A 55,006-nucleotide genomic window follows, 5' to 3' on the forward strand; every position below is an offset into this window, starting at 1 on the left:
CGAACAGCATGCCCAGGTCGCCGGTGAGCGGTTCCCCTTCGAGCGTCGCGAAGCCCAGCACCCGGTCGCGGTCGTCGACGGCCACGGTCGCCCGTCGGGGGGCGATCTCGGCCGGAGCGAGGGTGAGTTCGTCCCGGCAGGCCGCCATGAATGCGGCGTCGTAGCCCCAGTACGCCTTCGAGCGAAGGGCCAACCCGCTGAGGAGCCCCGCTTCGTCGGCCCGCGCCGCTCTGATCCGCATCGCCGTCACACAGCGACCAACGGCGGTGGCACCGGTGGCGTTCCCGACGGGGCGGAGTCGACGGTGGCGGGAAGTTCGCCCGGCAGGTATCCGAAGCCGGCGCGGCCCGGCACGGCGCGGGCGAGGTCCTCGACCAGTGGGGCCGGCGGCGCGGCGAAGATCATCGCGTAGTCCCGCTCACCCAGCTCCGGCCGGACCGGCCACGCCAGACGCTCCCGCTCGAGGTCGTACTGCGCGTCCACCCCCTCCCGATTGCCCCGCGCGTCCAGCCGGGACCAACGGCCGTTGAGGTGCACGGCGTTGAGCGCGTGCAGCACGAACCCGCCCTCGTCGTCCTCCAGTCGCTGGTAGCACAGGCCCGTCGGCACGCCCTGGGCCCGCAGCAGCGCGGCCAGCAGGTGGGCCTTCCCGTGGCAGACCGCGTTCCCCGCCGCCAGCACCTCCGACGCCCGGAACGCCCCGCTCCACACCCCCGCGTCGGCGGAGTGCGACACCTCGTCACGGACGAAGCGGAACGCCGCCTCGGGCCCGTCCAACCCGGCGGCCAGCGCGGCCAGCTCCGGGCGCTGATGGTCGATCACGTCGTCCGCCACCAGGTAGGCGGCCAGGTCCTCGGTCTCCGCTTGCAGCATCATGCCGCCCACTCTGTCGTCGTCGGCGTCCGTCGCACGCAGGATTCCAGTCTGCGGACAGACCCCGGGACGCGGGTGTCGCCGGGCCTCACAACGGCACGTCCGCGCGGAACCCGCGGTCGGGGTGGATGAGGGACACGTTCAGCTCGCGCGCCACCACGCCGCGGACGTGCGCGTCGGTCTCGGAGCGCCACATCCGCTCCAAGGCGTCGGTACGCCGCTGCGCTCCCGAGTCGATCACGGAGACCAGCTCGGCTGCTCCGCTCCGCACGCGTGGTTCCGGGTGCTCCAACAGGGCGTAGTGGACGGGGCGTTCGCGCAGCAGAAGGGCTTGGATCCGCTCCAGTTCGCCGTCGTCACGTGGGCCGCGTGCCGCGGGGCCTCCGTGCCGACGACGCGGAGGCCGGAACCACCGGGGCGGGCCGGGCGTTGAGGGGCGGTCGGGTGATCGTGGGTGGAGGAACGGGTGCGGCTGGAGTCGGTGCGGGTGCGGTACGGGTGCCGGGGCGGGTTCGTGCTGGACGGGGTGACGCTGGAGCTGCCGGGCGGGGTGGTGACGGCCGTGGTCGGTGGGAACGGGTCGGGGAAGTCGACGCTGCTGAGGGTGGCCGCGGGGCTGGTGCGGGCGGACGGCGGGGTGGTGCGCGGGCGGCCCGGGCGGGTGGGGTACGTGCCGGAGCGGCTGCCGGCCGGGCTGCGGCTGTCGGCGCGTTCGTACCTGCGGCACATGGGGCGGATCCAGGGGCTCGGGACCGCCGCCGCGGCCCGGCGCGGCGACGAGCTGCTGGAGCGGTTCGCGCTCGCCGGGGACCCGGAGGCGCCGGTGGCCACCCTGTCGAAGGGGAACGCGCAGAAGGTGGCGCTGGCCCAGGCGCTGCTGGCGGAGCCGGAGTTGCTGGTGCTGGACGAGCCGTGGTCGGGGCTGGACAGCGAGGCGCACCGGGCGCTGGGGGAGTGCCTGGCCGAGCGGCGGGAGGCCGGGGCGGTGGTGCTGCTGACGGAGCACCAGCAGGGGACGGTGGCCGCCACCGCCGACGCCGTGCACCACCTGCGGGGCGGGCGGCTGGCGGCGGAGGAGACGCGCGTGGTGGCGGTGCGGCTCGCGCTGCCCGCGGCGGAGCGGCTGACCTCGCTGGACGGTGTGCGGGCCCACGACGGCGACCGTCTGGAGGTCGACCCCGAGCACGCGGACGCGGTGCTCGCCGAGCTGCTGCGCCGCGGGCACTCGATCCACGAGGTCACCCGGAGCGGAGGGCGGCCCGCATGACCGCCGTCGCCCGCTACGCGCTCGCCGACTTCCTCCGCTCGCAGCGCTACCTGCCCCAACTGGTGCTCTACCTGGCCCTGCTGGCCGTGCTGCACGCCGTGCCCGGGCCGGTCCTCCAGGGGTACGGGGCCTCGGCCGGCGCGCTGCTGCCCGTCACGGTCTGGTTGGCGCTGGTGCTGCACAACACCGAGGACCCGCTCCAGGCCGCCGTCACCGCCGTCAACGCGGGCGGCCGCACCCGCGCCCTGCTCGGCCGCACCGCCGCCGCCGTGCTCTGCGGCCTGGCCCTGGCCGCCGTCGCGCTGGTCTGGCCGATGGCGGCGGGCGGGACGCTCCACACCGCGACGGAACTGACGGAGGGTCTGCTCGCCCACACCACCGCCGTCCTGACCGGCACCGCCCTCGGCGGGCTCTGCGCCCGGCCGGTGATCCGCCGCCCCGGCCACGCCTTCGCGACCGCAGCGGTGCTCAGCCTCACCGCCCTGGTCAGCCGCACCGCGAGCCCGGTGAACGGGACCGTCCGCCTGCTCAGTGCGGCCCCGCCCGCCCCGTCCACCGCCACCCTGCTGGCACTCACCGCCTGGGCCGCCGCGCTGCTGGCCGTCCTCACCGCCGCCACCGGCTGGCTTGCCGCTCGCCGCCGCTGACTCGAACTGATCGGCAATGGGACGGGCGCGTGGTGGTGCGCCCGGGGCGCGGGGCTCTGCTGATCTGCGGCTCCGCCGCGGGGCGCGCGGGGGAACGGCAACACGGGCAACCGGCTCGGATGCCCCGATCCCGCGCTGGTCCGCCTTCCGTACTCGCGCCCCACGGCGGAGCCGCAGATCAGCAGAGCCTCGCGCCCCTGCGGCGCACTCCCCGGTCGCCGGCCGGTCTCATGGCCGGGTGGCGCGCTCCAGGTCGAGCAGGACGGAGTGGTAGGGCCGGCCGGTGGCGTGCTCCATGCCGACCTCGCACATCCGGTTGGCCGAGACGTGGGTGGAGAACTGGCGGGCCGTCACCTCGGCGGCCTCGCGGGCGGTGGCGGACTCGGTCAGTTCGCGGTGCAGCATGCCCCGGTCGCCCGCGAAGGCGCAGCAGCCGGCGTCGTCGGGGACGACCACCTCGTCCGCGCAGGCCTCGGCCACCGCCCGGAGCTCGGCCTCGTCGCCGAGGTGCCGCATCGAGCAGGTGGGGTGGAGCACGGCGGAGTCCACGGTGCGCAGCACGGTCAGCGAGGGGAGCAGCTCGGCGGCCCACACGATCGAGTCCACCACCGTGAGTTCGGCGTGGAGTTCGCGGTTGAGGTCGGTGAGGTAGGGGACCACCTCGTGGGCGATGCCGAGGGTGCAGGAGGAGGCGTCCACGATCAGCGGCCGCTTGCCGCCGCCGGTCCAGCCCCAGGCGGCCTCGACGATCCGGTTGGCCATCAGGACGTTGCCCTCCTCGTAGCCCTTGGAGTGCCAGATGGTGGCGCAGCAGGTGCCGGCCACGTCGTCCGGGATCCAGACCGGACGCCCGGCCCGCTCGGAGACGGCGACCAGGGCCTCGGGCAGGGTGGGGCCCTTGTGGTCGGCCGGCTCGCCGAAGATGCGGTTGACGCAGGCGGGGTAGTAGACGGCTGCGGCGCCGACCCGGGAGGTCGGCGGCATCCGGCGGGTGGCGGCGCCGGGGATCTCGGGCAGCCACTCGGGCACCAGATCGGGCCGGACGGCCTTGCGGGCGGCCTCGGTGACGGTGGCCAGCAGCCGGTCGGAGATCCGTTCCGCGGCGCCGACCGCGAGCCGGGCGGAGGCCTCGACCTGCTTGTAGCGGGCGGCCAGCAGGGCGGCGGTGCGCTCCTCGCGCGGGGTGTGGCGCCGGTGCCGGAAGTCCTTCATCATGGCGCCGGTGTCGATGCCGACGGGGCAGGCCAGCTTGCAGGTGGAGTCGCCGGCGCAGGTGTCCACGGCGTCGTAGCCGTAGGCGTCGAGCAGCTCCACGGCGACCGGGGAGGAGTCCGGTTGGCGCATCAACTCTCGGCGCAGCACGATCCGTTGGCGGGGCGTGGTGGTGAGGTCGGCGCTCGGGCAGGTGGGCTCGCAGAAGCCGCACTCGATGCAGGGGTCGGCCACCGGCTCGATCCGGGGGATGGTCTTGAGGCCGCGCAGGTGGCCCAGCGGGTCGCGGTCCAGCACCACCCTGGGCGCCAGGATGCCCTGCGGGTCGAGGAGTTGCTTGGTGCGCCACATCAACTCGGTGGCCTGCGGCCCCCATTCGAGCTCCAGGAACGGCGCGATGTTGCGCCCGGTGGCGTGCTCGGCCTTCAGCGAGCCGTCGAAGCGCTCCACGGTGAGCTCGCAGAACGCGGCCATGAAGGCGGCGTAGCGGTCCAGGTCGCCCTGGTCGGCCGGGTCGAAGGAGAGCAGGAAGTGCAGGTTGCCGTGGGCCGCGTGGCCGGCCACGGCGGCGTCGAAGCCGTGCTCGGCCTGGAGCTCCAGCAGGGCCTCGCAGGCCTCGGCCAGCCGGGACGGCGGCACCGCGAAGTCCTCGGTGAGCAGGGTGGTGCCGGGCGGCCGGGCCGAGCCGATCGCGGTGACGAAGGCCTTGCGTGCCTTCCAGTACCCGGCCACGGTGGCGGCGTCCCGGGTGAACGTGTTGGTCACCGAGGCGGCGGGGGTGGCCAGTTGGAGTTTGCCGAGCAGCTCGGCGGCCCGGGCCTCGGCGGTGGCCAGCGAGACCTCGTCGGGGGCGCGGAACTCCACCAGCAGGGCGGCGGTCTCCTTCGGCAGGCCTGCCCAGTCGGCGGGGACCCCTGGCACGGCAGTGGAGGCGCGCAGCGTGTTGCCGTCCATCAGCTCGACCGCCAGCGCGCCGGCCTCGGCGAACAGCGGGACGGCCGCCGCGGCGTCCCGCAGCGAGGGGAAGAAGAGCAGCGCGGCGGAGGCGAGGCGGTGCAGCGGCAGGGTGTCGAAGACCGTCTCGGCGACGAAGCCGAAGGTGCCCTCGGAGCCGACCATCAGGCCGCGCAGGATCCGCACCGGGGTGTCGCCGTCGAGGAAGGCGTCCAGCCGGTAGCCGTTGGTGTTCTTGATCTCGTACTTGGCGCGGATCCGCGCCACCAGCGCCGGGTCGGCCTCGATCTCCGCCTTGAGGGCCAACAGGCCCGCGCAGAGCGCCGGTTCGCGCTCCGCCAGCCGCCTGTCGGCCTCCGGGTCGGCGGTGTCGACCACGGTGCCGGACGGCAGCACGACGGTGAGCGACGCCAGGGTGCGGTAGGAGTTGCGGGTGGTGCCGGCGGTCATGCCGGAGGCGTTGTTGGCCACCACGCCGCCGATGGTGGCGGCGATGGCACTGGCCGGGTCGGGGCCGAGCACCCGGCCGTGCCGGGCCAGCGCGGCGTTGGCGCGGGCCACCGTGGTGCCGGGACGGATCCGGGCCCGTTCGCCCTCGACGGTGATCCCGGCCCAGTGCCGGCGCACGTCCACCAGCACGTCCTCGCCCTGTGCCTGCCCGTTGAGGCTGGTGCCGCCCGCCCGGAGCACCACCTGGCGGCCCTTCCGGTGGGCGTAGGCGAAGACGGCCGAGACGTCCGCGACCGTCTCGGCGATCACCACCACCTGCGGCACGAAGCGGTACGGGCTGGCGTCCGAGGCGTACCGGACCAGGTCGGAGACCTTGCTCAGCACCTTGCCGGGCCCGAGCAGCGCGACCAGGTCCTCCCGGAGTCCGGCCGGGGTGCCCTCCGCCCGCGCGTCGGCCACCCGGTCACCCGCCGGGGTGGTCGGTGCGGCGGGCCTCAGCGCCCGCGGGTCCGGCTCCAGCAGCGGCATGACGCGACACCCTCTCCTCGTCCCGAACGGCTCCGTCCATCTCTACACGAGGGCGGGCCGGGCACCAACGCGCCCGGCCGACCGCCCCGTTCGAGGTGTGGCGCGCGCACGGTGGTGCCAAGCTCGGTTCTGTCCCACCGAGCCGCGACAGAAACGGGCAGCACCATGCCTACGATGATCTTCGTCAATCTCCCCGTGCGTGACCTCGACCGCTCGCTCGCCTTCTTCAAGGCGATGGGGTACTCGCACAACCCGCAGTTCACCGACGAGACGGCCGCCTGTCTGGTCATCAGCGACAGCATCTTCGTGATGCTGCTGACCGAGACGAAGTTCAAGGAGTTCACGAAGAAGCAACTGGCGGACACGAACACCACCACCGAGGTGATCCTCGCCCTCAGCGCGGAGAGCCGGGAGCAGGTGGACGAGGTGGTGACCAAGGCCATCGCGGCCGGGGCCGGTCCGGCCAACGACCCGATGGACCTCGGCTTCATGTACAGCCGCAGCTTCCATGACCTGGACGGCCACCAGTGGGAGTACGTCTGGATGGACGAGAACGCGGAGCCCCCGCACGAAGGCTGACCCGACGGACGAGGGCTGACCCGACGGACCGTCAGGGGGCGAGCACGACCTTGCCCAGGTTGGCCCGGGCCTCGATCAGCGCGTGCGCCCGGGCCGCCTGGGCCAGCGGCAGGCGCGCGTGCACGGCGGCCCGCAGCCGGCCGGCCAGCGCCAGCTCCCAGAGCTGCTCGCCGTGCTCGCGGTACAGCTCCGGCCGGGTGCGCACGAAGCGGGACATCGAGAGGCCGGTGACGGTCTTGCCGCCGGCCAGCAGGTCGTAGGCGGGCAGGGAGCCGCCGCCGGAGGAGAAGTAGACCATCCGGCCGCCGGGCACCACCGCGTCCAGCGCCCGGGGGAGCAGCTCGCCGCCGACCCCGTCCAGCACCACGTCGGCCGGATCGCCCCACTTCTCGTCGGCGTACGACACCACCTCGTCGGCGCCCAGGCCGCGGACGAAGTCGGCCTTGGCCTCCGAGCTCACCGCGGCCACCACCCGGCGCACCCCGCGCAGCTTGGCCAGCTGCACCAGCAGGTGCCCGACGCCGCCGGCCGCGGCGGTCACCAGGACCGACTCCTCGGGCAGCGGTGCGGCGGTGGCCAGCACGGCCAGCGCCACCTGGCCGTTGCGGCGCAGCGCCAGCGCCTGCTCGGTCTCCAGCTTCGGCGGGATCCGCTCCGTCATGGCGACCGGGACGACGGCCAGTTCGGCGTACGCCTCGCCGAAGGCGAGCGAGACCACCCGCTCGCCGATCGCGAAGCCCTCGACCCCGGGGCCGCCCGCGACCACCCGGCCGGCCACCTCGCCGCCGATCACCCCGGCGCCCTCCGGCAGCGGTCCGGCCGCGCCGGCGCCGCGCACCTTGCGGACGCCGGGGAGGCTGACGCCGATCACCTCGGTGCGCACAAGCAGCTCGCCGGGGCCGGGCTCGGGCACCTCGCCGCGCTCGACCCTGAGCACCTCCGGGGCCCCGTACGCGTGGAAGCGGACCCGTCGCATCAGGACCTCCCGGGTGCTGTTCGTTGGTGTACCCAACGGATTCGTCGGCGACCCCACGGTATACCCAGATCATGGGGAGGTCCAACGATCATCGGGCTAGGCTTGTCACGTGAACCAACCACCGCAGGCCCCCGACGCGATCCGGACCCTCCCGAGCTGGCTGCTCGGCCGGGCGTCGGCCCGGGGCCACCGGCTGGTCGGCGAAGCGCTGGCCCTGGCGGGCCTGCGGATGCCGCAGTACGCGGTGCTGGCCGCCGTCGCCGAACTGGCGCCCGTCTCCCAGGCCGAGCTCAGCCGCAGCACCGGGATCGACCCGAAGGACATGGTCGCCCTGGTCGGCGAGCTCCAGGAGGACGGACTGGTCGAGCGGGCACCCGACACCCGGGACCGGCGCAAGAACGTCATCACCCTCGCCCCGGCCGGGGTCCGGCGGCTGCGCCGCGGCGACCAGCTCTGCCGCGAGGCCAACGACGAACTCACCGTCGCCCTCAGCTCGTCCGAGCGGGAGCAGCTGGCGGAGCTGCTGGCCCGGCTGGTCCGCTCCGGCGAGCTCTGAGCGGCCGACCCGCGCGGGGGCGTCACGCTCGACCGGGAGCCGGGAGCCGGGAGCCGGGAGCCGGGAGCCGGGAGCCGGGAGCCGGGAGCCGGGAGCCGGCGCGGCCCGCCGGTGCCCGTGCACCTCGGCTCGTGCCCGGTGGTCGCCGCACCGCTCCGTCACGCCCGTGCTCCCCGTCGCTGCGGCCCGGGCCCGGGTCAGCCCAGGTAGCCGGCGAGCCGTGCGGCGTCGGCGCGGAGCTGCGCGGCCTGTTCGTCGCGGCCCAACCGCTCGTACTCGGCGGCCGCGCCCTCCCGTTCGGCGAGCTCGGCCCGGACGATCGCCGCCACGTCCGCCTCGGTGAGCTGGCGGCGCTCGGCCTCGGCGGCGCCGACCCCGACCGGCAGCAGCTCGACGGCCAGCGGGCCGGTGGGCTCCGGCACCGCCACCGCCTCGGCGTTCTCGATCGCGGCCAGGGTGGCGCGCAGCACGGACGCGGCGGCGCGGTCACGGGCCTTCAGGGCGGTGGTCAGGTCGGAGCGCAGCCGCTCGCGGAGCGGGGCGGGGGTGGAGTGGGTCGACATACCGTCAGACCCTAGGCAGCGGGCGGGCGCCGAAGCGAGCGGGTTTCGGGCGGCCGGATCCGCGGCGGCGCGAGGGTGTCCGCCAGGGGTACCGGGTCACCCGGTCCGCCGTCTGCGGTGGCGGCCCGCGGCGCGGGGCCCAAGGCTGGCGGTACCTGTCAGCCCGAACGCCCGCCAGCCCGAACGGGAGGCCGTGTGTCCGCCACCGCCGTCGCCGAAGCGTCCAAGGCGCCACCGGCGCTGAGCCGCCGTCAGACCAACGTGGTCTTCGCGACCATCGTGCTCGGCATGCTGATGGCCGCACTGGACCAGACGATCGTCTCCACCGCGTTGCCCACCATCGTGGCCGAGCTGGGCGGCGGCGGGCACATGGCCTGGGTGGTGACGGCGTACCTGCTGGCCGAGACGGTGGCCACCGTGCTGGTCGGCAAGTTCGGCGACCTGTTCGGCCGCAAGATCGTCTTCCAGGTCAGCGCGGTGGTCTTCGTCGCCGGCTCGGTGGTCTCCGGCGCGGCCAACGGCATGCTGCTGCTGATCGTCGGCCGGGCCGTCCAGGGCATCGGCGGCGGCGGGCTGATGGTCACCGCGATGGCGCTGATCGCCGACGTGATCCCGCTGCGCGAGCGCGGCAAGTACCAGGGTGCGCTGGGGGCGGTCTTCGGCGTGACCACGGTGGTCGGTCCGACCCTGGGCGGGCTCTTCACCGACCACGCCTCCTGGCGCTGGTGCTTCTACGTCAACGTGCCGATCGCGGTCGTGATGGTGGTGATGGCGGCCCGGACCATCCCGTCGGTACGGGCGGCGGTCAAGCCGATGATCGACTACGCGGGCATCGTCCTGGTCGCGCTCGGCGCCTCCGGGCTGGTGCTCGGCCTGGAGTGGGGCGGCAACGAGTACGCCTGGGGATCGCCGGTGATCATCGGGCTGTTCGCGGGCTCGGTGCTGCTGCTGGTGGCCTTCGTGGTGGTGGAGCTCCGGGCCGAGGAGCCGATGCTCCCGATGCACCTCTTCCGGAACTCGGTGTTCACGGTCTGCTCGATCCTCTCCTTCATCGTCGGCTTCGCGATGCTCGGCGCGATGACGTACCTGCCGACCTACCTGCAGTTCGTGGACGGGGTCTCGGCCACCATGTCGGGCGTGCGGACGCTGCCGATGGTGGCCGGCCTGCTGGGCACCTCGATGCTCTCCGGCGTGGTGGTGAGCCGGACGGGCAGGTACCGGATCTTCCCGATCCTGGGCACCGGCGTGATGGCGGTCGGCCTCTGGATGATGTCCACCATGGGCCCGGGCACCGGGGTCTGGCTGGAGTCGCTGTACATGCTGGTGCTCGGCCTCGGCATCGGGCTGGCCATGCAGGTGCTCACCATCGCGGTGCAGAACACCGTGCCGTACCACGAACTCGGCACCGCCACCTCGGGCGTGACCTTCTTCCGTACGCTGGGCAGCTCCTTCGGGACGGCGGTCTTCGGCACGCTGTTCAGCAGTCAGCTGACGCCCAATCTGGCGAAGGCGGCCGCCGAGCAGCCCTCGGTGCCGCCGGCCGCCGTGCAGAGCCCGGCCGGGCTGGACGCCCTGCCCGCGGAGCAGGCCGCGCCCTTCATCACCGCGTACGCGGACACGGTGAACTACGTCTTCCAGTGGGTGGTGCCGGTCGCCCTGGTCGGCTTCGTGGTCGCCTGGTTCCTCAAGGAGGTCCCGCTGCGCGACAGCGCCCGCGCCGGGGCCGGGGACATCGGCGAGGGCTTCGGCGCGCCGGATTCGGCCGACGCGGACCGGCAGCTGGAGCGGGCGGTCTCCAACCTGCTGCGCAAGACCAAGGGACGGCAGGCGGTCAAGGAGCGGATCCTCGCGGACTCCGGCACCGCGCTGACGCCCGGTCAGGCCTGGGCGGTCGGGCAGGTGTACTGGCGCGGCCGGTACGGCGGGGGAGCGGACGTGGAGTCGATCGCGGTCGCCCACCACGTACCGGGCGAGGTGCTGGAGCCGGCCTTCGAGAAGGTGGTGGACAGCGGTCACGTGGCGGCCTCGGACGGGCGGCTCAGCCTCACCCCGGCCGGGCAGGCCGAGGTGGACCGGATCGGCGAGGCCTGGCGCCAGTGGCTGGGCCACCACCTGGACGACTGGGACGTCACCGATCCGGAGGACCGGGCCCGGCTGGACCGGGCGATCGAGACCATGGCGGCCCGGCTCTACCAGGAGGAGCAGGAACACGCCACGGTGTGACGGGGCGGGCGGGCTCCGAGGGCGCATGATCGTGCCATGGAACGACTGGAGCTGACCCACGAGCCCGCCGCCTACGCCTGCATGATGGTCCGCCGCCCGGCGGCGGAGGTATTCGCGGCCTTCGCCGACCCGGCGGTGACCACCCGGGTCTGGTACACCCGCAGCAGCGGGCCGATGGCCGAGGGCGCCGAGCTGACCTGGGAGTGGGCCACCTACGGGGTCTCGGTCGAGGTCCGGGTCCGTGAGGTGGTCGACCACCGGATGATCCGCTTCGAGTGGGGCAACTACGACCAGCCGACCAGCGTCGAGCTGACCTTCACCCCGCGCACGGCGGACACCACCTTCGTGGAGGTCACCGAGACCGGCTTCCAGGGCAGCGGCGACGAGGCCGTGCGGTGGGTGAACGACACGGTGGGCGGTTTCACCACGGTGCTGTGCGCGGTCAAGGCGCTGCTGGAGCACGGCATCGAGCTGAACGCGGTGCCGGACCACCACCCCGCGGGGGAGTGAGCCCCCCCGCCGACCGGCGGAGGGACCGTCCGTCCCGGCCGGGACCAAGGTCCGCGCGACACGGGCCGGACGGCGCCCCGCCCCGGCCGGACGTCACCCTAGCGTTGAAGGGGTGCACCGATCCGTGCACGGACGACGGACCGGAGGACCCCGCATGACCGACCTCGACTGGCAGCCCGGCGACGTGGTGATCGACGCCGCCGGAGACGTCTGGACCAGGACCGAGGGCCCGGCCGCCGGGTGGAGCTACCCCGGCGGCGAGCCCGGTGCGGCGGTCGAGCCGCTCACCCTGCTGCTCCGCTCGGGGCGGGTGGCGGTGCTGTCGGCGGTGGGGCCGACCGCGCGCTGACCGTGCGCCCGCGGTGTGCCCACCGTTGACACTTTTGACATCCCTCTGTAACTCTTGGCGCACCCTCACGCAAAAACTGAACAAGCAGCGATCAAATTCTCGACTCCCACCCCCACCTACTGCAGAGACAGAGGGACGTCATGAGATCGAATCGCATACTCCCGCGACTGACGGCGACGTCGGTCGCGGTGGGCATGCTGCTGCTCGCCGGGCCCGTCCTGCCGACCCACGCGGCGGGCGGGCCCAACCTCGCCGCCGGGCGGACGGTGACCGCGAGCAGTGCCAACGGCCAGTACGTGGCCGGGAACGTCAACGACGGGAACCAGGCCAGCTACTGGGAGAGCGGCAACGGCGCGCTCCCGCAGTGGGTCCAGGTGGACCTCGGCGCCGCCGCCTCGATCGACCAGGTGGCGCTCAAGCTGCCGGCCGGCTGGGGGAGCCGCAGCGAGACGCTGGCGGTGCTCGGCTCGACCGACGGCTCCGCCTTCTCGGCGATCGTGGCCTCGGCGGCCTACACCTTCGATCCGGCCGCCGGGAACACCGTCCGGATCAACTTCCCGGCCACCAATGCCCGTTGGGTCCGCATCCAGGTCGCGGCGAACACCGCCTGGCCGGCCGCCCAGTTCTCCGAGTTCGAGGTCTACGGCGCCGCCACCGCCTCGGCCGACCTGCTCCGGGGCCGCACCCTGACGGCGAGCAGTGCCAACGGCCAGTACGGGGCCGGGAACGTCAACGACGCCAACCAGGCCAGCTACTGGGAGAGTTCGTCCAACGCCTTCCCGCAGTGGATCCAGGGCGACCTGGGCGCCGCCACGCAGGTCAACCGCCTGGTGCTCAAGCTGCCGGCCGGCTGGGAGCAGCGCAGCCAGACCGTCAAGGTGCAGGGCTCCACCGACGGCAGTTCCTTCACCGACCTGCTGGCCCAGGCCGCCTACAGCTTCGACCCGGCGGCGGGCAACGTCGTCACGGTCTCGCTGCCCACCGCGACCACCCGCTACCTGCGGCTGCTGTTCACCGCCAACTCCGCCTGGCCGGCCGCCCAGCTGTCGGAGTTCGAGGCGTACGGCCCGGTCGGCGGCGACACCCAGGCTCCCACCGCCCCGGCCGACCTGACGTACAGCCAGCCCGAGGCCGGCAAGATCCGGCTGGCCTGGACGGCCGCCACCGACAACGTCGGGGTGACCGGGTACGACGTGTACGCCAACGGGGCGCTGCTCGGCTCCGTCGCGGCCGGCGTGCTGACCTACACCGACACCCGCCCGGCCACCGAGAGCGTCACCTACACCGTGCGGGCCAAGGACGCGGCGGGCAACCAGTCCAACCCGAGTGCCCCGGTCACCCGTCCCGGGGAGAACCCCGGCGACACCGTGAAGCCGACCGCGCCCGGGAACCTCGCCTACACCGAGCCCGCCGCCGGGCAGATCCGGCTGAGCTGGGACGCGGCAACCGACAACGTCGGGGTGACGGGCTACGAGGTCTACGCCGACGGGCAGTTGAAGGCGAGCACGGCCGCCACCGTCCGCACCTTCACCGACAGTCAGCCCGCCTCCGCCACCGTGACCTACACGGTGCGGGCCAAGGACGCGGCGGGCAACCTCTCCGACCCGAGCGCCGCCGTGACCCGCCCCGGCGACCCGGGCACCCCCGGCTCCAACCTGGCGGGCGGCAAGCCGATCGAGGCATCCGGGCAGGCCTGGACCTTCGCGCCGGCCAACGCCAACGACAACAACACCGCCACCTACTGGGAGGGGAACGCCGGCGCGTACCCCAACACCCTGACGGTGAAGCTGGGTTCGGACGCCGACCTGCAGCGCATCGTGCTCAAGCTCAACCCCGACGCCGCCTGGGGTGCCCGCACCCAGAACGTCCAGGTGCTCGGCCGGGCCGACGGCGCCACCGGCTTCACCAGCCTCAAGGCCGCCGCCGACTACCGCTTCGACCCGGCGAGCGGGGCCAACACGGTGACCATCCCGGTCACCGGCCGGGCCTCCGAGGTCCAGCTGAGGATCACCTCCAACTCCGGTGCGCCAGCCGGGCAGGTGGCCGAGTACCAGGTCATCGGCACCCCCGCGCCCAACCCCGACCTCACCGTCACCGACGTCTCCTGGACCCCGCAGACGCCGAACGAGACCACCGCGATCACGCTGCGGGCCACGGTGAAGAACGTCGGCAACCTGCCCTCGCCCGCCGACACCGTCGACTTCCTGCTCGGCGGCGCGCTGGCCGACAGCGTCGCCCTCCCGGCGCTGGCCGCAGGGGAGTCGGTGACCGTCTCGAAGTCCATCGGCACCCGCCCGCAGGGCTCCTACCTGCCGAGCGCCCGGGTCGACGCCGACAACTCGGTGCGGGAGCGGAACGAGGACAACAACCTGCTCGCGGCCGCCGGCCCGATCACCGTCACCCAGGCCCCCGGCCCGGACCTGGAGGTCCTGGACGTCACCCCGAACCCGGCCAGCCCGGCCGCCGGTGCGCCCACCTCCTTCACCGTCCAGCTGCGCAACCGGGGCATCGACCCGGCCCCGGCCGGCGTCACCCGACTCACCGTCGGCACCGCCACGCTGAACACCGCCACCCCGGCCGTCGCGGCCGGACAGACCGTCAGCCTGCCGGTCACCGGCACCTGGACGGCGGTCGCCGGCGGCGCGACGATCACCGTCACCGCCGACGCCACCGGCACCGCCGCGGAGACCAACGAGAACAACAACGTGCTCGCCAGGCCGATCGTGGTCGGCCGGGGCGCGGCCGCTCCCTACACCTCCTACGAGGCCGAGGACGGCGCCTACCAGGGCGAGTTGCTCCAGGCCGACGCGGAGCGCACGTTCGGGCACACCAACTTCGCCTCCGAGTCCTCCGGCCGCAAGTCCGTCCGGCTGACCTCCACCGGCCAGTACGTCGAGATCACCTCGACCGTGCCGACCAACTCCATCGTGGTCCGCAACTCCGTCCCGGACGCCCCGGGCGGTGGCGGCGCCGACGCCACGCTGAGCCTCTACGCCAACGGCGTCTTCGTGCAGAAGCTCCAACTCTCCTCCAAGCACAGCTGGTTGTACGGAACCACCGACCAGCCCGAGGGCCTCACCCAGACCCCGCAGGCCGACGGCCGACGGCTCTTCGACGAGGCGCACGCGCTGCTCCCGCAGAGCTACCCGGCCGGCACCAAGCTCCGGCTCCAGAAGGACGGCGGCGACGGCGCGGCCTTCTACGCGATCGACCTGATCGACCTGGAGCAGGTCGCCCCGCCGACCGCCAAGCCGGCCGAGTGCACCTCGATCGCCGACTTCGGCGCCGTGCCGAACGACGGGCTGGACGACACCGCCGCGATCCAGGCCGCCGTGACGGCCGATCAGAACGGCACCATCGCCTGCGTCTGGATCCCGGCCGGCCAGTGGCGCCAGGAGAAGAAGATCCTCACCGACGACCCGCTGAACCGGGGCGCCTACAACCAGGTGGGGATCCGGGACGTGACGATCCGCGGCGCCGGCATGTGGCACTCGCAGCTCTACTCGCTGATCGAGCCGCAGAACGCCACGGGCTCCATCAACCACCCGCACGAGGGCAACTTCGGCTTCGACATCGACGACAACACCCAGATCTCCGACATCGCGATCTTCGGCTCCGGCCGGATCCGCGGCGCCTCGGACGGCTCGGAGGGCGGCGTCGCCCTGAACGGCCGGTTCGGCAGGAACACGAGGATCAGCAACGTCTGGATCGAGCACTCCAACGTCGGCGTCTGGGTCGGCCGCGACTACGACAACATCCCGGACCTGTGGGGCCCGGCGGACGGTCTGCAGTTCAGCGGCATGCGGATCCGCGACACCTACGCGGACGGCATCAACTTCTCCAACGGCACCCGCAACTCCAAGGTCTTCAACTCCACCTTCCGCACCACCGGTGACGACGCGATGGCCGTCTGGGCCAACAAGTACGTCAAGAACACCTCGGTGGACATCGGACACGACAACAGCTTCACCAACAACACCGTCCAACTCCCGTGGCGGGCAACGGGCATCGCGGTCTACGGCGGCTACGGCAACAAGATCGAGAACAACCTGGTCTACGACACCGCCAACTACCCCGGCATCATGCTCGCCACCGACCACGACCCGCTGCCCTTCTCCGGGCAGACGCTGATCGCCAACAACGCGATCGTCCGCAGCGGCGGCGCGTTCTGGAACGAGGACCAGGAGTTCGGCGCGCTCACGCTCTTCGCTGCCAACCAGGACATCCCGGGGGTGGTGATCCGGGACACCGAGATCCTCGACTCCACCTACGACGGCATCCAGTTCAAGACCGGCGGGGGCACCATCCCCGACGTGAAGGTCACCAACGTGCGGATCGAAAGGTCCAACAACGGTGCGGGCATCCTGGCCATGTCCGGGGCCCGCGGCAGCGCGACCCTGACGAACGTGACCGTCGCCAACTCCGCGAAGGGGGACGTGGTCCGCCAGCCCGGCACCACCTTCACCTTCACCAACGGGTAGCCGTCCGTCCCGGCCACGGGGTCGGTGGTCCGCCGCACGGCGGACCACCGACCCCGTGGTGCTACTCGTACCGGTACAGCAGGGCCTCGCGCTCGGACTGCTCGATCATCTCGATGGTCAGCCCCGGGTCGCCGATGTTGGCCTGGGTGACCCGGGCGGAGCTGGGGGCGCGGTCGGGGGCGAGCCACTGCTCGGGCTTCCAGGCGGAGCCGCGCAGGAAGGCCTTCGGGCAGTGGCCGTAGACCTCCTCGACCCGGACCACGACCGCGCTGCGCGGGGGCTTGCCGACGGCGGTGAGCCGGCCGAGCAGCTCGGCGTCGGCGGAGACCAGGGCGCGGCCGTTGACCCGCAGGGTGGTGTCCCGGCCGGGGATCACGAAGAGCAGGCCGACCCGGCCGGTCTCGACGATGTTGTGCAGGCTGTCGAGGCGCTTGTTGCCGGTGGCGTCCGGTATGGCCAGGGTCCGCTCGTCCAGGACCGAGACGAAGCCGGGCGGGCCTCCGCGCGGGGTGACGTCGCAGCTGCCGTCCGTGCCGTGGCTGGCCAGCATCACCAGCGAGGCGCAGGCGATGAGTTCGCGGGAGGTGTCGTTGACGTGGTCGACCTGCTTGCGGCGGGCCGCGTCGCCCGGGTGCTCGTACAGCTCGCGGAGCTGCTCGACGGAGGACAGGGCACCGGCTCGGAGTGCCTCGAAGGCATCGGATGTCGTCACGTACCGGCACGGTAGCCCACGGACGATCTTGGCGGCAGGGGATATTCCCACCGATGCGGCCGCACCGCGACCTGACGGAGTGAAACATGACACAGGAGCGGCCCCTCCCGGCCGGTTCCGCGCACGTGGCACAATGTCGGCAGAAACAGCAGTGACGTTCAGCGCACTCCGGGGTCGGTGAAAATCCGAACCGGCGGTTACAGTCCGCGACCCGTCCGCAGCCAGCGGCCGGTTGACCAGGTGAAATTCCTGGACCGACGGTTAAAGTCCGGATGGGAGGCGTGCGCGGGCGGGTAGTGAACAGCGGTGTGCGGTACCACGGCTCTTCCCCGAGGAGTCGTGTCTTCCACGGGAGAGCTCTCTGTCGAGGGCCGTCCCGGTGCACGCACCGTCGTCCCGGTACCCGTCGTGTCATCTCCCAGTGCCGCCCCGGAGTCCGCGCCCTAGCAGCGCGAGGAGAACCCGGGTGTTCACCGGCATCATCGAAGAGCTCGGCGAGGTCGTCTCCATCGAGGAGATCGGCGATTCCTCGCGCATCTGCCTGCGTGGCCCCGTGGTCTGTACCGACGCCGGGCACGGCGACTCCATCGCGGTCAACGGCGTCTGCCTGACCGTGGTCGACAGCCCCGAGCAACTGGCCGCCGGCACCGGTGAGTTCAGTGCCGACGTGATGGCCGAGACGCTGCACCGCTCCAGCCTCGGCGCACTCGCCCCCGGCTCCCGGGTCAACCTGGAGCGGGCCATGGCGCTCGGCGCCCGGCTCGGCGGCCACCTGGTCCAGGGCCACGTGGACGCCACCGGCACCCTGCTCTCCCGCGAGCCCGGCGACCTGGACGCGGACGGCAACCTCCGCTGGGAGGTGCTCCGCTTCTCGCTGCCCCAGGGCATCACCCGCTACCTGGTGGAGAAGGGCTCGATCACGGTGGACGGCGTCAGCCTGACCGTGGTGGAGGCCGCCCTCGACAGCTTCACCGTCAGCCTCATCCCGGCCACCCTGGCCCTGACCACGCTCGGCGCCAAGCAGGTCGGCGACCCGGTCAACCTCGAGGTGGACGTCCTCGCCAAGTACGTCGAGCGGCTGCTCGACGCGCGCACCCTCCCCACCGACCTGCCCACCATCCTCCCCGGGGACGCCTCGTGAACTGGCTCAACGAAACCGCCTTCTCGATATTCGGCCAGACCGTCAAGTGGACCGACATGGTGGGCAACCTGCTCGGCCTGGCCGCGCTGGCCCTCGGCTGGCGCCGCTCGGTCTGGAGCTGGCCGGTCCAGCTGCTCTCCGGCATGGTGCTGATCGGCGCCTACCTCTCGGCCCACCTGACCGGCCTGATCGGCAAGCAGGGCATCGTGATCGTGGCCGCCGTCTGGGGCTGGACCCAGTGGCAGCGCGGCCGCCGCGCGACCGGTGAGATCGAGGTCCGCTTCGCCACCGCCCGCGAGCGCGCCGCCCTGATCGGCGCCACCGCGGTGGCCACCGTCGCCCTCGCCGGGCTGTTCATCGCCGTCCCGGAGCTCTCCTGGAGCCCGTGGGCCGACGCCTACATCTTCACCGGCACGCTGGCCGCGATGTACGCGCAGGCCAGGGGCTGGGTGGAGTTCTGGTTCGCCTGGATCGCCGTCGACCTGGTCGGCGTCCCGCTCGCCTTCACCAGCGGCTACACCTTCTCCGGCATCACCTACGCCATCTACTTCGTGCTCGTGCTGCTGGGCCTGCAGGCCTGGTGGACCCGCACCCGCACCCCCCGGCCCGCCAACAAGGCCGTCCCGCAAGGAGTTTCGGCATGACCGTGCAGCCCGAGAACGACATCCGTCAGCTGGTCGACGACGCCTTCGCGCTCGACCCGGTGGAGCGGGCCGTGGCCGACATCGCGCTCGGCCGGCCGGTCATCGTGGTCGACGACGAGGACCGCGAGAACGAGGGCGACATCGTCTTCGCCGCCTCCGCCGCCACCCCCGAGCTGATGGCCTTCACCATCCGCTACTCCTCCGGCGTGATCTGCGTGCCGATGACCGGCGAGGAGCTGGACCGGCTCAAGCTGCCCCCGATGACCCAGGTCAACGAGGACCGCAAGGGCACCGCCTACGCGATCTCGGTGGACGCCCGCGACGGCGTGGACACCGGCATCTCGGCCGCCGACCGGGCCCGCACCGTCAAGCTGCTCTCCACGGTGGCCACCGAGCCGGGCGACCTCACCCGCCCCGGCCACGTCTTCCCGCTGCGCGCCGTCGAGGGCGGCGTGCTGGTCCGCCCCGGCCACACCGAGGCCGCCGTGGACCTGGCCCGCCTCGCCGGGCTGGCCCCGGCCGGTGCCATCGCCGAGGTGGTCAACGACGACGGCACCATGGCCCGGCTGCCCGAGCTGGTCGCCTTCGCCCGCGAACACGGCCTGGCGATCATCTCGATCGAGGACCTGATCGCCTACCGGCGCCGCACCGAGCTGCACGTCAAGCGCACCGCCGTCACCCAACTGCCCACCGAGTACGGCGAGTTCACCGCGGTTGGCTACAAGGGCACGCTGGACGGGGTCGAGCACATCGCGCTGGTGGCCGGCGGGCTGACCGCCGACGGCAAGCTCCCGGTCGGCGAGGACGTGCTGGTGCGCCTGCACTCCGAGTGCCTCACCGGCGACGTCTTCGGCTCGCTCCGCTGCGACTGCGGCCCCCAGCTGGCCGCCTCGCTGGAGGAGGTGGCCGCCTCCGGCCGCGGCGTGGTGGTCTACCTGCGCGGCCACGAGGGCCGGGGCATCGGCCTCACCCACAAGCTGCGCGCCTACGAGCTCCAGGAGCAGGGCCGCGACACGGTGGACGCCAACCTCGAACTCGGCCTGCCGGCCGACGCCCGGGACTACAGCATCGGCGCCCACATGCTCGTCGACCTCGGGGTCCGCTCGCTGACCCTGCTCACCAACAACCCCGACAAGACCGCCGCGCTGACCGAGCACGGCATCAAGGTCAAGGGCCGTCGGGGCCTGGAGACCCAGCCCGGCGAGCACAACGCCGCCTACCTGCGCACCAAGCGGGACCGGATGGGCCACGAGCTGACCCGGCTCGACCCCGAGGCCTGACCCGCCACCGCGCACCCGCCACCGCGCACCCGCCGAACCCGCAGACCTGACGAACCACCACCACCCAGAGAACGGACCACCCACGTGAGCGGCCACGGAGCCCCCGAGCTGACCCTCAAGAACTGCGCCGACCTGCGGGTCGCGGTGATCGCCGCGCAGTGGCACCAGCAGGTGATGGACGGCCTGCTGGACGGCGCGCACCGCGCGCTCAAGGAGCTCGGCATCGAGGAGCCGACCATCGTCCGGGTGCCCGGCACCTTCGAACTCCCGGTCGCCGCCAAGGTGCTGGCCGAGCGCGGCTACGACGCCGTGGTCGCGCTCGGCGTGGTCATCCGTGGCGGCACCCCGCACTTCGACTACGTCTGCCAGGGCGCCACCATCGGCCTGACCGACGTCAGCGTGCAGACCGGCGTCCCGGTCGGCTTCGGCGTGCTGACCTGCGACAACGAGCAGCAGGCGCTGGACCGCGCCGGCCTGCCCGGCTCGGCCGAGGACAAGGGCCACGAGGCCGTCACCGCGGCGGTCGCCACCGCCGCCGCGCTGCGCTCCGTCTCCGAGCCCTGGCGCTGACCCGGCGCTGACCCGGTGGCGGGCCGGCGTACGCCGGACGTCCAGCGGAGTGTCCACGCTCCGGAATCGTTTACCGTCCGTCAGCCCGCAAGCCGTAAGGTGAGCCCATCATGGCTTCGAAGACATTCGAGGAGCTGTTCACCGAGCTCCAGCAGAAGGCCGCCACGGCCGACCCCTCGACCTCCCGCACCGCGCAGCTCGTCCAGCAGGGCGTCCATGCGATCGGCAAGAAGGTCGTCGAGGAGGCGGCCGAGGTCTGGATGGCCGCCGAGTACCAGTCCACCGAGGAGACGGCGGAGGAGATCTCGCAGCTCCTCTACCACCTTCAGGTGATGATGGTCGCGCGCGGGCTGACGCTGGACGACGTCTACAAGTACCTCTGAAACACCCTCAGTACTCCGGAACACCCACACCTCCCGATGAAGGGCTCCTCTCTCATGCTGCGCATCGCCGTCCCCAACAAGGGTTCGCTCTCGGGTCCCGCGGCGGAGATGCTCCATGAGGCCGGCTACCGCCAGCGCAAGGACCCCAAGGAGCTGGTGCTGGTCGACCCGGAGAACCAGGTCGAGTTCTTCTTCCTCCGCCCGCGCGACATCGCCGTCTACGTCGGCTCCGGCCGCCTCGACGTCGGCATCACCGGCCGGGACCTGCTGCTGGACTCCGCCTCGGACGCCGAGGAGGTGCTGGCGCTGGGCTTCGGCGGCTCGACCTTCCGGTTCGCCAAGCCGGTCGGCGTGGAGGTCGCGGACGTGCAGGGCCTGGAGGGCCTGCGGATCGCCACCTCCTACACCGGCCTGGTCGAGCAGCACCTGGCCGAGCACGGCGTGAAGGCCACCGTCACCAAGCTGGACGGCGCGGTGGAGACCGCGGTCCAGCTCGGCGTGGCCGACGTGATCGCCGACGTGGTGGAGACCGGCACCAGCCTGCGCAACGCCGGTCTGGAGATCTTCGGCGAGCCGATCCTGGTCTCCGACGCGGTGGTCATCCGGCCCAAGGGCGCGGGCGAGGACGCCCGGGTCGAGGGCTTCCTGCGCCGGCTGCAGGGCGTGCTGGTGGCCCGCCGCTACGTGCTGATGGACTACGACATCCGGGCCGAGAAGGTCAGCGAGGCCGTCGCCCTGACGCCGGGCCTGGAGTCGCCGACCGTCTCGCCGCTGCACACCGAGGGCTGGGTCGCGGTCCGCTCCATGGTGCTGCGCAAGGAGGCCCAGCGGATCATGGACGACCTCTGGGCGATCGGTGCCCGGGCCATCCTGGTCACCAACATCCACGCCTGCCGCATCTGAGCCGGGCCCTCTGAGCCCGGCGCGTCCGGGCCTGCCGTCTCGGAGCGTGTAAGCACCTCGTAGGGTGGGACGTCGTCAGCGACGTCCCACCCTTCGGCTTTCCCCGTCTGGAGAACCACGTGTCCAGCCCCGCCGCCCCGCCCGCCGTCGACCTGCCCGTCACCTGGGCCCCGCGCCGCAACCGGGTCGTGCTCGCGGTGATCTGCGCCGTCTTCCTGGTGCTCTTCACCACCATGGCCGTGGCCCTGCCGCCGCACTGGCACTTCAACGACCGGGTGGCGATGTTCTGCTCCGGCCTGCTGTTCGCCTCGGTCGGCGTGATGCTCGCCCGCCCGCAGGTGAAGGCCGACGCGGAGGGGGTCACGGTGACCAACTTCGTCCGCAGCCACCGGTTGAGCTGGGCCCAGGTCGTCCGGGTGAACTTCCGTCAGGGCGACCCCTGGGTGACCCTCGACCTGTCCGACGGCACCGCGCTGGCCGCCGTCGGCATCCAGGCGGGCGGCGGCCGCGCGCAGGCCGTCCGGGCCGCCCGGGCCCTGCGTGACCTGGTGGAGCACCGGGGCGCGGCGCGGGTCTGACGGGTCCTCCGTTCCCGTACGGCCATCGTCTACGCTGGCCGGTGACCCTTACGACCTGAGGAGTGACACCTCCCCTCGATGGACGATCCGTCCGGTAGCAGTACCGACGCCGCCTCTCCCGACCGGGAGGCGGCACCGTGACCACCGCCTGGCTGCTGCTGCTCGCGGCCCTGCTGCTGATCCTCGCCAACGGCCTGTTCGTGGCCGCCGAGTTCGCCCTCGTCACGGTCGACCGGGGGACGATCGAACGCTCCGCCGCCGAGGGGGACCGCAGGGCGCAGCGCGTGCAGAAGGCGCAGCGGCAGCTCTCCTTCCAGCTCTCCGGGGCCCAACTCGGCATCACCGTCACCTCCCTGGTGGTCGGCATGCTCGCCGAGCCCGCCCTCTCGGTGCTGCTCGCTCCCGTGCTCACCGGCCTCGGCGTGCCGGAGACCGCCGCGCACGGCCTCGCGGTGGCGGTCGGGATGGCGCTGGCCACCGTGGTGCAGATGGTGACGGGCGAGCTGGTGCCGAAGAACTGGGCCATCTCCCACCCGGTGCAGGTCGCCTACGCGGTGGTCGGCCCGCAGCGGGTCTTCTCCGCCGTCTGCCGCCCGCTGATCCGCCTCCTGAACGGCTCCGCCGACCGGATGGTCCGGGCGCTCGGCATCGAGCCGCAGGAGGAGCTGGACCACGCCCGCACCCCCGAGGAGCTGGTCTCACTGGCCCGGCACTCCGCCAAGGAGGGGGCGCTGGACGAGCAGTCGGCCAAGCTCTTCGTGAAGACCCTGGCGCTGGCCGAGCTCACCGCCGGGAGCGTGATGACCCCGAGGATCGACGTCGCCGCCCTCCAGCGCGACGCCACCGCCTCCGACGTGCTCAACCTGACCAGGGCCACCGGCTACTCCCGCTTCCCGGTCTACGCCGAGGGCCTGGACGAGGTCACCGGCACCGTCACCCTCAAGGACGCGCTGGCCGTGGCGGCCGAGCGCCGCCCGAGCATCCGGGTGGCCCAACTCGCCCACCCCGCCCTGCTGGTGCCCGAGACGCTGCCCTGCGAGGAGCTGCTCGACCGGCTGCGGCGCGAGCAGCCGATGGCCGTCGTGGTGGACGAGTACGGCGGCACCGCCGGGGTGGTCACCCTGGAGGACATCGTCGAGGAGATCGTCGGCGAGGTGCAGGACGAGCACGACCTCGCCGACCTGCCCGACCTGCGGCCCCTGCCGGCCCAGGACGGCCTGCCCGCCTGGGAGGCCGACGGCCGGGCCCGGCTCGACCAGCTGGAGGCGATCGGCCTGCACGCGCCCGACGGCCCGTACGAGACGCTCGGCGGACTGCTCTCCGACCTGCTCGGCAAGCTCCCGGCTCCCGGTGAGGAGGCGTCACTGCCCGGCTGGCGGTTCACCGTGCTCGCCGTGGAGCGGCACCGCACCAGCCGGGTGCTGGTGCGGCGCACCGCCGAGGGGAGGGACGCATGAGCGTCCTGCAACTGGCCGCATCGCTGCTCCTGCTGCTGGGCAACGCCTTCTTCGTCGGCGCCGAGTTCGCCGTCATCTCGGTGCGGCGCAGCCAGATCGAACCGCTGGCGGAGGCCGGCAACGGCCGGGCGCGGACGGTGCTGCACGCGCTGTCGAACGTCTCGGCGATGCTGGCCGCCGCCCAACTCGGCATCACCGTCTGCTCGTTGTTGTTGGGCGCGCTGGCCGAGCCGACCATCGCCGGCCTGCTGGAGGGGCCGTTGACGGCGGTCGGGATCCCGGAGCAGCTGATCCACCCGATCGGCTACGCGGTGGCGCTGGCGGTGGTGGTCTTCCTGCACATGGTGGTCGGCGAGATGGTGCCGAAGAACATCGCCCTGGCCGGGCCGGAGAAGGCCGCCCTCTGGCTCGGCCCGCCGCTGGACCGGCTGGCGCGCTGGCTCTCACCCGTGATCCGCTTCCTGAACGCCCTCGCCAACGGCGTGCTGCGGCTGTTCCGGGTCGAGCCCAAGGACGAGGTCGAGTCGGTCTTCACCACGGAGCAGCTGCTCTACCTGCTGACCGACTCCAGGGAGGCCGGGCTGCTGGACGAACAGCGGCAGGAACGGCTGGAGGACGCCCTGGAGTTGGGGGTGCGGCCGGTCACCGACGTCCTGCTGGCCCCGGACCAGCTGGTCACGGTCGGGCCGGCGGTGACGGCCGCCGAGATCGAGGACCTCGCGGTGCGGACCGGCTTCTCGCGCTTCCCCGTCCTCGACGGGGCCGGGCAGGTGCGGGGCTACCTGCACGTCAAGGACGCTCTGGACGTGGACGACCGCGAGGCACCGGTGCCGGAGCGGCTCTGGCGGCCCGTCACCGTGCTGCGCGGGTCGCTGCCGCTGGACGACGCGCTGGCCGCGATGCAGCGGGCCGCCTCGCACCTGGCCGCGGTGGTGGACCAGGACGGGAGGGCACTGGGGCTGGTGGCCCTGGAGGACGTCCTGGAGGAGCTGGTCGGCGAGATGCACGACCCGGACCACCGGCGGCCGTAGCGGGGACGGGGCGGCGGTGCGCGGCCGGGGGCGGTTCGGCCGAACGCGTGGACGGGGTGGGCCGGACGGAGTGCCTCCCGTGACCCGGGCCGGGGGCGGGATGAGCATGGCCGACGGTACGCCGGGCGGCGAGGCGCTCGGCGGCCGGGCGAAGGGAAGACCGGATGACGGTCGGTCAGGGCGGTGCCCCGGGTCAGCGGACGCTCCGGCGTTCGGCGGTCGCGACGGCGGTGGCGGTCGCCCTCTGGGCGGGCCCGCTCGGCGCCCTCGCCCACGCGGACCCGGGGCCCCCGCCGACCGGCACCCGGCCCGGAGCGGCCCGCGTGCCGGGGCCGTTCGCCCAGCCAGGCGACTTCGCCCGGCCCGGCGATCCGGCCGCGGTGGTGCCGCAGCCCGGGGTGTCCGCGCTCCCGGCGGCCGAGATCGGCGACCCGGTGCTGGTGCGGCTCGCCCTGGACATCGCCGAACTGCGGCCCGCCGCCGACGCGGCGCGGGTGCTGGCGGAGCGTCAGGCCGGCGAGGCGGCCGGCCTTCGGCGGGCCGCCGACGTGCTCGGCGCCGAGCGGGCGGCGGCGGGGGCCCGGCTCCAGGACGGCGAACTGGGAGCGGCGCAGCTGGCGGGCTCCGACTACCGGGGGCAGGGCCTCTCCGGCTTCCTGCGGCTGCTGGTCACCGGGCCGACGGCGCTGGTGCCGGACGGCGTGCCGATGGCCGGGGCGCGGGCCCAGGCCGAACTGGTCCGGCAGCTGCGCGGCACCTACGCCGAGGTCAGCGGGCGGCAGGAGGCGGCGGAGCGGGCGGCGCAGGAGGCGGGGGCGGCGGCCGGGGCGAGCCGGGCCGCACAGGCGGACCTGGAGCGGCGGCTGGCCGACACGGTGGCGGAGCTGGCGCGGGACGCACGGGCGAAGGCGGCACCCGGCGGCGGGGTGACGATGGTTCAGGCGGAGGACTCGGCCGCGCTGCCGGAGACGGACGCCGCACCGAGCGGGGCGGGGGCGCGGGCGATCGCCGAGGCGCTGGGGCAGCTCGGCCGCCCGTACGTCTGGGGCGGCGCCGGCCCCGAGGTCTTCGACTGCTCCGGCCTCACCTCCTGGGCCTGGCAGCACGCCGGGACCCCCATCCCGCGCACCAGCCAGGACCAGTGGGCGGGACTGACCCGCGTCCCCCTCCACGAGCTCCGCCCGGGCGACCTGGTCATCTACGACCCCGGCGCCACCCACGTCTCGATGTACCTCGGCGGCGGCCTGGTCGTCCACGCCCCCCACCCCGGGACCGTCGTCAAGATCGCCCCGCTCGGCCTCCTGCCCGTCCTCGGCGCGGTCCGCCCGGACGCCGACCCGCGGTCGGGCCCTCAGGACTGACGGGCCAACAGCAGCACGGTGGCGTCGTCCTGGTGGCCGGTCGCCCCGGCGAGCGGGAGCAGCCGGTCGGCCAGGGGATCCAGGGAATCCCCGGGCCAGGCCGAGAGCACGGCGCCGAGCGCCGCCAGGCCCTGCTCCAGGGGGAGTGCGGGCCCTTCCACCAGGCCGTCGGTACAGAGCGCCAGCAGGGCGCCGGGCGGGAGGTCGACCGGTTCGGTGGGGTACCCCTGGCCCGGCAGGACACCGAGCGGCAGACCTCCGGTGACGTTCTCGGTCCGGACGGCGCCGTCGGGGCCGACCACCAGCAGCGGGGGGTGCGCGGCGCGGGCGACCAGGGTGGAGCCGGTGCGCGGGTCGAGCCGCAGCAGGGTGCAGGTGGCGGTGGCCGATACCGGGAAGCGGTCCAGGAAGTCGTTGACCAGACCGAGCACCGTACCCGGGTCGGGGGAGCCCAGGGAGTACGCCCGCACCAGGGTGCGCAGCCGGGCCATCAGCGGGGCGGCGTGCGCGCCGTGGCCCTGGACGTCGCCGACGCAGACCATCACCGTGCCGTCGCGCAGGTCGATCAGGTCGTACCAGTCACCGCCGAGGCCGAGGTCGTGCTGGGCCGGCAGGTGACGGACCGTCACGGTCAGGCCGTCCACGGCGTCCGGCGGGAGCGGCGCGGCACCGGCCTGGAACGCGTCGGCCAGGTCGAGGTACGGCTGGGTGCGGCCGGTGCGCGCCAGTGCCTGCCCGGCCAGCCGGGCCACCTCGCGGACCGCGGCGACGGCGGTCGGCGCCAGGCCGTCCGGGCCCTCGTGGCCCAGCGCCCAGGCGCCGAGCGGTGCGCCGCCGGGCTCGGTGAGCGGCAGGATGCTCCAGGAACGCGTCCGGGGCTCGGCCACCAGGGTGCCGCCGTCCGGGGCCAGGGCCAGGTACTCGTCCCGGGTGAGGAAGCTGGGCCGCCCGGTGCGGGCCACCACCGCCAGCGGCAGGGCGGCGTCGAGCGGCACCACCCAGGGAGCGCCGTGCCCGGCCGGCGGCTCGGGCCGCCGCTCGATCCGCAGCCGCCGCCCCCGGTCGCCGTCCAGCAGGCCGACGGTGGCCTGGGTCGCGCCGATCAGCGCCGGGAACCGCTCCAGCAGCAGGTCCGCCACCCGCTCCTGCGAGGGCGCCAGCAGCAGCTCCTCGGCCGGGCGGCGCACCCGGCGGGCGATCCGGGCCCCCTCGTCGGACCTCCCGTCGACCGGCCCGCCGTCGAGCGCCGCGCTCACCCCGACCAGCAGCGGACGGCCCATCACCGTGAACGAGCAGGCCCAGGTGAGCAGCCAGCGCCAGCCGCCGTCGTCGCCCTGGAAGCGGAAGTGCGCCTGGACGGTGCGGCCGGGCTGCTCGGTGGCGTCCAGCTGGAGGCTCAGCAGGTCCGGGACGTCGTCCGGATGCACCCGGGCCAGGAACTCCGCGACCGTCAACTGCCGGGCCCCGGGCACCCCGTAGAGCAGGGCGGCGGAGTCGTCCCGCTGGTTCACCCCCTCCGTCGGGTCGGCGCACCACAGGCCGAGCGGGGTGCGCTCCAGCAGCCATTCGCGCGGGCCGGTGCCGATCAGCAGCTCCACCACGGGCAGCTCCGGGGCCGAGGTGAGCACCGGCCGGGCCCGGACCCAGACCGACTGGGCCGGTCCGCCCTCGGCGGAGGTGGCCAGCAGGGCGGGCACCAGTCCGCCGTCCGGTGCGGCCAGCAGCCCGGCGACCTTCTCGCCCGAGGCGGGTTCGAACAGCCGCGACGCAGGCTGCCCGAGCACCCGCGCGGCCGGCAGACCGCCCACCGTCGCCTCGTGCGGGCAGACCGCGGCCACCCGTCCCTGACGGTCCACCAGCAGCGACACCGCCTGCACGACCCGGTCCACGCTGCTCCTCACCCTGGGCGGCCCCTCCGACCGAGCCTGCCACCGGACGGGCGGCCCGGCACGGTGTCGCCTCCGGTGGGGTGAGGAGGGTGCCCGAGGGGCGGCGTGAGGGGCGTGGTGGGTGACTGACGGACTGCTGCCTTCGGCCCCGCCTGAGGCGGGTACGCGATCCCGCCGCAGGCGGGGGTCAGCGGCGGGCGTCGATGAGTTCGCCGTAGGCCTGCATGAGGTCGGGGAGGCGGAGGGTGATCAGGTCCTCGCGGCCGGGGGTGGTGGTGAGGGTGGAGAGGCGCAGGTCGCGGTAGGCGCAGGACTTCTCGTAGAGGGTGCGGATGAAGCGGCCGTTGCCGAGGTCGTCGATCCAGCCCTCGGCGACCACGTGGGTGCAGATGCTGGCCAGCTCCTCCGCGGCGTCCGGGTCCCAGCCGTCGCCGCTGCCGGCGGCGAGGGTGCGGCCGATGGCGGTGAGTTCGGCGGGGCGGTAGCTGGGGAAGTCGACCCGGGTGGTGAAGCGGGAGTTGAGGCCGGGGTTGGTGGCGAGCAGGCGGTTCATGCCCTCGGGGTAGCCGGCCAGGATGACGACCAGGCGGTCGCGGTTGTCCTCGGCGCGCTTGAGCAGGACCTGGAGCGCCTCGTCCCCGTAGGCGTCGCCCTGGCTGTAGCCGGAGTTGGAGAGGCTGTAGGCCTCGTCGATGAAGAGGACGCCGTCCAGCGCGGAGTCGATCAGCTCGTTGGCCTTGACCGCCGTCTGCCCGAGGTACTCGCCGACCAGGTCGGCGCGCTGGGCCTCCACCAGGTGGTCGCCGGAGAGCAGGCCGAGCGCGTGGAAGACCTGGCCGAGGATCCGCGCGACGGTGGTCTTGCCGGTGCCGGAGGGGCCGGAGAAGACGAAGTGCCGCTTGGGCGGGGCGACCGGCAGCGACTGGTCGGCCCGCAGCCGGGACATCCGCAACTGGGCCGAGAGCGCCCGGACCTGACGCTTCACCGGGTCCAGCCCGACCATCTGCTCCAGCTGGGCGAGCGCCGCCTCCAGGCCGTCGCTGCCACCGGAGCGCAGCGGCACCGGGCCGGACGGCGGAGCGGCGCCGGCGGCGGTGGCCCGGACCGGCGTCTGGGTGGGCTCGGGCGTGGTCTCGGGCTCCGGTGCCTGCTCGGGCGAGGCGGAGGCCGCAGGCTCGGCCGGGGGAGCGACGGGGGGTTCGGCGGGCTCCGCGGCGTCGAGGAACTCCTCGTCGGGGAAGGGGAGTTCGCCCGAGGTGAGGGCGGGCAGCATCAGTTCGTCGAGCACCCCGTCCTCGGTGGCGATGGCGGCCAGCCGGGCGGCGGTGTCCATGAAGCCGGGGTCGGCGCGGTGCACGGCGCGGTAGAGCGGGAGGGCGGCTGCGCTGCGCCCGGCGCCCTCGTAGGCGCGGGCCAGCCAGTAGCGCAGCTCCTTGCGCTGGGGCTGCTCGGAGCGGCAGCGGGCCAGCGAGACGGCCAGCGGGTGCTGGGCCTGGGCGCACATGTCGAGGCGGACCCGGGCCATGCCGGCGAACAACCCGGCCTCGATGCCGAGGAGTTGGTCGTCCAGCAGCGGCTCGGTGTCGCGGATCAGCTGCTCCCAGTCCTTGAGCAGGTAGGAGCGGCAGGCGTGCAGGAAGCGGACCGAGGGGTCGTCCTCGGGGGAGGAGCAGGAGGCCAGGGCGGTGTCCAGCTCCGCCAGGTGCCGGCCGTCCAGCCAGTGCGAGGCGTGCGCCAGCGCGAGGTCGCGGGCGTCCTCGAGGACGGGCTGCACCCACCAGCCGAGCCAGTACCAGGAGCTGAGCGGCCGCCGGTGCTGGGCGCGCTGCTCGCCGAAACGTTTCTGGTGGCGGTGCATCTCGACCAGTGCGGCGGAGGTGTCGCAGCGCAGCGCGTGCAGGCCGAGCCAGGCGTCCGCCATCCCCGGGTCGAGCCGCACGGCGGTGCGGAACTCCTCCTCCGCGCGCGCGTACGAGCCCGCGGCGTAGGCGTCCATCGCCCGCAGCCAGGCCCGGTCGGCCAGCCGGTCCGGCCCGGTGGAATCGGAACTCGCCATGACACTCAGCCCCCCGCCGTGTGCACCAGCACACCCCCTTGCGGAAATCGTACCGGTGGGAGGCTGATCCGGAAGGGTGGCGCGCGAAGCCAATCCGGCATCAAATCCGGTGGGGCGACGCGGGATTGGACGATCTTCGGCGGAGCGCCGGGAGGGGGACGGCACCTCCGGCTCACGGGGGAACAAGCCGGAGGTGCCGTGTCTGTGGTTGCGCGCTCAACCAACCGCGCGCTGAGCTGAACCTAAATGCTGCCGATCCCCCAGGTCAAGGGCCCTGCGGAGGTCTCACTTAGGGTGCCCTCAGCGATCCGGCCGGTGACTCCGTGCACCAGGAGATCGGCGTACGGACGGCTCGGGTCGGCGGCGAAGTGGGCCCGCTCGGCGACCGCCCAGCCGGCCCAGAAGCCGGCCAGCTCCGGCCCGTCCCGCAGTTCGCCGCGGGCCCGGGCGGCGGCCTGGCCCAGCTCCATCCAGACCAGCAGCGCCAGATCGGGCCGCACCTCGCGCCGTCCGGCGCCCACCCCCTCCAGCAGCACCACGGGCGCGGGCGGGACCTGACGGACCGTCGCGAACCGGCGCCCGACCCAGTCGTAGACCCGGTGCTCGGCGGTGCGGCCGCGCGCCAGCGGCTCCAGCACCTCGGTGCGCAGGCGCCGCGTCCAGCCGAACGGCTCCTCGTGGGTGGCCAGGTCGTCCAGGTGTACCACGGGGGCGCCGCCCAGCGCCTCGGCCAGGCGTCCGGCGAAGGTGGTCTTGCCCGAGCCCGCGTGCCCGTCGACGGCGACCAGCCGCACCGGGCCGAGCGACGGCGGCAGGGCGCGCAGCCGGTCGGCGAGCGGGGCGAGGTCGGCGGCGGTCACCGGCCCACTCTACGGGCGGCCGCAGGTCGCGGCCCCGCGGCCGGTTCTGACGTTGTGGCACCGGAGCTCGGGTGATGTGCCGTTCCGGACCGTGACGGCGCGCCCGGCATCGGGCATACTGCACAACGCCAAGCCCTGTGAACGAGCGTTCACCGCGATCCGGTGGTGCTCGGGCCGACCTGCCGCGCCGACCCGTACCCTCCGGGCCGGCGCCCGACCGAGGAGGCGACGAACCCTCATGACTTCCGCCGCTGCCAAGCCCGTGGACCGCCAGCTGCCGAGCGAGGAGGCCCGCGAACTCCTCGCCCTGACCCGGGACCTGGTGCAGAACGAGCTCCGCCCCCGCGCGGCCGAGGACGAGGCCGCCAACCGCTTCCCGCGCGAGGTGTTCGCCACCCTCGGCGAGGCCGGGCTGCTCTCCCTCCCCTACGGCGAGGAGTACGGCGGCGGCGAGCAGCCGTACGAGGTCTACCTCCAGGTGCTGGAGGAGCTGGCCGCCGGCTGGCTCGCGGTCGGCCTCGGCGTCAGCGTCCACACCCTCTCCTGCCACGCCCTGGCCACCTTCGGCTCCGAGGAGCAGAAGCGTCGCTGGCTGCCCGGCATGCTCGGCGGGGCCCAGCTCGGCGCCTACTGCCTCTCCGAGCCGCAGTCCGGCTCCGACGCGGCCGCGCTGCGCACCCGGGCCGAGAAGGACGGCGGCCAGTACGTGGTGAACGGCACCAAGGCCTGGATCACCCACGGCGGGCAGGCCGACTTCTACAGCTCGATGGTGCGCACCGGCGAGGACGGCCCGCGCGGGATCAGCTGCCTGCTGGTGCCGGGCGACGCCGAGGGCCTGTCGGCCGCGCCGCCGGAGCACAAGATGGGCATGCGCTCCTCGCCCACCGCCCAGCTGCACTTCGACGGCGTGCGGGTGGACGAGGACCGGCTGGTCGGCGAGGAGGGCCAGGGCTTCCAGATCGCCCTCTCCGCGCTGGACTCCGGCCGGCTGGGCATCGCCGCCTGCGCGATCGGCGTGGCCCAGGCCGCGCTGGACCTGGCGGTGGAGTACGCGGGCACCCGGCAGCAGTTCGGCCGCCCGATCGCCGAGTTCCAGGGCCTGTCCTTCATGCTGGCCGACATGGCCACCAAGATCGAGGCCGGGCGTTCGCTCTACCTCGCGGCGGCCCGCCGCCGGGACGCCGGGATGGCGTTCTCCAAGGAGGCCGCGATGGCCAAGCTGTTCTGCACCGACGCGGCGATGAGCGTCACGGTCGACGCCGTCCAGGTGCTCGGCGGCGCCGGCTACACCCAGGACTTCCCGGCCGAGCGCTACATGCGCGAGGCCAAGGTGCTGCAGATCGTGGAGGGCACCAACCAGATCCAGCGGCTGGTGATCGGGCGTCACCTCAGCGGCCGCTGAAGCGTGTAGTCACCACGGAGGGCGCCGGTCCGCACGGGGGGACCGGCGCCCTACGGGTTTGCGCGAGGTTTCAGGGGCGTCGCGGCGGACGGGCGGTCAGTGCCGGACCAGGCCGCGCGAACGCTGCTGGGGCACCCGGGCGCGGCGCTCCAGCGGGCCCGAGCCCGGGGCGCCCGCGTGCGAGAACGGGTGGGTGCGCCAGTCGAAGTCGGCCGGCAGGCTGATCAGCTCCATGCCGTTCGGCTCGGCGTGCTCGGCCGAGTCGCACTCCGCGAGCTCGGCGGTCGGCGCGCCGGTGCCCGGGCAGAGCTGGGCGGAGAAGGGGTGCCAGGCGGTGGGCAGGACGGCGTGCTGCGGCAGCCGGTCCTCGTCGCCGAGCAGCGCGATCGGGCGGTCGCACTCGGGGCAGTGCACCCGGAAGATCTCCCAGGTCTCCATCTCGCCCGGGTCGACACCCGGGAAGTCCTCGAAGTCGAGGCGTTCGTGATCCTCCGCAGCGGTGCGGGAAGGCTGTTCGACAGCAGGCATGTGATCCCCCTCGGATCTGGCCCGGCCTTCGTCGGCCCCGGCCAAGAGCAGCACTTCCCGCTGACGGGGACTCATAACCCTGCGGAGGGCCGCAGTGTGATGCACACCGTGTGCTCTGGGCCACATTCACGCGGCATGTGCCACCTGCGCGCCCCTCGCGACCTCGTCACGACCTCGTCACGTCCTCCGCGCTTCCTCCCCGCGGGCCCGGCGCCGCTCCGGGCGCCGGCCAGGGCGGCGCGCCGGCCCCGGCCGCCGCTGCGGTCGTCAGCCCCGGCGGGGCCGGCGGATCTTCATGTCGTCCATGCTGGTGACCTGGCTGCGCAGTTCGCCGTGGCCGACCCCGCGGGCCGCCAGTGCCGCCGCGGCACGCTCCTCGGCGGCCGGGCCCGCCGCCTCGTCCGCCAGCTCGGCCGGCTGGCGGACCACGCAGCGGTAGCTGAAGGCGTGCAGCTGCTCGTCGTAGACCAGGGTGCCCTCGTCGGTGAAGGCGGCGAACAGGTGGCTGTGCTGCGGGGCCCGCGCCAGCAGGGTGGTGCGGTGGTCCTCGTCGAGGTCGGCGAAGACGCCGCGGACGATCACGCGGTAGGTGCGCTCGGTCATGGGTGGTGCCCTTCCGGGGTGGTGGGGTCCTGCCCGGCGAGCAGGACGGCGAGTCCGTCGAGGAGGCGTTCGAGGCCGAACTCGAACCGCTCGTCCATGCCCGGGCCGGTCAGGGCGCCGGCCAGGGCGGTCAGGTGCGGGAAGTCCTCCGGCGGCAGTGCGGCCAGCTGCGCCCCGGCGGCGTCGGCGGCCGCCCGGCGGTCGGCGCCCATCGCCTCGGCGGCGGAGAGCGGCCCCTGCTCCTGGAGCACGAAGCCCTGGACGAACGCGCCCAGCAGGTAGTTGACCATCGCCGCGTCCGGGTCCGAGAACCCCGCCGCGCGCAGGCGCCCCAGCTGATCGTCCATCAGACGCAGCAGCGCCGGCCCGGGCGCCAGGCGCCCCGCCACCACCTTCGCCGCGTCCCGCCGGTCCAGCAGGTGGCGTCGGTACCGCAGGCAGTACTCCCGCAGCTGCTCCCGCCAACTCCCGTGCGGGGGCGGCGCCTCGGCATCGGTCATCAATGCGTCCGACAGGAGGTCGAGGATCTCCTCCTTGTTCCGCACGTGCCAGTAGAGCGAGGGTGCCTGCACCCCGAGCTCGGCCGCCACCTTGCGCATGGACAGCCCGTTCACGCCCTCGCGCTCCAGCACCAGCAGAGCGGCGGCGGCGATCGCCGGGCGGCTCAGCGGCGCGGGACCTTCGCTGCCGGGCATGGGCGTACCTCCTCTAACGGTGTAAGGGAGAATCTATCCCTTACACCGTTAGAGGGGTACGGATTTTCGGCCGGGCTCAGCCCCGGCCGAAGTCGGGGATGGGGTGGTCCGGGGCGAGGGCGGTGGCGATGCGCTGGGTGATGGTCTGGGCGGTGTGGCCGCCGGGGGTGTTCGGGCCCTTGGTGGTGGTGACGGCGATGGAGAGGTCGTCGCAGGGGAGGTGGGCCTGGGAGGCGGTGTAGCCGTAGAAGAGGGGGTGCTGGGAGATCCAGTCGCCGAGCACCACCACGCCCATGCCGTAGTGGGTGGCCTCGGTCTGGGGGAGGCAGACCGTCTCGGGGCAGCGCTTGGTCGGGTGGCCGAGGCCGACCGTGCCGGGGTTCAGGAGTTCCGCGCGGGAGGCCTCGGAGAGCAGCTCGCCGCCGCCGATGCCGCCGGCCGAGCGGGCCAGGTCGCAGATGTCGGTGGTCTGGACGGCGCCCGGGGCGGTGGTCCAGGAGGGGTTCCAGAAGGTGGACTCCTCGTAGGTGCCGCGTTCGGCGGTGAAGGCGTGCAGGACCGGGGCGGGGATGTCCGGGGTGGAGGAGTTCCTGGTCTCGGCCAGGCCCAGCCGGTCCAGCACCTTCTCCTGGAGCAGCTGCTCCAGGGGGGTGTGGGTGATCTTCTCCAACGCGGCCCCGAGCAGCACGAAGTTGGCGTGCGAGTAGCTCCAGTTGGTGCCCGGGTCGTACCAGGGGTGCTGGTGCAGCGAGACGTCCACCAGCTCCCGCGCCGTCCACTGCCGGAACGGGTCCGCGTACAGGCCCTCGCCGAAACCCGGGGAGGTCACGTAGTCGACCAGGCCGGAGGTGGAGGAGCCGAGCATCCGCAGGGTGATGCGCTCGCCGTCCGGCAGGTCCGGCAGCCAGGTGGAGACCGGGTCGTCCAGGCTCACCACGCCCTCGTCCACCAGCTGGAGCAGGGCGGTGCCCAGGTAGCTGATCGCGATGTTGCCGTTGCGGAAGTGCATGGCCGGCTCGGCCGGGACCCCGGTCATCGACTCGCCGAGGGCGGTGGTGATCAGCTCCCGGCCGCCCCGGCTCACCCGCAGGATCACCGAGTTGAGCCCCATCTCGGCCTTCGCCGCCTCGGCGATCCGCAGCACCTCGCGGGCCGGCCCCTCCTCGGGCACCTGCGAGCCGACGCAGGGCCGGTGGCGCGGCTCACCGGCCGTCGCGGTGGCCGGGACGGCGAGGGCGAGCAGCGCGGTGGCGGCGGCCAGGCGCAGCAGGGTGCCGGGGCGGGAGGCTCTCATGTGCCCAGTCTTCGGTCCGGGTACCCCCGATCCGGGCAGCGCACCGCGGACCCGCCGCCGCCGTCACCCGTCGGGCCCTGACCCGCCGTCAACCCGGCCGTGGCGGGAACCGGACGCCCGGTGTCGGCGGAACGTCACCGGGCGCGCTAGGTTTGCGCCTTGTGGAGGATCTCGACCAACGCATCGTCCGGCTGCTGCTCGAAGACGGCCGGATGAGCTACACGGACCTGGGCAAGGCCACCGGCCTGTCCACCTCGGCGGTGCACCAGCGGGTGCGGCGCCTGGAGCAGCGCGGCGTCATCCGCGGCTACACCGCCATCATCGACCCGGACGCGGTCGACCTGGCGCTGACCGCGTTCATCTCGGTGAAGCCCTTCGACCCGAGCAGCCCCGACGACACCCCCGAACGCCTCGCCGGGCTGCCGGAGATCGAGGCCTGCCACAGCGTCGCGGGCGACGAGAACTACATCCTCAAGGTCCGGGTCTCCGCCCCCGGCGACCTGGAGGACCTGCTCGCCCGCATCCGCAGCGCGGCCGGCGTCTCCACCCGCACCACCGTGGTGCTCTCCACCCCGTACGAGGCCCGACCCCCGAAGCTCTGACGGGAACCGTCCGGGTGCAGACTGGTGCCCATGAGCGCACCCACCACCCACCGCACCGTGCTGCTGCGCGGCGGTTCCGTCTACAGCCCCGCCGACCCGTTCGCCACCGCGATGCTGGCCGAGGGGGAACACATCGCCTGGGTCGGCAGCGACGGCGCCGCCGAGGCGTACGCGGCGACCGCCGACGAGGTGGTGGAGCTGGACGGCGCGCTGGTCACCCCCGCGTTCGTGGACGCCCACGTGCACGCCACCTCGGCCGGCCTGGCGCTGACCGGTCTCGACCTGACCGGCTGCCCCTCGCTGGCCGAGGCCCTGGAGCGGATCGCCGCCTTCGCCGCGGCCGGTGAGGGCGTGCTGATCGGCCACGGCTGGGACGAGGCCAAGTGGCCCGAGGGCCGCGCCCCGAGCCTCGCCGAACTGGACGCGGCCGCCGGGGGAGCGGCCCTCTACCTCTCCCGCACCGACGTGCACTCCGCCCTGGCCTCCACCGCCCTGCGGGAGCTGACGGAGGGTCTGGCCTCGCTGCCCGGGTACCACCCCGAGGGCCCGGTGAGCCGGGACGCCCACCACGCCGTCCGGCAGACCGCCCTCGCCGAGCTGACGGACGCTCAGCGCCGGGCCGCCCAGCGGGCCACCCTGCGCCGCGCCGCCGAGCTCGGCATCGGCGCGCTGCACGAGTGCGCCGGGCCCGAGATCTCCTCCGAGCAGGACCTCGCCGCGCTGCTCGCGCTGGCCGCCGAGGGCGAGGGCCCCGAGGTCTTCGGCTACTGGGGCGAGCTCGCCCCGGCGGGCGTCGAGACCGCCCGGCGCCTGGGCGCCCTCGGGGCGGGCGGCGACCTCTTCGCGGACGGCGCGATCGGCTCGCGCACCGCCTGCCTGCACGCGCCGTACGAGGACGCCGACCACACCACCGGCACCGCCTACCTGACGGCCGCTCAGATCGCCGACCACGTCACGGCCTGCACCGAGGCGGGCCTGCAGGCCGGCTTCCACGCCATCGGGGACGCCGCGATCGCGGCCGTCCTGGAGGGCGTGCGGACCGCCGCCGGGCGGGTCGGCCTGGAGGCCGTCCGGGCCCGCCGGCACCGGGTCGAGCACGCCGAGGCGCTCGACGAGAAGTCCATCGCCGCCTTCGCCGAGCTCGGCCTGACCGCCTCGGTGCAGCCCGCCTTCGACGCCTTCTGGGGCGGCGAGGACGGCATGTACGTCCAGCGCCTCGGCGCGGAGCGGGCCGCCGCCCTCAACCCCTTCGCGGCGCTGCTGCGGGCCGGCGTCCCGCTGGCCTTCTCCTCCGACGCCCCCGTCACCCCGCTCGACCCCTGGGGCACCGTCCGGGCCGCCGCCTTCCACCACACGCTGGAGCACCGGGTCTCCGTCCGCGCCGCCTTCACCGCCCACACCCGGGGTGGCTGGCGCGCGATCGGCCGTGACCAGGACGGCGTCCTCGTCCCCGGCGCCGTCGCCAGCTACGCGGTCTGGGCCGCCGGCGACCTGGTCGTCCAGGCCCCCGACTCCCGCGTCGCCGGCTGGTCCACCGACCCCCGCTCCGGCACCCCGGGCCTGCCCGACCTCACCCCGGGCACCCCGCTCCCGACCTGCCTGCGCACCGTCGTCCGGGGCCGCACCGTCCACACGGCCTGAGAGGGCCCGCTACACGCCGACGTACACGCCCTGGAGGGACCCGACCAGCAGGACCACCACCCCGCCCAGGGCGGCGAGGCCGCAGGCGGACAGGCCCAGCGCGAAGGCGGCCTCCCGGGCGGTGCGCGCCCCTGACCGGCGGACGACCACCTCCGAGGGGTCCCCGGGGGCGTAGGCGACCTCCAGGGTGGCGGAGGCGCTCTTGGCCCACAGGGAGCGGCTCACGCCGTCGGTGTCCGTGTACGCGTACGTCCACGGCTGGTCGGGCAGCCGCTCGGCCTCGACGGTGATGCCGTGGCGGAGCAGGTACCGCTGACGGTGCGCCAGCCAGAGCCCGCCGAGGCCGACCGCCGTCATCGCCACGCCCAAGGCGCCGCACAGCAGGCTCATCACACCGAGCACGATCCCGGTGAGCCCGCCCGTGGCGATGCCGGTGGCGGCGGACACGGCCGTCACCACGAGGCCGAGCACGAGCGCCCAGCGCTTGAGCAGGCGGATCCGCCGCTGCGGCCGCGTCTCGGCCACGGTGCTGGTGACGACGACGGCCTCCTCGTCGGGGTGCTCGGGCAGCGCTGCGGTCACCGCCGCGGCGAAGACCGCGGCGGCGGCGCTGCTCACCCCGGCGACCCGGTGCACGGCGGCCCCGGCGGCCAGCTCGACGCTCACCGACCGGTCCTCCGCGCGCACCCGGCGGACCGCCGCCAAGGGGATCCGCAGCTGCGCGTGCGGGCGGGTCAGGACCAGGGCCTCGCCGTCGAGACGCAGCACGGCGCCCTGGCTTCCCCGCAGGACGGGTATCGGTGACGTGATCGACATGATCGTGATCGTAGGAGCGGACGGGGAGGGGCGGAAGTCCACGGGGTGCACGGGCCTGGCTCCCGTGTTCCGGGGTCTCCGGGGTACCGTCTTCCGACCAGAATGGAAGCGCGTGCACAGCAGAGAGGTGGTGCGCAGGTGGCACTGCCCGTCGAACAGGAACGCCCCGTGGCGGAAACCGAGCCCGAGACCCCGGTCCAGCGGAGGCTGATCCGGCTGCCGGACCTGCGCCGGACCGGCCTGGCCGTGGCCGCCGGGCTGCTGCTCGCGCTGGCCTTCCCGCCGTACGGCCTGTGGCCGCTGTCGCTGGTCGGCGTCGCCGCCCTGTCGCTGCTCACCCGTGGGCGGACGGCCCGTCAGGGGGCGTGGACGGGCTTCGCGTTCGGCCTGCCGTTCTTCCTGCTGCTGCTCAGCTGGCTGCGGGTGATCGGCTGGGACGCCACCGTCGGACTCTCCGTCATCGAGGCGCTGTTCATGGCCGCCCTCGGCTCGGGCCTGGCCGTCACCTCCCGCGTGCGCGGCTGGCCGCTCTGGGCGGCCTGCCTCTGGGTCGCCCAGGAGTGGGCCCGGGACCGGATACCGCTGGGCGGCTTCCCCTGGGGCCGGCTGGCCTTCGCCAACACCGCCAGCCCGTTCACGCCGCTCGCGGCGCTCGGCGGTGCCCCGCTGGTGACCTTCGCCGTCGCGCTGAGCGGAGCCCTGCTGGCCTGGGCCGCGCTCCGGCTGCGCCGCGGTGCCCGGCCCGCCGCGGCGGCCGGCGTGGCGGGCGCGGTGGCCGCGCTGCTGGCCGGGTACCTGGTGCCCGTCCCGACCGCCGCCGACGACACCCTCAAGGTCGCGGTGATCCAGGGCGACGTGCCGAGCCCCGGCATGCACTTCCTGGGCCGCCCGATGACGGTGCTGCACAACCACGCCCGGGCCACCGAGAAGCTCGCTGCCGACATCGCGGCCGGCCGGGCGGAGAAGCCCGACGTGGTGATCTGGCCGGAGAACTCCTCCGACCTCGACCCCTTCTCCGAGCCGCTGGCCCGCGCCCGGATCGACGAGGCCGTGAAGGCGATCGGCGTGCCCGTCCTGGTCGGCACCCTGGTCGACGGCCCGGACGCCCAGCACGTGCAGAACCAGGGCATCGTCTGGGACCCGAAGACCGGCCCCGGTGCCTCGTACACCAAGCAGCACCCGGTGCCGTTCGGCGAGTACGTGCCCTTCCGTGACCAGCTGTCCAAGGTGATCACCCGGCTGCAGATGGTCGCCCGCGACTTCTACCCGGGCACGAAGAACGGCGTCATGGACCTCGGCCCGGCCCGGATCGGCGACGTGATCTGCTTCGAGGTCGCCTACGACGGCATCGTCCGCGACACCGTCAACGAGGGCGGCCGGGTACTGGTCGTGCAGACCAACAACGCCACCTACTCGGAGACCGGCCAGCCCCAGCAGCAGCTGGCGATGTCCCGCCTGCGGGCGGTCGAGCACGGCCGCGCGGTGCTGATCGCCGCCACCAACGGGATCAGCGCGATCATCGCCCCCGACGGCACGGTGGTGCAGGAGAGCAGGCTGATGACCGCCGCCGAGCTCAGCGCGGTGGTCCCGCTGCGGGACGGCAGGACGGTCGCGGACCGGGTCGGTGCCGGGCCCGAGTGGGTGCTGGCGCTGACCGGCCTCGGCGCCTGCGCGCTGGTCGCGCTGGGGGCGCTGCGCCGGCGGAGGGGCTCCGGAACACCGACCGGTTCCTGACCGTTGTCCCAGGTGGCGCCCGGGGTGCGGGCCGGAGAAGCCGGCCCGGTCCAGAGCCGGGTGCCACGACGGAGTGGATCAGAACCGTGAGCCAGCACGTACCCCCGGCCCCCTCTGCCCCGCCGCGCAGCCGTGTGCGCCGGGTGCTGCCGCTGCTGATCGCCGCCTGGCTGGTGCTGGAGATCTGGCTGCTGACCGTGGTCGCCTCGGCGACCAGCTGGTTCGCCGTGATCCTGCTGCTGGCCGGCGGCGCCTTCCTCGGCGGCTGGCTGATCAAGCGCGCCGGGATGAAGGCGATCTCGGCCGCGATCGAGCAGAGCAGGTCCCCGCAGTCCGCCCAGCCGCAGACCGGCACCAGCATGACCGTGCTGGCCGGGACGCTGCTGATCCTGCCGGGCTTCCTCTCCGACGTGCTCGGCCTCTCGCTGCTCTTCCCGCCCACCAGGGCGCTCTGGCGCTCGCTGGGCCGCCGCCTGGCGGGCAAGGCGCTGCGCTCCACCTCCCCGGTCGGTGCGGACCGCCTGGCGGACGCCGTGCGCCTGCAGGAGCAGCTGCGCATCCACCGCCCCGACGGCAAGGTCATCCAGGGCGAGGTGGTCGACCCGGCCACCGGCCCGGCCAAGGGGCCGGACACCGACTACCGTCCCCCGATCGCCGGCTGAGGGACGAGCTCGGAAACACCGAGGGGCCCGGGCTTCCTGATCGGAAGCTCGGGCCCCTTCGGTGCTACGGGGTACTGCACGGGTACTACGGGGTCAGGCGCTCTTGCGGGTGTCCCGCGGGTGCACCGCGAGGTTCATCCCACCGGAGCGGAGGACGGCCAGGCGCTCTGCCAGGACCTCCTCGAGCTCCTCGCGCGTCCGACGCTCCATCAGCATGTCCCAATGGGTACGCGTCGGCTTGGTCTTCTTCTCCTCCGGCTCATCACCGTCGAGCAGCATGGCCTCCTGGCCACAGAACCGGCATTCCCAGGCCGAGGGGATCTCCGCCTCGACGGAGAAGGGAACCTCGAACCGGTGTCCGTTCTGACATGCGTACTCGACGGTCTGGCGGGGAGCCAGGTCGATTCCACGGTCGGTCTCGTAGCTGGTCGCCCCGAGTCGCGTGCCGCGGAGAGCTCGCTCGCTCATGAAATCGTGCCTCCCGGGCTTCTGGCCCACAGGACTAGTGGTCTGTCATCGTCGTTCGGTCAACGCTCGGCCACCGACGAAGATTCCCGTTCCGGGGCGTGCGTCGCCTGTCGTGCCGCCACTGTTTGTACCCATCGTCGCCCGATTTGTCACATCTGAACGTATTTATCACCCAGTGTGCCGTCATCGTTGCGCAGAGTTGTCCAGTTGGTCGCGGCCAGACAGCTTAGCGGTTACGGATTCACCACACGGGACGGGGGCGGATCGCGGGCGGTTCCTTCGGCATGTCGGGCACCGCGGGGGCGGGTCCGTCGGTGGCGGAGGACGCGGCCGGGGCCTTCACCAGCGGGTCGGCGGCCGCCTCGGTGCGGGTGTCGCGGTGGGGGAGCAGGGCGATCACCGCCTCGCGCTGCGCGGTGGGGGCCTCCTCGTCCAGCGGGTCCACCGTGACCGGCACCTGGAGGCGGACGGGGGCGGCGGTGCCGAGGCGGGCGTAGCCGCGGCCGGGCTCGGTGCGGCCGGCCGCCGGGGTGATGTCCAGCGCGGTGGCGAGGGCGGCGGAGGCGGTCTCGGCGGTGGTCTGGCCGAGCACCACCCGGGCCCGGGTGGTGGCCCGGGCGGTCGGGGAGATCCGCTCGTACGCCGTCAGGTCCTCGGCGATCACCACGGTGACCCGGGCCGCCCGGCCGTGCCGCAGCGGCAGCTCCAGCAGCTCCTGCGGGTCCGGGCGGCCCTCGGCGTGGGCCAGCTCGGTGAGCTCCGTGGGGTGGTCGAGCAGCAGCCAGAGCGGGCGGGTGACGTCCTCGGGGACGGCCACCCCGTGGTGGCGGGCCGCGTTGAGGGCGGAGAGGCGGCGCTCGGTCTCGTTGGCGGCCCACTCCAGGGCTGCCAGGGTGCCGCGCAGGCTGGTCTCCACGGTGTGCACGCCGGGGCGGTTGACCAGGCAGGCGTGCTCGCCGGTGCCCGCGCCGTCGATCACCATCAGGTCGCCGTGGCGCAGCGCCTGGAGGGCGATCGAGCGCAGCAGGGTGGAGGTGCCGGAGCCGGCCGTGCCGAGGGCCAGCAGGTGCGGCTCGCCGGCCCGCGGGCCGGTGCGCCAGATCACCGGGGGCTGCTGCGCGGTGGCGCCGCCCTGGGTGACCGGGATGGTGCGCTGGCTGTCGTGGCCGTCGGTGAAGCCGAGCACGATCTCGCCGGGAGCGGTGACGAAGGGCTGGGCCCAGACGTCGGTGGGCAGCGGGGCCAGGGCGCTCACCCGCAGCCGGTTGGACTCCTCGTCCCAGTCGAAGCGGTACTCGCGGCCGCGGCCGGCCTTGCCCTGGATCACCTGCTCGATCCGGGCCCGGGCGGAGGGCTCGGTGTCGGTGAACCAGGCGGGGTAGGCGAGGTCCAGGGTGGACAGGCGGCCCTCCCCGTCGAACTCCCAGCCGCTGAAGGCCGCCTTGTGGCTGCCCTCGGCGGAGTACAGCGGGCTCGGGTCGTCCAGGCCGGCCAGGTACGGGGTCAGCGCGGCGTAGAGGGCCGCCAGCTTGAGGTCGCCGGCGTCCGGGGCGGGCGCCGCGGGGGCGGCCTTGGGGGAGCGTCCGTACCAGGCGGCGCTGGCCATCACGGCGATCAGGGCGAACAGCGGGCCGCGCGGGATCAGGAAGACGCCGAGCACGGCGGCGGCGGTCAGGAAGAGCGTCGGGCCGCGCTTCTCCTTGGGGGTGGCGGCCCAGCGGGCCTTGGCCCAGTCGGAGTGGTGGCGCAGGCCGCGGCCGAGCACGGTGAGCGGGGCGAACATGTCGGCGGCGTGGTCGCCGGCGGTGCGGGCCAGGTCGCGGCCTCGGCTGAGGTGGCGGGTGACGGACATTCGGCGGGACTCTCCGGGGACGGGGGAAGGGGACGGGAAGACGCTTCAGGCCCGGGGCGGTGGGGATCCGCACCCGGGCCGAACGGAGACCGGACCGTCAGAACTTGATGCCGCCGAGCAGGCTCGCGAGGCTCGCGCCGCCGGCCTGGATGCTCGGGGCGATCGAAGAGCCCGCGATGTAGAAACCGAGGAGTGCGCAGACGATCGCGTGCGAGACCTTGAGCCCGTCTCGGCGGAAGAACAGGAATGCGATGGTGCCGAACAGGACGATGCCGGAGATGGAGAGAATCACGCGACGGCTCCTCGGTCTGGGGACGACGGGACACACAGGAATTCGGCGTAACCGAAAGTGTCCTTATCGTGACAAAAAGTAATAGATGATGGAACGTGGCAAATGGGTGGTTTCCCGTAGAACCCCGACGTAGGGCGTACACGAGCGGCGAAATTCGCCCGAACGGCTGCCCCTACCGTCCGTGCGCGTGTCGTCCGCTACGGTGCGTACGGCACCACCGACCCCGATCCGAGAGAGGCCCCGTCAATGTCAGACTCCGCCGACGCTCCCAAGACCCCGGACGCCGAGGTCATCGCACTCGCCGGCAAGCTCTTCGACGCCGCCCGTCAGGGCGACACCGCACTGCTCGGCGCCTACCTGGACGCCGGGGCCCCGGCCGACCTGTCGAACGACCGCGGTGACTCCCTGGTGATGCTGGCCGCGTACCACGGCCACGCCGACACCGTCCGGGTCCTGCTCGGGCACGGCGCCGATCCGGACCGGGTCAACGACCGGGGCCAGACGCCGCTCGCGGGCGCCGTCTTCAAGGGCGAGGCCGCGGTGATCGACGCGCTGCTGGAGGGGAACGCCGACCCCAGGGCGGGCGCCCCGACCGCCGTCGAGACGGCCCGGATGTTCGGCAAGGACGATCTGGTGGCCCGGTTCGAAGGCCGCTGATCACGTCCGGACGGTGAGGCCGTAGGCTTGGCGGCCATGGAGATCCGCACCACCGGTTTCGCGCACCCCGACGCCGCCAAGCTCTCGGCCGAGGTCCAGCAGGAGTACGTCCAGCGGTACGGCGAGGGCGACCTGACGGTCATCCACCCCGAGCACTTCGACCCGCCGGCCGGGCTCTTCGTGGTGGGCTACCTGGACGGCGTGCCGGTCGCCTGCGGCGGCTTCCGGGTCAAGCAGGCCGGGCCGGACGACGTCCGGGACGGCGACGGCGAGCTGAAGCGGATGTACGTCTCGGCCTCCGCCCGCGGCCGGGGCCTGTCCCGGGCGGTGCTGCGGCACCTGGAGGCCGAGGCGCTGGCCGCCGGTCTGACCAGGCTGATCCTGGAGACCGGCACCGAGCAGCCGGAGGCGATCGGGCTGTACGAGTCCGAGGGCTACCGGCCGATCACCAAGTACGGCTACTACCGCGACCACCCGGAGAGCCTCTGCTACGGCAAGGAGCTCGTCCCGGCCGTCGCCTGACGGGCCGTCACCCGGCGGTCCTCAGCGGCCGTCCAGCCGCTCCAGGAACCGGCGGGTCTCGGCGGCGATCGGGTGGTGCGGGCCGTAGTGCCGCTCGGCGCCGAGCAGCACCTGGAGCAGTGTCGTCCGGGCCTCGGCGTCGGCACCGGTCTGCAGCTGCAGCCGGGCGATGCGGTGGCGGGCGTCCAGGGCGGGCGCCGCATCGGTGGCCGCGAGCCGGTCCAGCCCGGGGAGCGCGGCGCGGTACTCGGCGAGTGCGCCCGCGTGGTCGCCGAGGCGGTCCAAGCACTGCGCCGCCTCGGCCCGCAGGTGCGCGGTCCGCGGATCGTCCGGGCCGTTCCCGGTGACGGACTCCTCGATCAGCAGCCGGAGTTCGGGGAGCGCCGTGCCGAACATCCCGGCCTCCAGCAGCGTCGCGGCGTACTGCCTGCGCAGCATCAGGACGACGGCCGAGTGCGGGCCGTGGGTCTCCACCGCGACGGGCAGGGCCCGGCCGAGCGGGCCGACCGCGTCCGAGAGCCGTCCGGCGTCCAGCAGCCGTCTGGCCTCCTCGACGGCGGCGGCCACGTCCGTCTCCGGGGTGTCCGCCGCACGCGGGGCCGTCACGGGCGGTGCGGGCGGTGCGGGCGTCGGTCGGTCGGTCCAGGGGGCGTACGGCCGGCGGAAGGGCCGGGTCGGGTCCGTCGGTGGTCCTCCGCCGGAGGCGGCCGCCGGGCCTTCGGCCGGCCTCGGGAGCAGGGGTTCGAGCGCTCGGTACACCGCCGTCGCGTCGGCCGGCCGGTCGCGCGGGTCCTTGGCGAGCAGGTGGAGGACCAGCGCCTCGAGCGGCTCGGGAACCTCCGGCCTGATCGTGCGCAGCGGGGCCGGCGGCTCGTGGAGGTGCTGGTGCAGCAGGCCGAGCGGGGCGGTGCGGGTGAACGGGACGCTGCCGCTCAGCAGTTCGTGCAGGATCACGCCGAGCGAGTAGAGGTCGGTGCGCGGGCCGACCGGATCGCCGATGGCCTGCTCCGGAGCCGTGTACGCCGGGCTGCCGAGGTGCGTCCCGGTGAGGGTGAGCCGGGAGGCGTCGCTGTCCAGGACGGTGGCGAGGCCGAGGTCCAGCAGGACCACGGTGCCGTCGGTGCGGACCATCACGTTGCGCGGCTTGAGGTCGCGGTGCACGGCCGGCAGCGCGTGCACGGCGGCCAGCACCGAGCAGAGCTGGGCCGCCACGGCGACCGCCCAGGGCCAGGGGTACGGGTCCTGCTCGGCCAGGTGGTCGGCCAGGTCCGACCCGCGGACGTACTGCATCACCAGGCAGAGGTCGTCCCCGTCGTGCGCGACGTCGTGCACGGCGACCAGGCCCGGGTGGTCGATCCGGGCGGTGACACGGCACTCGCGGGCGAACCGGCGCCGTAGGTCCCCGGCGTGCTCGGAACCGGTGATCCGGTCCGGCCGGAGGAGTTTGACGGCGACCCGGCGGTCGAGGGTGTGGTCGTGCGCCGTCCACACCTGGCCCATGCCGCCCTGGCCGATCAGGGTGGTCAACTCGTAGCGTCCGCTGATCAGACGGGCCCTCACGGAGCGTCCTGCTGCTTCAGGTAGGCGCTGAGTTCGTCAAGTCCGGAGCGGACTTGGTCGACCCGTCGCTGGTTCGGCACGGCCGGGAGGGCGTAGCCGGTCACGGGTGGAAGCACGGCGGCGTGCGGCGCGGGCAGCGGGTGGCCGTACCAGACGGGCGGGTTGCCGGGCACCGCCGGGGGAGGGGGAGCCTGACGACGGGTCAGACCGACCGCGGCGGTGTAGGCCGACACGAGGGCCGCCTGGCTGAGCAGGATCAGCATGGCGATCGCGACAGAGGTGTCGTCCGACCTGCCGATCAGGAACCCGCTGCCCAGGACCACGGCGAGCGAGGCGCAGAAGAGCAGCCAGTCGCGGAGCCGCCGGTGGACCAGGGCCGGGACCAGCAACGGCAACCACGCGAGGAAGCCGAGGCTGCAGACCGCGATCAGGGCCAGGGCCGCCCGCAGGAGCACGAGCCACACCCGTACCGCACTGCCGGGCGTCGGCGGGGCCGGGGCCGTCGGGGTCGGGCCGTACATGGCGGGACTCCTCCGGCGCTGTGGGTGGGGGCTGGCTGTCTGCCGGAGGGCAGCTTACAGATCGCTCCGGGGTCCGTCTGCCGGTCTAACGAGGCGCCAGGCTCCCGTCGGTGAGGCCGTCGTAGAGGCCCTGGACGAGCTGCTCGCCCAGCCCGGCCGCCGTCCGGTACGCCGCCTCGAAGTCGGCCAGGGCGCGGAACCGCTCGCCGTACAGCCGCTGGTCGGACAGGGGCAGCCGCGGCACCTGGAGGCGGCGCACGTCCAGCCGGACGGCGGACGAGGTGAAACTGCTGGCCTGCTGGTTGTTGGCGGTGCCGCGCACGAAGCCGGACAGGAACCACGGGTCCAGGACGGCGGCATCGGGCCTCAGCAGGTGCACGTTGCGCCCGAGGGCGGCCCCGGCGGTGGCCGGGCCGACGACCCGGGTGACCGTGCCGCGGCCGAGAACCGGTACCAGGACGTCCCCGACCCGGAGGAGCACCGCCTCCTCGGCCGCGCCCTCGGGCGGGGCGCCGGACGGCGGTCCGCCGGTCAGCACGTCGTGCTCGGTCAGGATCGGCGGGCCGCCGCCCTGGCCGCCCCCGGGGCCGCCGGTGAGGACCACCAGGGCACCGCTGCGGGCGAGATCACCGATGCTGGTCATCGCCCAGCGGCCGGGCCGGGTGGCCGGCCCGGCCTTCGGCGCCAGGTCGGTGGCGCTCCGCAGGGCCGCGGTGAGTTGCTGGTGGAGCCCGGCCAGGGCGGCCCGGCCGGGCTCGACCGCCCGGGCCGGCAGGTGGCGGGCCGGGGTCACGTCCACGTCGTCGTCGAGCAGGTCGACCAGCGGGACGGTGCGGCTGAGGCCGGGGCGCTCCGTGGTCGCGCCGTCCCGGTCGAACTCCTGCCAGGCCGTCAGCACCGCGCCGCGCAACTCGGGCCAGGGCAGCCGGTCCTGGCCGTCCGGGCGGTCCGCGACGTTCACCACCAGCAGCTGCTGCGGCTGGGGCGCGTGGGCCGCCGGGCGGCGCAGCACCCACAGGTGCAGCGGGATGCCGAACGGCGGGGCCGCACCGGCGGGCAGGGCGACCACGGCGCGCAGGGCGCCGCGCCGCAGCAGGTCGGCCCGGATGCGGCGGCCCGAGCGGCGGGAGGCCGCCGCCGGGGGCATCAGCAGGACGGCGGGGGCGCCGTCGTCCAGGTGGCCGAGGGCGTGCTGGACCCAGGCCAATTCGGACTCGGTCCTGGGCGGCAGGCCGTACTCCCAGCGGGGGTCGTAGGCGAGCTCCTCGTGGCCCCAGGAGCGCTCGTTGAACGGGGGGTGGCAGAGCACCGCGTCGGCCCGCAGGCCCGGGTGGGCGTCGGTGCGCAGGCTGTCGCCGACCCGGATCCGGACGGGCGCGTCGGTGTGCAGGGCGAGCCGCAGCGCGGTGAGCGCGGCGAGGTCGGGGTCGGACTCCTGGCCGGTCACGGTGGAGCCGGGTCCGGTGGCCAGCAGCAGGCCGCCGAAGCCGCAGGCGGGGTCCAGGACCAGCCCGGCGCGGCCGGCCAGCGCGGCCATCAGCTCGGACAGCGGTGCGGGGGTGAGGGTGTACTGGCGCGGCCCGGCCTCCAGGTGACGGCCCATCAGGAACTCGTACGCCTGACGGGCCCCGGTCTCCTCGGCCAGCTCCGCGCACCCGCGCACCAGCGGCAGACGGTCCGTCAGCCCGGGCCCGTCCGGTACGGCGACGGGGTGGTCCTCGCCGAGGCGAGCGCGCAGGGCCTCGGCGAGCGCGGAGGGCAGCTCGCGGGCCAGCTCGGCGTCGTCGGTGGCGATCAGCCGCTGCCAGGCGGCGGGGTGCTCGCGCAGCAGCAGGACGGCGCCGATCAGGCGCAGCGCGGTGGCCGCCCCGGCCGGGTCCTGCTCGACCTGCTGCCAGAGCCGCTCGCGCAGCGGGACCTGGTCGACCTTGCCCTGGTCGCGCAGCCAGCGTTCGACCTCGGCCAGGTCGAAGACCGGGCTGGTGTCGGTGCCGCCGACCGGCTTGGGGAAGTCGCCGTGCCGCCGCCGCCAGTTGCTCACCGCGGCTCGGCCGACGCCGGCGAAGCGGGCGATTCCGGCGGCGGTGACCTCGGTCCTGTTCTCCGTCACTGAGCGGGCCCTTCCGTGGCGGCGTGCTGGGTGCGCTCGCATCCTACAACCTTCCTCACGGCGTGAACGGCTGTTGACGCGGTTCACAGTGCATGCTGTGATTGGCGCGCCACTCACCTGGTCCCGTCCGCCCGAAAGGTGCCCACCCCTCATGTCGCAGTTCCTCCGCAGATCCGCCGTCCTCACCTGCGGCGCCGGTCTGGTCCTCGGTCTCGTCGCCTGCCAGCCGAAGGGCGACATCCAGACCGGTGGTGCGTCCCCTGCGGCCACCGCGAGCACGTCGTCCTCGCCGAGCCCCCGCAAGTCCACCGGCACCGAGGGGCTGCCCAACGGCGCCCAGCTCGCCGCGATGCTGCTGCCCGCCGAGGCGCTGCCGACGCTCAAGCTCAACCCCGACAGCGTCCGCAGCACCGGCACCGGCTTCAATCCGCCGATCTCCCCGACCGCCGTCCCCCAGGACCAGGTCTGCAAGGCCTTCGACGGCTCGGCCTGGAGCAACGTGGCCGGGTACAGCTACGCGTCCTTCGCGCAGAACGACTACACCGACGAGTCGCAGGACATGTTCGCGCAGGAGCTGGAGACGTACCGGGGCGACGACGCCCGGGTGGTGATGGGCAAGCTCCGGGAGGCCCTGACCGCCTGCCACGGCTACGTCTCGGAGCAGGACGGCGTGAAGCACAAGGTCACCATCGAGCTGAAGGAGCTGCCCGGCGTCGGGGACGAGGCCGTCCAGGCCGTCCGCACCGCGCCGACCTGGACCGGCGGCGCCACCCTGGTGGCCGCCCGGGTCGGCAGCGTCGTGGTGACCACCTACTACAACGACCAGCGCAACACCGGGTCCGCCGGCATCGACCTGACCAAGGCCCTGGTCAAGAACGTGACCGCCGCGCGCTGACCGCGCCGCCCGGCGGTCGGCCACCGAACGGCGGCGGGCCCGGCACCACGAGGGGTGTGCCGGGCCCGCCGCTCCCACGGGGCCGCCGTCAGGCGGACTCCCCGGCGAACAGCCGGGCCAGGGCGACGGCGACGGGCTCCGCGTACCCCTCCGGCAGCCGCTCGGCGGCCCAGGCGGCGGCCAGCGCCCGGAAGTCCGCGAGGTCCCGCTCCACCCCGGCCAGCAGCCGCTCCAGCTCGCCGTGCGTGAGCTCGATGACCGCGCTCGCCGGGTCCTCGGCGTCGACGGTGAGCCGGACCGAGCGACCGTTGCCGTCCGCATGCGGGCTCAACGGCGGGTGCCCGTACCAGAGTTCGCCACCCTGTGGGACGGCGTACCAGTCCCGCCACGACTCCAGACCGTCGCAGCAGGCCGGGTTGAACACCACGCCGGTGCCGGTGTCGGTGACCTGCAGCCCGCCGAAGGCCACCAGGTCCTCCGGGGTCAGCAGGCCCTGGAGGAGGGCGGCCGCGGACGCGAACGCCCGGTCGTCGTCCTCGCCGTCGTGGGAGCGGATCCGGTTGGCGGAGGCGATCGCCAGCACGGCCGTGCCGACCTCGGCCGGCGTCAGGCCGCCGTGCAGGGGCTGGAAGGAGAAGTCGGCCACCACGGACACCGGCCAGAGGGCGAAGTCCGCCGAACCGTTGACTTCCACCACGGGCTTCATCACGATCATCCCGGCAGTGTTCCGTACCCGAAGCCGGGGCCGCACCCGGTTTGCCGCGGGGGCCCGTTGACGAGGAGAGTCCGTGCAGCCGATCACCGACCGTCCGATCCGCTGGGGGATCCTGGCCACCGGTGGGATCGCCGCCGCCTTCACCGAGGACCTGGCAGTGGTGGAGGGGGCCGTGGCGCACGCCGTCGCCTCGCGCACCGAGTCCGCGGCGCGGGAGTTCGCCGGGCGGTACGGCATCCCCCGTGCGTACGGGAGCTGGCGTGAGCTGGCCGCCGACCCCGAGGTGGACGTGGTGTACGTGGCCACCCCGCACTCCGCGCACCACGAGGCCACCGCGCTGCTGCTGGAGGCCGGCAAGGCCGTGCTGTGCGAGAAGCCGTTCACGCTGAACAGCGGCCAGAGCGCCGAGCTGATCGCCACCGCGCGCAAGCGCGAGCTGTTCCTGATGGAGGCGATGTGGACCTACCTCAACCCCGCCGTGCGCCGGCTCGTCGAGCTGGTGGAGGACGGCGCGATCGGTGAAGTCCGGTCCGTCCAGGCCGAGTTCTCCTTCGCGGGCCCGACCGACCCGGGCCACCGGCTCTGGGATCCGGCGCTCGGCGGCGGCGCCCTGCTCGACCTCGGCGTCTACCCCGTCTCCTTCGCCCAACTCCTGCTCGGCGAACCGGAGTCGGTGCAGGCCCGGGCCTCGCTCAGCGACCGCGGCGTGGACGCCAACACCGCCGTGCTGCTCGGCCACCCGGGCGGCGCCACCGCGCTGCTGCACTGCTCCCTGGTCGCCCAGAGCGGCCAGCGCGCCGCCGTCCACGGCACCGGGGGCTGGATCGAGCTGGAGCGGGACTTCTTCCACGCCGCCGGCTTCACCCTGCACCGCGAGGGCCGCGACCCCGAGCCGTACCGGGCCGCCCCGGGCACCGGCCACGGCTACGGGCCGGAGGCCGCCGAGGTGGTCCGCTGCCTGCGGGCGGGGCTCACCGAGTCCCCCTACGTGCCGCTGGACTCGACGCTCGCGGTGATGCGCACCCTGGATGCCGTCCGCGAACGGATCGGCGTGCGCTACCCGGGCGAGTGAGACCCCGCCCGGGCAGCCGCCTGCTGCCCTGACCCGGCGTCAGGGCAGCAGGGTGCGCCAGTAGGACCAGAACCGCTCCAGCACCAGCATCGCCAGGACGGTGTACCAGAGCAGCGGCACCGTCCAGTGGTAGCGCCCCACCACCCGGCGCAGCCACGCCGAGTTGTGCAGCGAGAGGTACCAGGCGAGCGGTGCCACCACCGCCCAGACCACCAGGCAGTACGGGCAGAGCGCGCCGATCTCGTACAGCGCCTGGTCGGCCAGCCAGAGCACGAAGCCGACCCCGGCCAGACTGCCGAGCTGGAGGCCGGTCCAGTACCAGCGGCGGTAGGTGGCGCCCGCGAACAACCCCGCGCCGGTGGCCAGCACGACCGCGAAGGCGGCCAGGCCGAACAGCGAGTTGGGGACGCCGAAGGCGCTGGCCTGGTCGGTGCGCATGACCGAGCCGCAGCTGATCACCGGGTTGATGTTGCAGCTGGGCACGTAGGCCGGGTCCTGGAGCAGCCGCAGCTTGTCGACCGTCAGGACGCCCGAGGCGGCCAGGCCGAGGGCGCCGCAGACGGTGAGCAGCCAGGCCACCCGGCGGTCGGCCGAGGCGGCGGGGACCGGGGTGGCGGGGACCGGGGCGGTGGGGACCGGGGCGGTGGTGGCGGCGGTCACGGTGTGCCCACGCTCTGGCGGACCAGCGCGGCGAAGGCGTCGCCGGTGATGATCTGGTTGTTCGGGAAGACGTTCAGCGGCTTGTCGTCGAGCAGGACGGTGGGGGTGCCGCGCACGCCGCTGGCGTTGAAGGCCTTCGCCACCTTGGCGGCCCAGGGCAGGTAGGTGCCCTCCTGGACGGCCTTGACGAAGGCGTCGGTCTTCAGGCCCGGCACCTTCCCGGCCAGGTCGAGGATGGTGTTGACGTCACCGAAGCCGTCCTTGCGCTCGTCCGGCTGGTTGGCGTAGAGCACGTCGTGGAAGGCCTTGAACTTGTCCGGGCCCTCGTTGAGCGCGGCCCCGGCGGCGGCCAGCGCGGTCTTGGAGCCCTTGCCGCCGAGGTTGTCGTCGAGGAAGGCGGCGAGGTGGAACTCGATCTTGTAGGTGCCCTCGTCGGCCAGCTGCTGGATGGTCTTCCCGGCGCTGGTCTCCAGCTTCTCGCAGATCGGGCAGCGGAAGTCCTCGTAGACCTTGAGGGTGTGCGGGGCGTCGGCCTTGCCGTAGGTGACCACGGTGGAGTCCGGGCCGGTGGCGTTGGCCGGGACCACCAGTGCGGTCGGGGCGGCGACGGAGGCGGAGGCGGGTTCGGCGGTGGTGCGGGTGGCGGAGACCACGGCGACGGTGGCGCCGGCGAGGGCGAGCACGGCGACCACGGCGCCGGCCGTGGCGAGGCGGCGCCGGACGGTGGCGCGGCGGGTCTCCGCCTCGCGGGCCTCGGCGAGGCGCTCGCGGGCGGCGCCGGTCTTCGGGGTGTTCTTCGGGGTGTTCTTCTGGGTGGTCATGACGGTCCGTCAACTCCTGGGGCGCGGGCAGGCCGGGACACGGCCGTGCCGTCGGTGGGGTGAGCCGCCGGAGGGTCGGACCAGCAGGGGTGCGGGTGACGCGCTCCGTCAGCGGGCGAGGGCGAACTCGCGCGCCGGGGGCCCGCGCCGGGGCGCCGGGGTGAGGACCACGCCTTCACGCCGGGGGAGCAGGACGTCCGCGCGGAGCGGGGGCGTGAGCGCCCGCTCGGGAAGCGGAAGGGGGGCGAGCAGCAGCGCCCGCAGCGGCGGCGGCAGCAGCCCCGCCAGCAGCCGCAGCGCCTCGGCCAGGCCGGTCAGCGCCGCCTCGCCCAGCCGCAGCCAGCAGGCGGCGGCCAGCGCCAGCGCCAGGTGCACCAGCAGCACCAGCGCCTGCGCGCTGGTGGCGGCGGAGCCCGGAGCGTCGGTGAACAGCGGCCCGTTCAGCGAACCGCCGCCGCAGACCAGCAGGTCCACACTGCGCGCCGGGGCGGCACAGGCGTCCTGCCCGAGGTTGAAGGCCGCGTTGAGCAGCAGCTCGACCGGCACCATCACGGCCACCAGGTGCAGCAGCTTGCGCTGCCGCGCCCCGCAGGCCGCCAGGGCGACCAGGAAGACCGCGAGGGTGGCCACCAGGACGAGCGAGAGCGGCAGCGGACGGCCGGTCACCAGCACCTGGCCGAGCGCGGACAGCGGAACGGCGAGCGCGGTGAACACCGCTGCCCGCACCGCCTTCACCGCTCGGTCGCCACTCATCGTGGGGAGTATGTCACGCCGCCGCAGGGCCGCACGAGCCCCCGCACCCCGCGACAGCCGCTCCACGGCAGGCACCTGACGGACTGTCGGCCCGCCTTCCGGGGCTCGCGCGCGGCGCTGCCGCGAGTTGACACGCGCTCAGGGCGGCCACGGGCGGCGGTCTGGTGGTCCGATGGCGTGGGGACGGCACGGACCTCCGGTCCCGCCGCTTTCCTCGGCACGGCCGCGTCCGCCCGCTCGGCCCGCGCGGGCGGCTCCGCCGCGTCGGGCCTGCTAGGGGGCCAGATCGTGCCGGGTGGCCGCCCGCTGGCCGTGGGCCACGCCTTGGCGGCCCGGGTACGGCAGAGCCCCACCTGCCCTCGGCCCGTCGCCGTCACCCGCTCGGTCCGCGCCGCCGCGTCGGGCCCGCCGGGCGAGTCCGGTCGTGCCGGCTCGCCGCCCGCTGGCCGGTGGGCGACGGCTTGGCGGCCCGGGCGAGGCCGCGTCCGCCCGCTCGGTCCGCGCCGGCGGCTCCGCCGTGCCGCCGCGTTGGGCCTGAGGGCAGGTCGTGCCGGGCCCTCGGGATCCCTCCGCCCGATGGCCGGTGGGCGACGGCTTGGCGGCCCGGGCACGGCAGGGCCTCACCCGCCCTTGGCACGTTGCCTTCGCCTGCCCGCCTGCCCGCCTGCCCGCCTGCCCGCCTGCCCGCCTGCCCGCCCGTACGCCAGCCCGCGCCGGCCGCTCCGCCGGGTCGGGCCCGCCCGGGGCGCCACGCCGTCCCGGGTTCTCATCGCCCCTCCGCCCCGGGTGCCCGGCGGCGCGCGCGTGGCGCAGTCCCTCGGGTCTGCTCCGCCTGCCCGGCCTGCTCCGTCGGGCCCTGCCGGGGTGCGGTGGGTGCGGGCGTGGCGAAACCTGGAGGGGTCGGTCCGGAGAGAGGTGAGGGCAGTGGTGGCGGAGTCCACGGTGGAGCTGTTGGCGGTGCGGGTGGCCCAGCAGGTGGTGGTGCTGTCGGGGCTGGAGCCGCTGGTGCGGGCCGACGTGCCGGACTCCGTGCACCGGATGCGGGTCGCCGCCCGGCGGCTGCGCAGCGCCCTGCGCGAGTACGGCGCCCCGGGCCGC

At 74.1% G+C, this 55,006-nt stretch carries 53 protein-coding genes, 1 pseudogene and 1 riboswitch (2 of these 55 running past the window's edge); of the genes and pseudogenes, 29 read left to right on the plus strand and 25 right to left on the minus strand.

All coding sequences use genetic code 11. The annotated features are described in order from the left end of the window. The 3 genes from ACWCYY_RS06295 to ACWCYY_RS06305 form a co-directional block, all read right to left on the minus strand. A protein-coding gene (locus ACWCYY_RS06295; protein WP_345281422.1) for a GNAT family N-acetyltransferase crosses the window boundary here: on the minus strand, nucleotides 1-241 show its 5' portion. Its footprint begins 218 nt before the window's first position; only the first 241 of its 459 coding nucleotides appear in the window; the start codon lies at nucleotides 239-241; its stop codon lies off the left edge, out of view. Nucleotides 242-246: 5 nt separating this feature from the next. Then, complete coding sequence (locus tag ACWCYY_RS06300; RefSeq protein ID WP_345281420.1) at nucleotides 247-876, minus strand: transglutaminase domain-containing protein; 630 nt, start codon at nucleotides 874-876, stop codon at nucleotides 247-249. 85 nt (nucleotides 877-961) lie between these two features. After that, entirely contained in the window at nucleotides 962-1,144 is a 183-nt protein-coding gene (locus ACWCYY_RS06305) for a hypothetical protein (protein ID WP_449795283.1), read from the minus strand. Between the two features lie 183 nt (nucleotides 1,145-1,327). On the opposite strand from ACWCYY_RS06305, the gene ACWCYY_RS06310 reads away from it, so the two are divergent. Continuing rightward, nucleotides 1,328-2,140 (plus strand): ATP-binding cassette domain-containing protein, encoded by an 813-nt coding sequence (locus ACWCYY_RS06310; RefSeq protein ID WP_449795284.1) that lies wholly within the window; start codon nucleotides 1,328-1,330, stop codon nucleotides 2,138-2,140. Beyond that, entirely contained in the window at nucleotides 2,137-2,787 is a 651-nt protein-coding gene (locus ACWCYY_RS06315) for a hypothetical protein (RefSeq protein WP_449795285.1), read from the plus strand. The genes ACWCYY_RS06310 and ACWCYY_RS06315 overlap by 4 nt, the downstream gene beginning before the upstream one ends. Nucleotides 2,788-3,015: 228 nt before the next feature. Here ACWCYY_RS06315 and ACWCYY_RS06320 read toward each other — a convergent pair whose 3' ends face one another. Next, nucleotides 3,016-5,931 carry an FAD-binding and (Fe-S)-binding domain-containing protein gene (locus tag ACWCYY_RS06320; protein WP_449795286.1) on the minus strand — a complete coding sequence of 972 codons (2,916 nt, stop codon included), beginning with the start codon at nucleotides 5,929-5,931 and terminating at the stop codon, nucleotides 3,016-3,018. Between the two features lie 165 nt (nucleotides 5,932-6,096). Here ACWCYY_RS06320 and ACWCYY_RS06325 point away from each other — a divergent pair, with 165 nt between their 5' ends. Beyond that, the gene (locus ACWCYY_RS06325; protein WP_345281412.1) at nucleotides 6,097-6,510 is read left to right on the plus strand and encodes a VOC family protein; all 414 of its coding nucleotides are present in this window, start codon (nucleotides 6,097-6,099) and stop codon (nucleotides 6,508-6,510) included. Between the two features lie 31 nt (nucleotides 6,511-6,541). Here ACWCYY_RS06325 and ACWCYY_RS06330 read toward each other — a convergent pair whose 3' ends face one another. Beyond that, the gene (locus ACWCYY_RS06330; RefSeq protein ID WP_380148603.1) at nucleotides 6,542-7,486 is read right to left on the minus strand and encodes a quinone oxidoreductase family protein; all 945 of its coding nucleotides are present in this window, start codon (nucleotides 7,484-7,486) and stop codon (nucleotides 6,542-6,544) included. A gap of 109 nt (nucleotides 7,487-7,595) precedes the next feature. Between ACWCYY_RS06330 and ACWCYY_RS06335 the strand changes: the two genes are divergently transcribed. Next, a complete protein-coding gene (locus ACWCYY_RS06335; RefSeq protein WP_345281018.1) occupies nucleotides 7,596-8,042 on the plus strand; it encodes a MarR family winged helix-turn-helix transcriptional regulator in 447 nt (148 codons plus the stop codon). A 197-nt stretch (nucleotides 8,043-8,239) separates the two neighbouring features. On the opposite strand, the gene ACWCYY_RS06340 is transcribed toward ACWCYY_RS06335, so the two are convergent. After that, nucleotides 8,240-8,605 carry a hypothetical protein gene (locus ACWCYY_RS06340; protein WP_449795287.1) on the minus strand — a complete coding sequence of 122 codons (366 nt, stop codon included), beginning with the start codon at nucleotides 8,603-8,605 and terminating at the stop codon, nucleotides 8,240-8,242. A gap of 195 nt (nucleotides 8,606-8,800) precedes the next feature. Between ACWCYY_RS06340 and ACWCYY_RS06345 the strand changes: the two genes are divergently transcribed. The 5 genes and pseudogenes from ACWCYY_RS06345 (at nucleotide 8,801) to ACWCYY_RS06365 (ending at nucleotide 16,168) form a co-directional block, all read left to right on the plus strand. Further along, nucleotides 8,801-10,828, plus strand: a complete 2,028-nt coding sequence (locus tag ACWCYY_RS06345) for a DHA2 family efflux MFS transporter permease subunit (protein ID WP_449795288.1) — start codon at nucleotides 8,801-8,803, stop codon at nucleotides 10,826-10,828. Nucleotides 10,829-10,864: 36 nt separating this feature from the next. Further along, complete coding sequence (locus tag ACWCYY_RS06350) at nucleotides 10,865-11,338, plus strand: SRPBCC domain-containing protein (RefSeq protein ID WP_449795289.1); 474 nt, start codon at nucleotides 10,865-10,867, stop codon at nucleotides 11,336-11,338. A gap of 154 nt (nucleotides 11,339-11,492) precedes the next feature. Next, nucleotides 11,493-11,687 carry a hypothetical protein gene (locus tag ACWCYY_RS06355; RefSeq protein WP_449795290.1) on the plus strand — a complete coding sequence of 65 codons (195 nt, stop codon included), beginning with the start codon at nucleotides 11,493-11,495 and terminating at the stop codon, nucleotides 11,685-11,687. Between the two features lie 194 nt (nucleotides 11,688-11,881). Next, a pseudogene (locus ACWCYY_RS06360) lies at nucleotides 11,882-12,727 on the plus strand (discoidin domain-containing protein); the annotation flags it as partial. A gap of 381 nt (nucleotides 12,728-13,108) precedes the next feature. Beyond that, nucleotides 13,109-16,168 (plus strand): CARDB domain-containing protein, encoded by a 3,060-nt coding sequence (locus tag ACWCYY_RS06365; protein WP_449795368.1) that lies wholly within the window; start codon nucleotides 13,109-13,111, stop codon nucleotides 16,166-16,168. Between the two features lie 61 nt (nucleotides 16,169-16,229). Here the strand turns inward: ACWCYY_RS06365 and ACWCYY_RS06370 are convergent, their stop codons facing one another. Further along, a complete protein-coding gene (locus ACWCYY_RS06370; RefSeq protein WP_449795291.1) occupies nucleotides 16,230-16,880 on the minus strand; it encodes an MSMEG_1061 family FMN-dependent PPOX-type flavoprotein in 651 nt (216 codons plus the stop codon). Between the two features lie 160 nt (nucleotides 16,881-17,040). After that, nucleotides 17,041-17,168, plus strand: a riboswitch (FMN riboswitch). 178 nt (nucleotides 17,169-17,346) lie between these two features. Between ACWCYY_RS06370 and ACWCYY_RS06375 the strand changes: the two genes are divergently transcribed. From ACWCYY_RS06375 to ACWCYY_RS06420, 10 genes are all read left to right on the plus strand, one after another. Beyond that, a complete protein-coding gene (locus tag ACWCYY_RS06375; protein ID WP_449795292.1) occupies nucleotides 17,347-18,021 on the plus strand; it encodes a riboflavin synthase in 675 nt (224 codons plus the stop codon). Nucleotides 18,022-18,077: 56 nt separating this feature from the next. Next, nucleotides 18,078-18,665 carry a nicotinamide mononucleotide transporter family protein gene (locus ACWCYY_RS06380; RefSeq protein ID WP_449795369.1) on the plus strand — a complete coding sequence of 196 codons (588 nt, stop codon included), beginning with the start codon at nucleotides 18,078-18,080 and terminating at the stop codon, nucleotides 18,663-18,665. After that, complete coding sequence (locus tag ACWCYY_RS06385) at nucleotides 18,662-19,945, plus strand: bifunctional 3,4-dihydroxy-2-butanone-4-phosphate synthase/GTP cyclohydrolase II (RefSeq protein WP_449795293.1); 1,284 nt, start codon at nucleotides 18,662-18,664, stop codon at nucleotides 19,943-19,945. Before ACWCYY_RS06380 ends, ACWCYY_RS06385 begins: the two co-directional genes overlap by 4 nt. A gap of 84 nt (nucleotides 19,946-20,029) precedes the next feature. Further along, nucleotides 20,030-20,515 (plus strand): 6,7-dimethyl-8-ribityllumazine synthase, encoded by a 486-nt coding sequence (gene ribH, locus ACWCYY_RS06390; protein WP_345281002.1) that lies wholly within the window; start codon nucleotides 20,030-20,032, stop codon nucleotides 20,513-20,515. Between the two features lie 110 nt (nucleotides 20,516-20,625). Then, nucleotides 20,626-20,898 carry a phosphoribosyl-ATP diphosphatase gene (locus tag ACWCYY_RS06395; RefSeq protein WP_345281000.1) on the plus strand — a complete coding sequence of 91 codons (273 nt, stop codon included), beginning with the start codon at nucleotides 20,626-20,628 and terminating at the stop codon, nucleotides 20,896-20,898. 54 nt (nucleotides 20,899-20,952) lie between these two features. Beyond that, the gene (gene hisG / locus ACWCYY_RS06400) at nucleotides 20,953-21,801 is read left to right on the plus strand and encodes an ATP phosphoribosyltransferase (protein ID WP_345280998.1); all 849 of its coding nucleotides are present in this window, start codon (nucleotides 20,953-20,955) and stop codon (nucleotides 21,799-21,801) included. A gap of 119 nt (nucleotides 21,802-21,920) precedes the next feature. Then, complete coding sequence (locus ACWCYY_RS06405) at nucleotides 21,921-22,379, plus strand: PH domain-containing protein (RefSeq protein WP_345280996.1); 459 nt, start codon at nucleotides 21,921-21,923, stop codon at nucleotides 22,377-22,379. Between the two features lie 137 nt (nucleotides 22,380-22,516). Then, nucleotides 22,517-23,836: a hemolysin family protein gene (locus ACWCYY_RS06410; protein WP_449795294.1), complete on the plus strand. Its 1,320-nt coding sequence runs from the start codon at nucleotides 22,517-22,519 to the stop codon at nucleotides 23,834-23,836. Further along, nucleotides 23,833-24,867 carry a hemolysin family protein gene (locus tag ACWCYY_RS06415; RefSeq protein WP_449795295.1) on the plus strand — a complete coding sequence of 345 codons (1,035 nt, stop codon included), beginning with the start codon at nucleotides 23,833-23,835 and terminating at the stop codon, nucleotides 24,865-24,867. Before ACWCYY_RS06410 ends, ACWCYY_RS06415 begins: the two co-directional genes overlap by 4 nt. A 164-nt stretch (nucleotides 24,868-25,031) precedes the next feature. Further along, nucleotides 25,032-26,228: a C40 family peptidase gene (locus ACWCYY_RS06420; protein WP_449795296.1), complete on the plus strand. Its 1,197-nt coding sequence runs from the start codon at nucleotides 25,032-25,034 to the stop codon at nucleotides 26,226-26,228. On the opposite strand, the gene ACWCYY_RS06425 is transcribed toward ACWCYY_RS06420, so the two are convergent. From ACWCYY_RS06425 to ACWCYY_RS06435, 3 genes are all read right to left on the minus strand, one after another. Next, entirely contained in the window at nucleotides 26,219-28,117 is a 1,899-nt protein-coding gene (locus tag ACWCYY_RS06425; protein ID WP_449795297.1) for a PP2C family protein-serine/threonine phosphatase, read from the minus strand. The two genes, ACWCYY_RS06420 and ACWCYY_RS06425, sit on opposite strands and share 10 nt — an antisense overlap. A gap of 187 nt (nucleotides 28,118-28,304) precedes the next feature. Then, on the minus strand, nucleotides 28,305-30,173 hold the full coding sequence (locus ACWCYY_RS06430) for an AAA family ATPase (protein WP_449795298.1): 1,869 nt from the start codon (nucleotides 30,171-30,173) through the stop codon (nucleotides 28,305-28,307). Between the two features lie 242 nt (nucleotides 30,174-30,415). Continuing rightward, a complete protein-coding gene (locus tag ACWCYY_RS06435; RefSeq protein ID WP_345280986.1) occupies nucleotides 30,416-31,033 on the minus strand; it encodes a uridine kinase family protein in 618 nt (205 codons plus the stop codon). Nucleotides 31,034-31,271: 238 nt separating this feature from the next. On the opposite strand from ACWCYY_RS06435, the gene ACWCYY_RS06440 reads away from it, so the two are divergent. After that, nucleotides 31,272-32,435 (plus strand): acyl-CoA dehydrogenase family protein, encoded by a 1,164-nt coding sequence (locus ACWCYY_RS06440; RefSeq protein ID WP_345280984.1) that lies wholly within the window; start codon nucleotides 31,272-31,274, stop codon nucleotides 32,433-32,435. Between the two features lie 96 nt (nucleotides 32,436-32,531). Here ACWCYY_RS06440 and ACWCYY_RS06445 read toward each other — a convergent pair whose 3' ends face one another. The 4 genes from ACWCYY_RS06445 to ACWCYY_RS06460 form a co-directional block, all read right to left on the minus strand. Next, on the minus strand, nucleotides 32,532-32,963 hold the full coding sequence (locus ACWCYY_RS06445) for a hypothetical protein (RefSeq protein WP_345280982.1): 432 nt from the start codon (nucleotides 32,961-32,963) through the stop codon (nucleotides 32,532-32,534). 267 nt (nucleotides 32,964-33,230) lie between these two features. Beyond that, nucleotides 33,231-33,566 carry a DUF6204 family protein gene (locus ACWCYY_RS06450; protein WP_345280980.1) on the minus strand — a complete coding sequence of 112 codons (336 nt, stop codon included), beginning with the start codon at nucleotides 33,564-33,566 and terminating at the stop codon, nucleotides 33,231-33,233. Further along, on the minus strand, nucleotides 33,563-34,261 hold the full coding sequence (locus ACWCYY_RS06455; RefSeq protein ID WP_345280978.1) for a TetR/AcrR family transcriptional regulator: 699 nt from the start codon (nucleotides 34,259-34,261) through the stop codon (nucleotides 33,563-33,565). The genes ACWCYY_RS06450 and ACWCYY_RS06455 overlap by 4 nt, the downstream gene beginning before the upstream one ends. 76 nt (nucleotides 34,262-34,337) lie before the next feature. Continuing rightward, nucleotides 34,338-35,555 (minus strand): serine hydrolase domain-containing protein, encoded by a 1,218-nt coding sequence (locus ACWCYY_RS06460; RefSeq protein ID WP_345280976.1) that lies wholly within the window; start codon nucleotides 35,553-35,555, stop codon nucleotides 34,338-34,340. A 161-nt stretch (nucleotides 35,556-35,716) separates the two neighbouring features. Here ACWCYY_RS06460 and ACWCYY_RS06465 point away from each other — a divergent pair, with 161 nt between their 5' ends. Continuing rightward, nucleotides 35,717-36,157: an Lrp/AsnC family transcriptional regulator gene (locus tag ACWCYY_RS06465; protein WP_345280974.1), complete on the plus strand. Its 441-nt coding sequence runs from the start codon at nucleotides 35,717-35,719 to the stop codon at nucleotides 36,155-36,157. A gap of 30 nt (nucleotides 36,158-36,187) precedes the next feature. Beyond that, nucleotides 36,188-37,798 carry an amidohydrolase gene (locus ACWCYY_RS06470; RefSeq protein ID WP_449795299.1) on the plus strand — a complete coding sequence of 537 codons (1,611 nt, stop codon included), beginning with the start codon at nucleotides 36,188-36,190 and terminating at the stop codon, nucleotides 37,796-37,798. A 9-nt stretch (nucleotides 37,799-37,807) separates the two neighbouring features. On the opposite strand, the gene ACWCYY_RS06475 is transcribed toward ACWCYY_RS06470, so the two are convergent. Beyond that, nucleotides 37,808-38,614 (minus strand): hypothetical protein, encoded by an 807-nt coding sequence (locus ACWCYY_RS06475; protein ID WP_449795300.1) that lies wholly within the window; start codon nucleotides 38,612-38,614, stop codon nucleotides 37,808-37,810. Nucleotides 38,615-38,716: 102 nt separating this feature from the next. Here ACWCYY_RS06475 and lnt point away from each other — a divergent pair, with 102 nt between their 5' ends. After that, a complete protein-coding gene (gene lnt, locus ACWCYY_RS06480; protein ID WP_449795301.1) occupies nucleotides 38,717-40,348 on the plus strand; it encodes an apolipoprotein N-acyltransferase in 1,632 nt (543 codons plus the stop codon). Between the two features lie 86 nt (nucleotides 40,349-40,434). Further along, nucleotides 40,435-41,010 carry an FxsA family membrane protein gene (gene fxsA, locus ACWCYY_RS06485; RefSeq protein ID WP_449795302.1) on the plus strand — a complete coding sequence of 192 codons (576 nt, stop codon included), beginning with the start codon at nucleotides 40,435-40,437 and terminating at the stop codon, nucleotides 41,008-41,010. 93 nt (nucleotides 41,011-41,103) lie between these two features. On the opposite strand, the gene ACWCYY_RS06490 is transcribed toward fxsA, so the two are convergent. From ACWCYY_RS06490 to ACWCYY_RS06500, 3 genes are all read right to left on the minus strand, one after another. Next, nucleotides 41,104-41,478 carry an RNA polymerase-binding protein RbpA gene (locus ACWCYY_RS06490; protein ID WP_345286024.1) on the minus strand — a complete coding sequence of 125 codons (375 nt, stop codon included), beginning with the start codon at nucleotides 41,476-41,478 and terminating at the stop codon, nucleotides 41,104-41,106. 241 nt (nucleotides 41,479-41,719) lie between these two features. Further along, on the minus strand, nucleotides 41,720-43,330 hold the full coding sequence (locus tag ACWCYY_RS06495; RefSeq protein WP_449795303.1) for a hypothetical protein: 1,611 nt from the start codon (nucleotides 43,328-43,330) through the stop codon (nucleotides 41,720-41,722). A 97-nt stretch (nucleotides 43,331-43,427) separates the two neighbouring features. After that, nucleotides 43,428-43,622 carry a hypothetical protein gene (locus ACWCYY_RS06500; RefSeq protein ID WP_345286020.1) on the minus strand — a complete coding sequence of 65 codons (195 nt, stop codon included), beginning with the start codon at nucleotides 43,620-43,622 and terminating at the stop codon, nucleotides 43,428-43,430. Nucleotides 43,623-43,868: 246 nt separating this feature from the next. Between ACWCYY_RS06500 and ACWCYY_RS06505 the strand changes: the two genes are divergently transcribed. Continuing rightward, nucleotides 43,869-44,279: an ankyrin repeat domain-containing protein gene (locus ACWCYY_RS06505; RefSeq protein ID WP_345286018.1), complete on the plus strand. Its 411-nt coding sequence runs from the start codon at nucleotides 43,869-43,871 to the stop codon at nucleotides 44,277-44,279. A 36-nt stretch (nucleotides 44,280-44,315) separates the two neighbouring features. Continuing rightward, a complete protein-coding gene (locus ACWCYY_RS06510; RefSeq protein ID WP_345286016.1) occupies nucleotides 44,316-44,801 on the plus strand; it encodes a GNAT family N-acetyltransferase in 486 nt (161 codons plus the stop codon). Between the two features lie 21 nt (nucleotides 44,802-44,822). On the opposite strand, the gene ACWCYY_RS06515 is transcribed toward ACWCYY_RS06510, so the two are convergent. The 3 genes from ACWCYY_RS06515 to ACWCYY_RS06525 form a co-directional block, all read right to left on the minus strand. Continuing rightward, nucleotides 44,823-46,361 (minus strand): protein kinase domain-containing protein, encoded by a 1,539-nt coding sequence (locus ACWCYY_RS06515; RefSeq protein WP_449795304.1) that lies wholly within the window; start codon nucleotides 46,359-46,361, stop codon nucleotides 44,823-44,825. Then, nucleotides 46,358-46,882: a hypothetical protein gene (locus ACWCYY_RS06520; protein WP_449795305.1), complete on the minus strand. Its 525-nt coding sequence runs from the start codon at nucleotides 46,880-46,882 to the stop codon at nucleotides 46,358-46,360. The genes ACWCYY_RS06515 and ACWCYY_RS06520 overlap by 4 nt, the downstream gene beginning before the upstream one ends. An 85-nt stretch (nucleotides 46,883-46,967) precedes the next feature. Next, the gene (locus ACWCYY_RS06525) at nucleotides 46,968-48,992 is read right to left on the minus strand and encodes an N-6 DNA methylase (RefSeq protein ID WP_449795306.1); all 2,025 of its coding nucleotides are present in this window, start codon (nucleotides 48,990-48,992) and stop codon (nucleotides 46,968-46,970) included. 151 nt (nucleotides 48,993-49,143) lie between these two features. On the opposite strand from ACWCYY_RS06525, the gene ACWCYY_RS06530 reads away from it, so the two are divergent. Continuing rightward, complete coding sequence (locus ACWCYY_RS06530; protein ID WP_449795307.1) at nucleotides 49,144-49,887, plus strand: hypothetical protein; 744 nt, start codon at nucleotides 49,144-49,146, stop codon at nucleotides 49,885-49,887. An 88-nt stretch (nucleotides 49,888-49,975) separates the two neighbouring features. Here ACWCYY_RS06530 and ACWCYY_RS06535 read toward each other — a convergent pair whose 3' ends face one another. Beyond that, the gene (locus ACWCYY_RS06535; RefSeq protein ID WP_449795308.1) at nucleotides 49,976-50,602 is read right to left on the minus strand and encodes a hypothetical protein; all 627 of its coding nucleotides are present in this window, start codon (nucleotides 50,600-50,602) and stop codon (nucleotides 49,976-49,978) included. Nucleotides 50,603-50,675: 73 nt separating this feature from the next. On the opposite strand from ACWCYY_RS06535, the gene ACWCYY_RS06540 reads away from it, so the two are divergent. Beyond that, nucleotides 50,676-51,674, plus strand: coding sequence for a Gfo/Idh/MocA family protein (locus tag ACWCYY_RS06540; RefSeq protein WP_449795309.1), 999 nt, complete (start codon nucleotides 50,676-50,678; stop codon nucleotides 51,672-51,674). Nucleotides 51,675-51,713: 39 nt separating this feature from the next. On the opposite strand, the gene ACWCYY_RS06545 is transcribed toward ACWCYY_RS06540, so the two are convergent. The 3 genes from ACWCYY_RS06545 to ACWCYY_RS06555 all read right to left on the minus strand — a co-directional run bounded on the left by ACWCYY_RS06545 (nucleotide 51,714) and on the right by ACWCYY_RS06555 (nucleotide 53,908). After that, on the minus strand, nucleotides 51,714-52,334 hold the full coding sequence (locus ACWCYY_RS06545) for a vitamin K epoxide reductase family protein (protein ID WP_449795310.1): 621 nt from the start codon (nucleotides 52,332-52,334) through the stop codon (nucleotides 51,714-51,716). Next, nucleotides 52,331-53,155 (minus strand): DsbA family protein, encoded by an 825-nt coding sequence (locus tag ACWCYY_RS06550; protein ID WP_345286004.1) that lies wholly within the window; start codon nucleotides 53,153-53,155, stop codon nucleotides 52,331-52,333. The genes ACWCYY_RS06545 and ACWCYY_RS06550 overlap by 4 nt, the downstream gene beginning before the upstream one ends. Before the next feature lie 108 nt (nucleotides 53,156-53,263). Beyond that, a complete protein-coding gene (locus ACWCYY_RS06555; RefSeq protein ID WP_449795311.1) occupies nucleotides 53,264-53,908 on the minus strand; it encodes a hypothetical protein in 645 nt (214 codons plus the stop codon). Between the two features lie 927 nt (nucleotides 53,909-54,835). Here ACWCYY_RS06555 and ACWCYY_RS06560 point away from each other — a divergent pair. Further along, nucleotides 54,836-55,006, plus strand: the 5' end (the start) of a protein-coding gene (locus ACWCYY_RS06560; RefSeq protein WP_449795312.1) for a CHAD domain-containing protein. 603 nt of this gene lie beyond the right edge of the window; 171 of the gene's 774 nt are visible here — the first part of the coding sequence; it begins with the start codon at nucleotides 54,836-54,838; its stop codon lies off the right edge, out of view.

The sequence above is a fragment of the Kitasatospora sp. NPDC001664 genome, from assembly GCF_053596675.1.

Excerpts from the sequence above, each read along its gene's own strand:
- ACWCYY_RS06300 (WP_345281420.1), bottom strand. The coding sequence starts at position 876 with ATGATGCTGCAAGCGGAGACCGAGGACCTGGCCGCCTACCTGGTGGCG.
- ACWCYY_RS06315 (WP_449795285.1), top strand. The coding sequence starts at position 2,137 with ATGACCGCCGTCGCCCGCTACGCGCTCGCCGACTTCCTCCGCTCGCAG.
- ACWCYY_RS06320 (WP_449795286.1), bottom strand. The coding sequence starts at position 5,931 with ATGCCGCTGCTGGAGCCGGACCCGCGGGCGCTGAGGCCCGCCGCACCG.
- ACWCYY_RS06325 (WP_345281412.1), top strand. The coding sequence starts at position 6,097 with ATGCCTACGATGATCTTCGTCAATCTCCCCGTGCGTGACCTCGACCGC.
- ACWCYY_RS06330 (WP_380148603.1), bottom strand. The coding sequence starts at position 7,486 with ATGCGACGGGTCCGCTTCCACGCGTACGGGGCCCCGGAGGTGCTCAGG.
- ACWCYY_RS06340 (WP_449795287.1), bottom strand. The coding sequence starts at position 8,605 with ATGTCGACCCACTCCACCCCCGCCCCGCTCCGCGAGCGGCTGCGCTCC.
- ACWCYY_RS06350 (WP_449795289.1), top strand. The coding sequence starts at position 10,865 with ATGGAACGACTGGAGCTGACCCACGAGCCCGCCGCCTACGCCTGCATG.
- ACWCYY_RS06355 (WP_449795290.1), top strand. The coding sequence starts at position 11,493 with ATGACCGACCTCGACTGGCAGCCCGGCGACGTGGTGATCGACGCCGCC.
- ACWCYY_RS06380 (WP_449795369.1), top strand. The coding sequence starts at position 18,078 with ATGGTGGGCAACCTGCTCGGCCTGGCCGCGCTGGCCCTCGGCTGGCGC.
- ACWCYY_RS06385 (WP_449795293.1), top strand. The coding sequence starts at position 18,662 with ATGACCGTGCAGCCCGAGAACGACATCCGTCAGCTGGTCGACGACGCC.
- ACWCYY_RS06395 (WP_345281000.1), top strand. The coding sequence starts at position 20,626 with ATGGCTTCGAAGACATTCGAGGAGCTGTTCACCGAGCTCCAGCAGAAG.
- hisG (WP_345280998.1), top strand. The coding sequence starts at position 20,953 with ATGCTGCGCATCGCCGTCCCCAACAAGGGTTCGCTCTCGGGTCCCGCG.
- ACWCYY_RS06415 (WP_449795295.1), top strand. The coding sequence starts at position 23,833 with ATGAGCGTCCTGCAACTGGCCGCATCGCTGCTCCTGCTGCTGGGCAAC.
- ACWCYY_RS06420 (WP_449795296.1), top strand. The coding sequence starts at position 25,032 with ATGACGGTCGGTCAGGGCGGTGCCCCGGGTCAGCGGACGCTCCGGCGT.
- ACWCYY_RS06430 (WP_449795298.1), bottom strand. The coding sequence starts at position 30,173 with ATGGCGAGTTCCGATTCCACCGGGCCGGACCGGCTGGCCGACCGGGCC.
- ACWCYY_RS06440 (WP_345280984.1), top strand. The coding sequence starts at position 31,272 with ATGACTTCCGCCGCTGCCAAGCCCGTGGACCGCCAGCTGCCGAGCGAG.
- ACWCYY_RS06445 (WP_345280982.1), bottom strand. The coding sequence starts at position 32,963 with ATGCCTGCTGTCGAACAGCCTTCCCGCACCGCTGCGGAGGATCACGAA.
- ACWCYY_RS06450 (WP_345280980.1), bottom strand. The coding sequence starts at position 33,566 with ATGACCGAGCGCACCTACCGCGTGATCGTCCGCGGCGTCTTCGCCGAC.
- ACWCYY_RS06455 (WP_345280978.1), bottom strand. The coding sequence starts at position 34,261 with ATGCCCGGCAGCGAAGGTCCCGCGCCGCTGAGCCGCCCGGCGATCGCC.
- ACWCYY_RS06460 (WP_345280976.1), bottom strand. The coding sequence starts at position 35,555 with ATGAGAGCCTCCCGCCCCGGCACCCTGCTGCGCCTGGCCGCCGCCACC.
- ACWCYY_RS06470 (WP_449795299.1), top strand. The coding sequence starts at position 36,188 with ATGAGCGCACCCACCACCCACCGCACCGTGCTGCTGCGCGGCGGTTCC.
- ACWCYY_RS06475 (WP_449795300.1), bottom strand. The coding sequence starts at position 38,614 with ATGTCGATCACGTCACCGATACCCGTCCTGCGGGGAAGCCAGGGCGCC.
- lnt (WP_449795301.1), top strand. The coding sequence starts at position 38,717 with ATGGAAGCGCGTGCACAGCAGAGAGGTGGTGCGCAGGTGGCACTGCCC.
- ACWCYY_RS06490 (WP_345286024.1), bottom strand. The coding sequence starts at position 41,478 with ATGAGCGAGCGAGCTCTCCGCGGCACGCGACTCGGGGCGACCAGCTAC.
- ACWCYY_RS06495 (WP_449795303.1), bottom strand. The coding sequence starts at position 43,330 with ATGTCCGTCACCCGCCACCTCAGCCGAGGCCGCGACCTGGCCCGCACC.
- ACWCYY_RS06505 (WP_345286018.1), top strand. The coding sequence starts at position 43,869 with ATGTCAGACTCCGCCGACGCTCCCAAGACCCCGGACGCCGAGGTCATC.
- ACWCYY_RS06510 (WP_345286016.1), top strand. The coding sequence starts at position 44,316 with ATGGAGATCCGCACCACCGGTTTCGCGCACCCCGACGCCGCCAAGCTC.
- ACWCYY_RS06520 (WP_449795305.1), bottom strand. The coding sequence starts at position 46,882 with ATGTACGGCCCGACCCCGACGGCCCCGGCCCCGCCGACGCCCGGCAGT.
- ACWCYY_RS06530 (WP_449795307.1), top strand. The coding sequence starts at position 49,144 with ATGTCGCAGTTCCTCCGCAGATCCGCCGTCCTCACCTGCGGCGCCGGT.
- ACWCYY_RS06535 (WP_449795308.1), bottom strand. The coding sequence starts at position 50,602 with ATGATCGTGATGAAGCCCGTGGTGGAAGTCAACGGTTCGGCGGACTTC.
- ACWCYY_RS06550 (WP_345286004.1), bottom strand. The coding sequence starts at position 53,155 with ATGACCACCCAGAAGAACACCCCGAAGAACACCCCGAAGACCGGCGCC.
- ACWCYY_RS06555 (WP_449795311.1), bottom strand. The coding sequence starts at position 53,908 with ATGAGTGGCGACCGAGCGGTGAAGGCGGTGCGGGCAGCGGTGTTCACC.